Here is a 50,623-nt window from a genome sequence, read left to right on the forward strand (position 1 = left end):
CGCCGCCCCCGCGCCCCTCAGCAGCGCGCCACGTGCCGGTTCAGCAGTTCCCTGAAGCGGTCCACGTCCGCGTCGTCGGACAGGCCGTGTTTGGGGAGCATCGTGAAGCCCGTGGCGTTCTTGTCGTCGCTGGCCAGGACGAAGACGCGTTCCGTCTCGCGGTAGCGGGGCTGGGCCTGCCAGGTGACCGAGGTCGTGGTGGTGTCGGTCGTCAGCGCGATCCCCTCCTCCGTCACCGTGACCCGCCATACACCCTGCCGTCCGGCCAGGCGCTGGATCTGGCGGGCCATCAGCCAGGGGGACGACAGGATCATCAGCGGGACGGCCACGCTCCCCACCAGCAGCACGAGCGGCACGCCCGGCTTCCCTGTGGCCAGGAGGACGGCCTCCAGCACGAGGAAGAACCCGGCGACGACGAAGAGGGCGCGCAGCCGCCGCCCCGTCCGGCTCATCCGCATCCGGGCTCGCAGCGCCGAGGTGAAGTCCTCCGCCACCGGCCGGTAGGTCAGTTCCAGCACGTCCCCGGTCGTTTCCTTCTCCATGTCCACTCCTTGGTTCAGCAGCGCGTGAGGTGTCGGTCCAGCAGCGCGCGCAGCCGGTCCACGTCCGCACGGTCGGGCAGGCCGTGCTTGGGGAGCGGGGTGAATCCCGTGGCGTTCCCGTCACCGCTGATCAGGACGAAGAGGCGGGGCGTCTCGCGGTAGCGGGGCTGGGCCTGCCAGGTGATCGTCAGGTTGGTGGTGTCGCTCGCCAGCGTGACCCCGGTCTCCGTCACGGTGGCCCGCAGGACGCCCTGCCGCGCGCTGTACTGGGCGATGCGGCGCCCCGCCAGCCGGGGAGAGAGGGGGAGCACCACGGAGAGGAACAGCATCATGATGCTCGCGCTCAGCGAGACATGTTCCTTGACTCCGGCGATGTACAACGCGATCTGCGCCACGGCGACGCAGCCCACCACGAGAGGCACCCAGCGGAACAGCAACCCCAGGCGGCTCACCCGCAGCCGGGCCTCCAGCGCCGAGGTGTGGTCGGCGGCCTCCAGCCGGTACGTCAGCTCGACGACGTCCCCGACCGTCTCCCCGATGCCCCCGGCCGTCTCCCCGACGGCATCCGGTTCCTTCTCCACAGCCCCACCCCTCTTCATGTCCATGACGGTGCGAGGGGATCGTAAGGCCGGACGATCTTCGGAAACGATCTCTTTGCGGCGCTCGAACGAGACCTTTGCGACGCTCAGCCGAGCCCCGCGTGCCGTTCCAGAAGGGCGCGCAGGCGCGCGGTGTCCGAGGACGTGGCCAGAGCCCGCTTCGGGAGGATCGTGAGACGGGGAGACGGCGGCTTGCCGCCGGTCAGGAGGAAGACGCGACGGGTCTCGCGGCAGCGCGGCCGGGTCGCCCAGCTGAACGTCCGCACCCGCTCACCGGCCGCCACCGTGACCCCCGTTTCCGCCACCGTCACCCGGACCGTGCCGTCACGGTCGGCGCGGCGCCAGTCGAACCAGGCCGTCACCAGCGGCGCGGCCAGCAGGAGCGTGCCGACGACGGCCCGCAGCACGATCCAGGGCACCGGATCGCCGCGGTGCCCCGTCCGCAGCGACCAGACCTCCTGCGCGACGTAGGCCCACTGGGCCGCGCCCAGGAACACGAGCCACCAGACCCGCTTCCTCCGCCAGGCCGCCGCCAGGAAGTCCCCCAGCAGCGGCCGGTACGCCAGTTCCATCACGCCCCCGTGTCCGCATCCGCCCCCGACACCGGTCAGGCGTCGGCCGAGTCGTCGCCCCTCATCGCCGCCTCCATGGCGAGCAGTTCCTCGTTCGGGACGGCGCCGCCGAAGCGGCGGTCGCGGGAGGCGAACTCGACGCAGGCGCGCCAGAGATCACGCCGGTCGAAGTCGGGCCACAGCACGTCCTGGAAGACCATCTCGGCGTAGGCGCTCTGCCAGAGAAGGTAGTTGGAGGTGCGCTGCTCGCCGCTGGGGCGCAGGAAGAGGTCGACGTCCGGCATGTCCGGGTAGTACATGTACTTCTGGAGCGTCTTCTCGCTGACCTTGGACGGGTCGAGGCGGCCCGCCTTCACGTCCTCCGCCATGGCCTGCGCCGCGTCCGCGATCTCGGCGCGGCCGCCGTAGTTCATGCAGAAGTACAGGGTCAGCCGGTCGTTGTCCTTGGTCTGCTCCTGCGCGATCTGGAGCTCCTTGGCGACCGACTTCCACAGCTTGGGCATACGGCCCACCCACCGCACCCGGATGCCCAGTTCGTCGAGCTGGTCGCGGGTCTTGCGGATGAAGTCGCGGTTGAAGTTCATGAGGAAGCGCACCTCGTCGGGCGACCGCTTCCAGTTCTCGGTGGAGAAGGCGTAGAGGGAGATGTTGCGCACGCCGGCCTCGATGGAGCCCTGGAGCACGTCGAGCACGCGCTCGGCGCCCACCTTGTGCCCCTCGGTGCGCGGCAGCCCGCGCTCCTTGGCCCAGCGTCCGTTGCCGTCCATGACGATCGCGACGTGCTCGGGGATCAGCTCACCGGGAAGCTTCGGCGCACGCGCGCCCGAGGGGTGCGGCTCGGGCGCCTTGTACTCGCGCTGCCGCCGCCCCAGAAATCCGCGTACGACCATGTGCTTCTCGTCTCCTCAGCCGTGCTAGCCGCTTACTTCTCTACGTATCGAAGGGAGCGCAGCCCACGCTCCAGATGCCAGTGCAGATAGGCGGACACCAGGCCGCTCCCCTCGCGGACGTGCCGCGCCTCGGCCGCGTCCGCCGTCTCCCAGTCTCCCGTAAGCAGCGCGGCGAGCAGCACCAGGGTCTGCGGGGACGGTACGACACTGCCCGCGACCCGGCAGTCCACGCAGACCGAGCCGCCCGCGGCGACCGAGAAGAACCGGTTCGGTCCGGGCATTCCGCAGCGTGCGCAGTCCCCGAAGCTGGGCGCGTAGCCGTTGACCGCGAGCGAGCGGAGCAGGAACGCGTCGAGGACGAGATGCGGGGCGTGCTCACCGCGCGCGAGGGTGCGCAGGGCGCCGACGAGGAGCAGATACTGCTGCACCGCCGGTTCGCCCTCGTGGTCGGTGAACCGCTCGGCCGTCTCCAGCATGGCCGTGCCGGCGGTGTAGCGGGCGTAGTCGGTGACGATCCCGCCGCCGTACGGCGCGATGGTCTCGCTCTGGGTGCACAGCGGCAGGCCGCGCCCGATCAGCTCGCTGCCGCGCGCGAAGAACTGCACGTCCACGTGCGAGAACGGCTCCAGGCGCGCCCCGAACTTCGACTTCGTGCGCCGTACCCCACGCGCCACGGCCCGCACCCGCCCGTGTCCGCGCGTGAGCAGGGTGATGATCCGGTCCGCCTCACCGAGTTTCTGGGTGCGCAGCACGATGCCGTCGTCGCGGAACAGACTCATGGGGCCATTCTCGCGCACGCGTCCGGTGCGCAGGCCCGGTCCCCATGCTTCAGTCCCCGTGCTTCAGTCCCCGTGCTTCAGGACACGGCGGGCTCCGGGCCACCGTCCGGGGAACCGCCCTCCCCCGCGTTCCACAGTTCGTTGAACCGCCTGATCCGCTGCTGTACGTCGTCCTCGCGGGCGTTCACGGTCGTCCAGGAGTTCACGCTGAGCTGGTCGGCGCCGATCTCGTAGGACAGGGCCCCGTCGAAGATGATGAAGTCGATCATCTTGCCGCGCCGGGCGTGCAGCGGGAGCGAGGAGAGGGCCACCACGCGGACCTCGATGTGCACGTCCCGCTGTTCCTTGAAGACGTCGGCCAGGCGCGGGATGTCCTCGGGAGCCCGGACGACGAACAGCCGCCTGACCTTGATCCCGCGCGCGTCGATCGCCTCGCGCTGGGACTCCAGATAGCGTCCGGCGGGCTCGGTGCTCCAGAAGTTCTGGTCGACGGAGGTGCTGATCGCGTCGATGCTCCGCTGGGCGCACTTGGTGAGGCTGAGCAGCCAGTCGTGGTTCTCGCCGGGGCACTCGGCGGTGAGGTTGGTGAGGTCGTCCATCTGGAGGGCGAGCCGGTTGATCTCCTCGTGCGCGAAGTCGTGCAGGATCTCGGGGCCGGTGGAGACGACCAGGGTGGCGCTCTCGGCGAGCCGGGGCACCGCGTCGCCGCGCAGCTTCTCGACCTCGTTGAAGAGCTTGGTGGCCCGGCCGATGTCCACGAAGCGTTTGTCGACGGAGCTCTTCAGGTCGTTCAGCTGGTGCGCGAAGGTCACCATGAACTGCACGATCAGTACCGCGCCCCCGCACAGCACCGAGAGGACCAGTTGCCACACGTCCTCGGCGGTGGGGGCGAGCACCGTGGTCAGTACGTACACCACGCCGCCCGCCACGACCGTGACCAGCAGTTTCTGCAATAACCGGCGGCCCGCGTCCTCCCGGCCCCCGGTGTCGGAGACCTGGTGGCCGTGGTGGCCGCGCGTGGTGATCGTTCCTGTCATCCCGCTTCTCCCCCCGTCGGGATCATGTGGGCTTCCGTATGAATTCAGGAGACCGGTTCAGGAGGCGGCCAGGGCGGCGGCCTCCCGGTGCAGCAGGGCCCGCAGGGCCAGCTGGTCGCGGACGCGCTGTACGAGGTTGTGCCACTGACGGCTGAAGCCGGGGTGCTGCTCCAGGGTGTGCCAGAGCGGGCCGAGCGCCGGGTCGACGCGGGCCATGGGCATCCAGAGGTGGAGCAGGTGGTCGACGAGCGGGCGCAGCACCTTGAGGGCGGCGGCGCCGTCGGCCCGGGCGAGCGGCAGTCCGTCGAGTTTCTGGCTGACGGTGGTCAGCAGCCAGTCGTGCAGGGCCAGGTCCTCGCAGAACCCGGCGACGGCGGCGGGCGCCAGGTCCTCAGGGACGCTCAGTTCCGCGGTGCGCAGTCCGTCGGTGTCGTCGACGGTGAGGCTCACGAGCCGGGCCGGTGTCCCGGCGGGGGCGGGCAGGGCGACCCACCTGAGCCGGGTGGTGGGGGTGCGCAGGGGGGTGTCGTGGTCGAGGAGGCGGTGGTTGCGGGAGATCCGGGCCAGCATGCCCTCGGCGACCGAGCCGGTGTCGAGCAGGTCGGGGGCGTGCGTCTCGCGCAGGAAGCCGTCGGCGACCGCCCGGACCGGGAGCTTTCCGAGCGGGACGAGGACGCCGGGGTGGACGAGGTACTCGCCCCAGGGGCGGCGCCGGTCGGGCCCGCTCGCGGAGGCGGCGAAGTGGGCCGTGGCCTGGAGCACCCGGCCCTCGGTGAGGGCGGCGCGGGCGGCGAGGGTGCCGATGGCGCGGGCCTTGGCGCCGTTGACGGCGGGGAGGCGGCAGTCGACGCCGGTGAGTACGACCGGGGAGAGGGCGTGCGGGTTGGGGCGCCGGGAGAGGCGGACGCGTTCGTCGGGGCGCAGCCGCAGCAGCCGTTCGGCGGTGCGCTCGCCGACCGCGTCGCGGGTGGGCAGCAGACAGGTGCGGACCTCGCCGCACATCAGGGCCGGGGCGGCGGCCATGTCAGAGCCCCGGCGGGAAGAGGTAGGAGGTGCGTTCCGCGACGCCCTCGGGGAGGGTGACCTTCTCCTGGCGGGCCCGCTCCACGGCCTGCCCGACCGCGTCGGCGTCGACGTGGACCTGGCCGAGGATGACGCGTACGGCGTGTTCGACGGGCAGGAAGCGGACCGGGAGCACGCTGCACGTGTAGTAGGCGGTGAAGGGCGGCGCGGCCGGGTTGAGCCGGAGCAGGGGCGGCAGCGCGTCCCAGTCGTCGGGGAAGGGCAGGTCCCGCTCCCAGGGGGTCGGGGTGAGGACGGCGCGGCCGTCGTCGCGCAGCAGCCCGAGCCGGGCCAGTTGCCAGACGGCGGCGAGGAAGGCGCAGGACCAGGTGCGGTGGGGGCCGTTGTCGTCCCAGAGTTCGACGTCGACGAAGACGGAGTGGCCGCGCGCCTCGGTCTCGGCGGGCGGCTGCCAGGCGCTGTCGGCGTCGAGGGCGGCGGAGGTGCGCCGGGTGGGCGCGCGGCGGCCGTTGGTGAGCCAGCCGGTACGGCTGACGGGCGGCCGGAAGCCGTTGCTGCCGGGCGGGGGCGACTCGACGAGCCGCTGCATCACGGACTCGGCGAGTCCGGCCCGGTCGGGGCGGGCGGGGTCGGCGAGCGCGCAGCCGGACTCGCGGGCGAGGTAGTCGATGGTGAGCCCGGCCCGCTCGGCGGACTCCAGCAGGGTGGGCACGAGCTTGGCCGGGGTGGACAGCCGGCTGAAGTAGTCGTCGATGAGGAAACAGGTGCTGATCCGGGGCCGTTTGCCGTCGGGCAGGGTGGCGGCCCAGGCGCGGGCGGTGTCGGCCCAGGGGCGTACGGCGGTGAAGTGGCGGGTCAGCCGGTCGGCACCCTCGGCGAAGTCCTCCATGTACAAGTGGCCGAGTTCCAGGGAGAGATGGGAGTACGGCACGGACGCGGTGACCGGGTCGGCGCTGGTCTCCCGGAAGACGGCGGCGGCCTCCGTCACAGTTGCCCCCAGTGCTTGTCGTCGGTGAGCCGCTCGGCCAGCTCCACCAGGGCCTGCCGGGTGGCGAAGTTGGCGATCTTGCTGTCGAGCACGTCCTCGTCGGTGATGAGCTGCTCGCGCATCTGGAGCACGGGTTCCAGCGGGATCGAGGCGAGGGCGCGGGTCTTGCCGATGCCGAGGGACGCGGCGAGTTCCTCAAGTCGCTTGTCGCACTGGCGCATCCAGGCGTACTGCGCGGCGGGCATCTGGGCCCACTGCGGGGACTCCAGGTCGGGTACGGCGGCCCGGACGAAGCGGACCGAGCCGAGCAGCGAGGTGCGGTCGTGGCCCATGGCGATGCCGGAGCCGAGGATGCCCTGGCGGCCGGAGAGGAGTTCGGCGGCGGCCATGACGTGCTGCCGGGTCCAGCGGTGGTAGAGCAGCCAGCGGGATCGGATGTGCCGCAGTTCCTCGCGGGCGGTGGCGGTCAGGGCGAGGTCCATGGCGTAGCTGCGCCCGGCGCTGAGGTCGATCACCACGAGGTCGAACTCGCGGTGCAGGCGCAGGAAGAGGTCGACGCAGCGGTGCAGGTTGTCCTCGTCGGTGACGAACTCGCCGCCGCCCCGGTCGCCGGGGAAGAGGACGAGGCGTCCGGAGCCGCTGGGGCGGTCGCTGAGGACGGGGTGCTCGGTGCGGTTCCACACGTCGATGCGCAGGGGTTCGCCGGTCTTGCCCTTGAGGTAGGCGTGCAGACCGCGGCCCTCGGCCTCCTCCATGACGTCGGGGGTGTCGAAGACGGCGGTGGCGGTGGGCGAGCCGAAGTCGAAGTCGAGGTAGCAGACGTCGTCGCCGTCGAGGGCGCGTCGGTAGGCGAGGTTGGCACTGGTGACGGAGCGCCCGGTGCCTCCCTTGTCGGAGGCGGCGAAGACGAGCACGACTCATACCCCCTGGGACCCGGCCGCGCGGGCGCGGGCGAGGTCGTCGAGCCGGCTGAGCACGTTCAGGGCGAGCGCGCAGGACGTGCCGGGCTGGGTGTCGAGCAGGGAGCGGGCGCGGCGCAGGTCGGCTTCGATGCCCTTGAGTTCCGCCCCTTCCTGGCTCTTGGCGATGGGTGCGGGCTGCTCCAGCTGCTCGGTGCCGAGGAGGTGGGTGGCCTCGCTGAGGAGGGCGTGGGCGAGCGCGGTGGGTTCGGCGCTGCGGATGGGTGACTGGTTGTAGAGCTGCTGGGCGGCGACCATGCACTCGGTGACGCGTTCGGTGATGGTCCAGGACGGCTGGTTCTGGCGGTCGGCCGAGTCGGGGAAGATCGCGTGCACGTTGTCCCACAGGCCGACGCCGTCGCCGTCGGTGATGCGCCGCGTCCACAGATGGTCCATGGTGCGCTCGGCGAGCTGGAGCAGCCGGGTGTGGGCGGCGACGTTGCGCGAGAGGGCGCACAACTGGATGGTGCGCTTGAGGAGTTGGGCCGAGAAGTCGGTCATGGTCCACCGCATGGGCGGCCCGAGCGGGTGGTCGGAGGCGAGCGGCAGGGCGAGTCCGGGGTTGTGCAGAAGGACGGCGGAGTCCTTGCGGGTGATGCTCGCGGTGACGCGGCCGCGCTCGGCGAGGCGCTCCATGATGCCGACCGTGCGGTTGAGGTCGTCCTCGGTGGCACGGCGGCGGACCAGGTCGTGGACGAGGATGGAGGCGACGCAGAGGGAGAAGTACTCGGACTCCATGCGCTGCCCCGTGGTGCGCCAGGGGATGTCCTCCAGGGGCCAGCGGTCGTCGTCGAAGCGGGCGATGCCGGACCAGTACTGCTGGGTGATGGTCCAGCGCAGGCGGAGCGCTTCGGCGAGTTTCTGCTGTTCCTGGTTGAGCAGGCCGAGGACGAGGGTGCGGTCGGAGAACAGGTCCTGGATGCCGTCGAGGGCGACGACGGTGAAGTAGAGGTACGGCACGGCGCGGGCGATGCCGGTGGGCTGTTCGCCGATGGACTCGGAGGTCTCCACCAGGGGTGCGCCCCGGACGACGCTCCAGGCCCAGCCGCATTCGAAGAGGCGGTTCTCGTTGCCGAGCTGTTCCTCGACGTCGACGCCGAGGACGACGCTCTCGCGGATGACGGCACGCAGGGCGCGGAAGCGCTCCTGGAACTGCTGGAGGACCATGCGGTCGGGGGTGCGGCCCTGCCCGAGGAGTCGGCACAGCGCCTGGCCCTGCGGGGAGTCGACCGTGTACACGTCGACGGTGAAGGCGCGCAGCAGGTTGACCATGGCGGCGGTGAGCCGGTCGTTGGTGGCCTCGCGCAGGGACTCGATCAGCTGGAGCGTGCCCGGCCGTTCGGTCTTGGTCTGGTAGACCTTCAGGAAGCCGAGGGTGGCCAGACACAGGGTGACGGAGAGGCTGTAGGCGTCGACGACGCCGAGGGCCCGCTGCTCCTTGGACAGTTCGTCCTCTTCGCCGAGGGCGGAGAAGTAGTTCCCGCCGGAGAAGGTGGGGGTGTCACCGGCGCGGTGGCGCTCCATGAATTCGGTGAGCACCCGGACCAGTGTCTCCGGGATCTCCGTGGCGTCCCCGACCGAGCGCAGGGATTTCTCCACGTCGGGCTGGGTGGTGTCGGGCGCGTCGAGACGGAATGCGGGAGCCTCGGTCGCGGGATAGAGCAGGCAGAGCAGTCGCTCGGCGTCGGCGACGCTGCTCTGTCCGCCCCCTTCTCCCCATTCCCAGGCTCCACCGGGGAAACAGTGACGTGCTACGGCCTGCCAGATCGACAGCAGATTCTGTCTGGGTTGGATCTGCATCCCCATGCCCCTCACACAGGTATGTCATCCCGAAGGTGAAGACGGTGAATGGATCTCCGCATTTACCGGTCGCTCCGATGACCCGTGGCGACGATCATTCCTGTGTATCCCTCACGCAGCAAGCCCCCCGGCTTTCCCAGCCGGTGCGTCTGGACATTCGACGCGTGAATGTCGAGTGTCGCGCGGACCACCTGCTCGTCGATGTCGAGCGCGGGGAAATCACTCTCCCCCACCCGGTATCCCCGGGAATGTTCCATGAACGCGGCGGCGAACGGGGCGCCCGGTTCGAGAGCGGTCATGAAACAGCCGACGGCACGCCGGAACTCCTCCGGCGAGGTGGTCATCGACTCGGCGACGAAGAACATGGTGCCCATCGCCCAGCGTTCGTCGCCCTTGGCGAGGTCGAACAGGTTGCCTTGACGGGGCTGGACGGTCTGCGCGAACCGCGCGCGCGGGTCCTCGACCCGCCGGGGGTACGCGTCGTCCCGGCACAGCACGTCCCAGAACTGGTCCCACTGGGGGCCGTACGACTCGATCTGGGAGTTCAGATACTGGACGTTCGCGGGGGAGCGCTCCAGGAGCGTGATCTTGTCGCACCAGGGGAGCATGCTGAGCGCCGGATAGATGTTGGGGCCCGCCCCCGCGTCGATTCCCGAGGCCACGGAGCCGGAGCCGCCGAAATGGCCGCTGAAATGATCTCGGACGACGGTGATGATCGCCTCGTCGTCCGGATGCAGGACGCGGTAATTGTGCTCGATGTACGCCTGGGGGTCGAAATCCTCCCACGCGACATCACCATTCAGCTTCTTCACGCCAGCAGGCGATCCCGAGGTCATTAACTCAGCGTAGCAGCATGAGCGCACAACGAAACCCACGCCGCGCAAGATTCAGCAACGGGCGAGGTAAGATCAATATCGGAACTGCGCGCGATTTCGCTTGCGCGACACAGTCAACCATATTTGGTCCGGATCTCTACTTGGATGACCGAAAAACAGCGGGTAACCATGGGAGAAGCCGCACCGATCACGCCTCGGGTGCGGCTGCATACTGTCGCATCAGTGCGGATATCGCACGAATTCCGGGGGACCGGAAAGGGGACGGAATGATTCCTCTTCACGGAGACCGCTTCCTGCGAAAAATCACGGAAGCGGATCTCCCTGACGTGCTGCGGCTCGACCGTGAGACCTTCCCGGACGACCCCTATCCCTACTTCGCGCTCCGCCAGTTCCACGACGCCCTGGGCGACCACCTTCTCGTGGTGGACGACGGCACCACCCTCCACGGATACATCCTCGCCACCCCGCCGGTCCACGCCTCCAGCTGGATCCTCAGCCTCGTCGTCAGCCCGGCCCTGCGGGGCAACGGCCTCGGCCGCGAACTCATGACCGCGATGCTGCGGCGGCTGCATGAGGAGGGGGCGGACGAGGTCCTGCTCACGGTCGACCCCGCGAACGGCTCCGCCGTGGCCCTGTACCGCCACCTCGGCTTCACGCCGTCCGGCGAACCGCACCCCGAGTACTTCGGCCCGGGTGAGCCGAGGCAGCGGATGCGGCTCGCGTTCTGACGGGGCCGCACCCGCGCGGGGTCACAGAACCTCGCCCCGACTGCGGGCGTTGGCCCGCGCCGTCGCCGCGCGGAGGCGCTCCGCGGCGGTGGCCGTACGGAGGCGGTCGGGCGGGCAGTCCCACTCGCGGCCGCCACCGAGGGGGCGCAGCTGTACATACGGCCCCTCGTGGCCCATCACCACGCCGACCCTCCCCGTCCCCGTGTCCATCGCGTACGAGCCGAGCGGTGGCCGGCTCGCGCTCACCGCAGCGCCGCGACGAGCCGGGCCGCCGTCTCCACCGAGCAACGGCCCAGCTCCACCAGCGGGCACGGGGCCTCGCGCGCCACCGAGACGGGGTCGATGCCGAGGGAGGGCAACTTGATCCCGGCCTTCGCGAGTGCGTCGCGCAATTCGACGAGGGTTCGCTCCGCTTCCTCGACACAGGCCGACGCGTGCTGTGATCCCACTGTTCGCATCCCTTCGTTCTGTTTACGTCTTCACGCTTCGTGTCCTCACGGTGACGCGATCGCCCTATCCTCGGAAGGGGCTTGGGCCCTACAAGCGCGTGGCAGCACAAGGGGGTTGGCGATGGCCAACGGTTCACGTCAGGCGGTTTGGGATTTCTTCGGCACGGAGCTGAAGAGGCGGAGGGAGAACGCAGGGCTGACTCAAACGGAGCTGGGCTTGCGCGTGTTCGTCTCCGGCGGCTACATCGGCCAGTTCGAGCAGGCGATCCGGAAGCCTCAGCTGGACGTGGCGAAGCGGATCGACGAAGTCCTGGAGACGGACGGCATCTTCGAGCGACTGTGCAAGCAGCTGATCGATGATCCGAGGTACGCGGACTACTTCACCGAAGTGGTGGGCCTGGAGCGTCTGGCCACGCGGATCTGCGAGTTCGCCCCGACGGTGGTGCCGGGGCTGCTCCAGACGGAGCGGTACGCCCGCGCGGTGACCATCGCGGCCAACCCGTTCAAGACCGATGAGTACGTCGACGACATCGTCGCCGCCCGACTGGAGCGGTCGCGAATCCTGAACGACGCTACAAGGCCTGAGTATTGGGTGGCTCTGCACGAGGGGGTACTGCGCGTCGCCGTGGGCGGCCCCGAGGTCATGGCGACCCAACTGGAGTACATCGCCTGCCTGATGCGGGACCGCACGGCCATAGTGACGGTGCTTCCTTTCTCAGCGGGAGCACTCGCTGCGATGGGCGGAATGCTCCAGCTCATGGAGTTCGATGACGCACCCCCGCTCGCCTATACAGAGACCTCGTTCTCCGGGACGCTGGTGGACGTGCCGACCGTGGTGAAGCGAGCCCAGCGCGCATACGATCTGCTCAGGGTCGTCGCGCTGTCGCCGGAGGCGTCCCTGACCCTGATCGAGTCGGCGGCGGAGGACTTCAGACGATGCGCGAGTACGACCTGACCCACGCCCGCTGGTACAAGAGCACCTACAGCAACGGTGAGGGCGGCAGCTGCGTCGAGGTGGCCGACGGAGTCCCCGGTGTCATCCCCGTCCGCGACAGCAAGGTCCAGAACGGCGCCGTAGTCGTCGTCGGCACCCCCGCCTGGACCCACTTCATCAACGCGGTCGGAGCAGCCAACCTCTGAGGCGCAAGGGTTCACGTGACGGCTCACTGATCCGGCCGGGACCCGGCTACGCTCCGCCGCCCGAGGCGGACCGCGCCCCTGGGGTGTCCACCCCGAACGGCTCAAGCTCAACCGCATCCCTTTCAGCGACGCCCCCGGATACGCCCAGGCGCTCCGCCGGGCTCAGAAAGACCAACACCGCCGGGGCTGAGCGGCGTTCGCGCGGGTCTGAACCGGATCAAGCCGCGTAGTCGAGAAAGTCGGCCACGGCGGGGATGTGCCGGTGACCGTCGAGCTGTGCGCGGAGTTCTTCGAGGGTGTGGGTGGTGCGGGCGGAGTCGACTCCGCCCATGGTGTCGATGACCTGGTGGCCGAGGTCGAGGGCGGCGTCGACGTCGCCGAGGGCGAGGTGGGCCTCGGCCTGGCGGACCTGGTAGATGACGGCGCCACGTACCTCGCGGTCGGTGTCGTAGGGGTCTTCGTGGGTGAGGGCGGCACGGAAGTTCTCCAGGGCCCGCTTGGGGTCGCCCAGGCTGAGGGCGGAGCTGGCGGCGACCTGGTGGAGTTCGCCGTGGTTGATCCAGTACATCGACGCCAGGTCCGCCTCGGGGATGTCGGCCTTGCCGTAGGCGTCGAAGGCGTCGTCGACCTGCCGCCAGGCCGCGAGCGGCTCGCCGGTCTTGGAGTGGGCGCGGGCGGCGCGGGCGTGCAGCATCGCCCTCACCCGGGGCGAGGAGATTCTGCGGTGGTCGGCGAGGGCGCCGTCGAGGAGGTTCAGGGCGCCGCGGGCGTCGCCAGCGTTGTAGCGGAGGTTGGCCCAAAAGGCGAGGGTGACCGCGCCCAGGGTGGGGTTGTGGGCGGATCCGGAGGCCCGCAGGGAGACGAGGAAGTGCCGTTCGGCGGCGGCGTGGCGGCCTTCGTCATAGGAGCACCAGCCGGCCAGGCGGGATGCCTCGGCGGCGCTGGCGAACAGCCGCTGCCCGGTGGCCTCGTTGTAGGAGGCGTTCTTCAGCAGGTCAGTGACGAGGCGCAGTTCGAGGACGGCGGCGTCGTAGACCTGCCCGGCCCCCACGGAGTCGTCCAGGTGCCGCAGGGCGTCGAGGCGGACGTCGAACAGGGCGGCGGCCTCGGCGCCGACCCGACGGCCGCGGTCGCCGATGGCGAGGGCGGGTTCGGCGGTGACCCACTGCGCGAGGGCGGCGGCCAGCGTGCTGGTGGATGCGATCAGAAAGCCGCGACGATCCTTCACGGGCCCTCCCACTTCCGTCAGTGTGTTGACCGTACCCGCCGCCGTCCACGGCGACTCCAGAACGGTCCGGTCGTCATCGAGGGCCAGAAGCAGGAAGCCCGGCCAGCCGTACCGGTCGACGTCGGCGACATCGATGCCGTGCAGGCTGGCGATCGCCAGCAGCGCCGTCCTCTCCGGGGTGACGCCCTCCCGGGTCCAACGGGTGGCCTTCTCCTTGCGGTGGGCCATCGCGCCGAACCCGAGGGCCAGGTGACGGTCGGCCACCCGCTTGAGGTACGCGGCGGCGGTCAGGCCGTGCCGGGCCATCAGCGTGGTGAGCGGGTGGGGCTGGACAGCGGTGGCTGTGATCACGGGCGCTCGGCCTCCCCCAGAAACAGATCCCGTAAGTGTCCCGCCCACCGGTGGCGGCCCGGAAGACGGCAATCGCCGTGAGGCAACGGGGAGCAACCGGCGGGCAACCCGCAGCAACCTCCGGCGTCTTCCGCCCGGCCCGGGCCGGGCCCGAACGTGGGCGGTGCCCGCCGGCACCCCTGGCGGGCACGCCCCCATCGGCACTTCAGGAGGGGAACCGTCATGCGCGTCCTCGTGGACGGCTTGGACCTGTCCGGCAAGACCACCCTCGTCACCGCGCTCGCCGACGAGCTCGAAGCCCGCGGCCACAGCGTGCTCACCCACAAGGGGCTGCTCGCCCCCCGCCACCCCGCCCGCCGGTTACTCAGGAAGCTGCCGCTCGTACGGCAGCCCGACAGCACGCTGGTCACCACCGCCTACCTGACCGCCGGATACGTGTTGGACTCCCTGCTGGTGCGGACCTCTGCGCCCGATCAGGCGGGCACCGTCCTCATCCAGGACGGCTACGTGGACCGCACCGTCGCTTTCGGCATGGCCGGCGGCCCCTACCTGGCGGCCGTCCTCGCACTGCGCTGGCCGCGCGTGTTCGCCCCCTTCGACGTCGCCGTCCACCTCCACGCCCCCGCCGACGCCCGCCGTACGCGGCTCGGTACGCGGGAGAAACCGGACGCCGTCGACATCCGCGGGGTCGAGGACGCCGAGTTCGCTGCCACGTTCACCGCGATGCTCACCCGTGGCATGGGCCGCCGCCACAAGAAGCTGCTCGTCTTCGACACCTCCGCCCACAGTCCGAAGGAGATGGCCACCGCCGTCGCCGACGCCCTGCTCGGTACCTCGGCCACGGTTCCGGCCCTGGTGCCCGGTGAGCTGGAGCGTGCGGCGTGACCGGCTGGATGACACCGCCCGAGCAGGGACTGCTCGACGCGGCGGACACGGCCCTTCAAAAGGCCCTGGCGGGCCGCCTCCTGGTCACGGCCGAACGATTCGGCTCCTCGATGCGCACCCTGTACGCCGGGCCCGGACCGCTCCACGGCGCCCGGCCGGCGCTCGCGGTCGGCTGCTACCCCGGCTGGGACGTGGCCCGGCCGGGCACGGTGCTGGCCGCCGAGGACAACACCCTCGTACGGGGTCCGGTGCAGCGGCACACGTGGATGGGGGAGGTCGACGGCAAGGCCGCCTCTCTATTGTCCGGGCTGTCCGCGCCGCCGGTTGTCGCCGCCTGGTATGCCACCGGCCGTCTGCGCCGCTGGGCCGGCCCGCGCGGTGTCATCGCCGCGATCGACGGTCGCCTGCGGGCGGTCATCGAGGACAAGGCCGCCTTCGACAGCCTTCTGGAGAACGCGGGGATACCGGAGCGGATGCGGATCCCGGCGGTGCGCGTCGACGGTGCGCTGCCCGCGCTGAGCGAGCTTCGGCGCTGGGTCGGCAGCGAGCGGCTGGTGGTGCAGGCCGGGGCGGACTCCGGCGGACGGGGCACGGTGTTCGTCGACACCGCCGCCGACCTTGTACAGGCGGCGGCGATGCCCGGCCCGTACAAGGTCGCCGCGTTCGTCGCGGGCTGGTCCTCCAATACCACCGTGCTGTCCGTCCCCGATGGCAACGGCTCGGTGGCCGTGTACGTGGACCGGCCCTCCCACAAGGCCATCGGCATCGCCCAGGCCGGGATCGGGCCCGGCAAGAGCGCTGGCAATGACTGGTCCCGCCCCTGGCCGGAGAAGGCCGCCGCCGACCTGGTCGACGCCGCCGTCCGCATCGGCCACCACCTGTGGACGGAGCACCGGATGGCCGGGCTGTTCGGGCTGGACGCCGTCCTCACCCCCGACGGGTGGGCGGTGTTCAACGAGATCAACTGCCGCAACCAGGGCACCACCGAGGTCTCAGGCGTCAACCAGCAGCTGCGCGGGCTGCCGCCGTTCCTCACCGCCCATCTCACGGTGCTGCTCGGCGGCCGGGTGGACTGGCTGGACGACCCGGAGGACTTCAACGCGGGCTCGGTCAGTGCGGCAAGAACGGCCGGGGTGGGCCCGTTCTATCTCAAACTCCGCCACCGCGGCACCGCACCGGTCCGCGTGAGCGGGCTGCGCGGCCCCGGCGTCTACCGCCTCGACGGCGACCGGCTGGCGTGGGTGCGGCCGGGCGCCCACCCGGCGGGCGCGAACGCCGACCTCGGCGAGCTGCTGCTGGCGAGCCTGCCCGCCGAGCACGTGGTGTGCCTGCCCGGCGCCGAACTCGGCACCGCCGAAGCCGTCACCACTGGCCCCGGCTCTCCGTTCGCCGCCCCGCACCAGCTGTCCGCTCTCGGCGCGGCCGTCCTGGACGCGCTCGCCGCCCACCTCACCCCCGCCCTCGACCCGACGTCCCGCGAGGTGACACCGTCATGACCACCGCCACCGTGATGCCCGGGCTGCTGGAGCAGCTGCGTGCGTTGCCCGACGACGCGTTCACCCGCGTCCAGTACATCGCGCCGCAGGTCGGCTGCTTCAACGGCTGCGCAATGTGCTCCCAGTTCGCCGGCCGCGACACCTGGGGCCTCACCAAGGACGGGCTGACCGGCCTGTTCACCGCGCTTGCGCAGGCCGCCGCCGAGCGGAACCTCGTGATCGCCTCCGGCCGGATCCACCGCCCCCGGGTCGTCTTCCCCTACCTGGACAACGACATCGGCTCCTACCGCCACCTCGACCACTATGCGCATCTGGCCCGCGACGTGCTCGGGGTGAAGCTGCGGATCTCCACGGTCGGCTACTCCGCCCACTCCAAAGACCTGGCCGTCATGCACCGCCGCTTGGTGGAGAGGCACTCCGGCTCTTTCGACGGGGTCCGCTTCTCGATCACTCCCTACACTCTCGGCTTCACCGGCCGCTCCGGCACCGACCGACAGGCGTACATCGACGACCTCGCCGCCGCCCTGCGGACCTACCGGCCGCTGCTCGACGCGCTCGGGCACGGCGCCGCCACCGCCGCCTGCGAGCTCCGCTTCGCCCCGCTCGTCGGCATCCACCCGCTCACCGACATCCATGTCAGCGGCCACCACGTCCTGGTCTGCGGCCCGCACCTGCTCATCTCCTGCGAGAGGACCACCGGCGAGCTGCCCGAGACCGTGATCGAGCGGCTCGACGAGCGCACCCAGCCCGTTTACTCCCGCCCCGGTGCTGAGTACCTGCACGTCACCTCCGACCAGGCCGAGCCCACGCCGGAGACGGTGCGGGCCGCGCTCACCGGCAGCCTGACGGTGCCGCACCAGGTCCGCCGGGTTCGGCTGCACTGCTTCACCAACGCCGACGGCCCGTACTGGGCGGCCGATCCCGACTTCCACGCCGACGGCTCCTTCACCGCCCTGCACCTCTACCCGGCCACCGGCGTGCGGAAGACGTCCGGGTACACCGACGCCTCCAGGCACCTGCTCAACACCCTCCTCGCCCACAAGCAAGCCCGCGGCCTCGCGCGTCGGGAGGAGTTCACCGCCGCGACCGGCGTGGATGTCGACGCCGTCCTCGCCGCGCTCAGCGCCCGCGCCGACGAACTGGAGCCGGTCGACACGGCTGCGGCGGCGCACCTGCGTGAGCAGATCCACCCCCAGGTCGCCGCGTACGCGGCCGCGCTGGAACGGGCCGACTACCCGCCGAGCCTGTTCTTCTCCCGCGCCTTCACCATCGACACCGGCCAGATCGTCAACCAGGGCCGCGCCGAGAACCTGTTCCGCGGCCTTACCGCCACCAACGGAGAGCCGATGACCCCGCGCGAGGAACGCGGCTTCGGCCAGGCCAGCCTGTCCACCGTCCGCGGCCCGATCTGGCGGATCACCCCGCTGCCCCTCACCGCCGCCGGCCGCTTGCCGATCGCGGTCACCGGGAAGAAGAACCAGGCCACCATCGCGCCGAGCCTGCTCGTCGAGGAACTCGACCCCTGCCACCTCTCCCCGGTCATGCGCACCACCGGCTGCCGCCTGCGCCGCCACGTCCTGCGTCTGCCTGACGGCTGGATCGAGCACACCAGCATGAAGGAGGGCCGCGCCGCGTTCGCGCTGCCCGGCCTGCCCGCCGCTTGAACGACCGGCTCCGGGCGGGCGGGTGAAAGAGGGGCAAAGCCCGCCCGGACCCCAGGGGCGGCCGCGATACTGGCCGCCATGACAAGCACCCCCGACACCCCGTCGGCCCCGTTCTCCAGGATCAAGATCCGGACCGGGGCCCTGGTGTTCTGCGGCGACGACGTCGCCCTCATCCGCCGCGACCGCGCCGAGTCCACCCACTACACCCCGCCCGGCGGCAACGTCGAACATGGGGAGGACCTCGACGCCGCCCTCGCCCGCGAACTCGCCGAGGAACTCGACCTGGACATCACACAGGCCGAAGGCGGGGATCTGCTGTGGGTCGTCGACCAGCGCGTCACCCGCCCCGGCCCCACCCCACCCCCGCGCAAGCTCCACCTGATCCACCGCTTCCACATCAGCCCCGACGTCCGCGCGACGCTCGCCGAGCAGGAGTTGGACGAGCTGCCCGACGGAAGCCACGAAGTCGGCGTGATCGAGTGGATCGACTACCGCAAGACCGCAGAGCTTCCGATCTTCCCGCCCATCGGCCCCGCCCTCGCGGCCCTCGCCGACCCCCGGGCGGCCGTCGCCAACGCGGCTCTGGACGCCGTCACCGACGAGAACTACACCTGGGTCTGACCCTGAAGCGGGTGACCGACGAACAGGTCACAGAACGCGGCCCGCCATCTGGTCGGCCGGAAGGCCCGCTCGACCGAGCAATGCGGATGCTGGAGCGGGAAGTCACTGGGAGTCATCTGCACGGGTACCGGGCCGGTCCGCGCCATGGCCACCATCGTCGAAAAACCCGATCCTCTCCACGCCCGGCAACTGGCCGACGACCACGGCCCGGACAATCTCCGCCTGCTCCTGGGCCGCGTCCGCCTGACGCCGGGACTGCTGCACCACATGTCGGCGGCCGCGCGCCGGACCGCCACGGAACCGAGGCTGTCCCTCGCCCTGGCCGCCTACGCCCGGCATCACCGCGTCGATGTCGTCACCAGCCACATGCCCATGGTCGACCTCGGCGCCCCTGAGCCCGCGCGGCCACACGTCACGCCCTACGGGCCTCGTTAGGTCCAGCGGGGGCGACCACCCGCCATGCGTCCGGCCGATGCTGCCGCCGCCGGGCTTTCCAGCTGGGTAGCTGCTGCCGGACTCAGCCGCTGACAAGTCGTCCCCCACAGCTCAGCGAGACGCGAACCTCCGTACATACCGCCGCTGCCAAGGCGTCTCCACCGCGTGCCGGTCGTAGTGCCGCCGGACGAACGCCACAGCCTCCCCCGCCGGTACGCCGTCCAGCACCGCCACGCAGGCCAGCGCCGTACCCGTGCGACCCCGGCCGCCCCCGCAGGCGAACTCCACGCGGTCACCGGCGGCCCGCTCCCACGCGTCGGTGAGGACCGCTCGGGCGGCGATGTGGTCGGCCGGGAGGCGGAAGTCTGGCCAGCGCAGCCACTGGAACTCCCAGGAGACCGGGGGCGGTTGCTTGCCGAGGAGGTAGACGCCGTAGGTGGGCGGGGGTGCGGCGGGGTCGAGGGGGCGGCGCAGGCCCCGGCCGCGTACCAGGCGTCCGGAGGGGAGCCGGAGCACGCCGGGCGCGTCCTCGGTCCAGGGAGGCGTCGACGGGTCGTCACTCATGCCCGTGATTATTTCGGCGGAAGTGCCGAGCGGGCGGCGCCGACACCGCCCCCTTCCCTGGACTTGCCTAGCCGGGTATCTTGCATCGCATGGAACCAGGTGATTCGACCAAGCAGGCCCGGGCGGCCGCCCAACTGCGCAAGGGGGTGCTGGAGTACTGCGTGCTGGCGCTGATGCGGGACCGTCCCCGCTACGGCGTGGAACTCCTGCAGTCCCTGGAGGACTCCGGCGCGCTGGCGACCAGTCAGGGCACGGTCTACCCGCTGCTCTCCCGGCTCCGCCGCGACGACCTGGTCACCACCACCTGGCAGGAGTCCCCCTCGGGACCGCCCCGCCGCTACTACGCGCTCACCGACAGCGGCCGGGCCGCGCTGGACGAGTTCACCCGCGTCTGGCCCGGCTTCCGCGACGCCGTCGACACCTTCCTGGCCACGCCGCCCTCTTCCACCGGAGACCTCGCATGAAGACTTCTGCCGACGCCGTCCGCGACTACCTCTCCGCCGTCGAGCGCGAGACGTCCGCGCTCCCCGCCGAGCGCCGTCAGGAACTCCTCGCCGACCTGGCCGAGCACATAGAGGTGACGCGCGCCGAGCGACCCGGCACCGCGCTCGGCGAGATCCTGGCGGGACTGGGCGACCCCCGCACGATCGCGGCGACCGCGCTGGCCGAGGCAGGGGTCGGGCCAACGGTCTTTTTGGGCAACGGTGTTGAGGACGCACCCGTCCGGCGCGGCAAGGTGCACCCCCTGGTCCCGCTCCTGATGCTGACCCTCTCGCTGCCCTTCATGATGGTCTTCCCCGACCTTCCCGGGCCCGCCTTCGGTGTCCTCTTCCGCATCGTCGGCGCGGTGCTCCTGTGCACTTCGGGCCACTGGACCACCGTCCAGAAGACCACCGGCGTCCTCCTCACCACCATCCTCCCCAGCGCCGTCTTCGCCACCGCCAACCTCTCCGGCACCGGCCCGGCCACCGGCACCCCGGCCCTCCTGGCCAACCTGGCGGTGTTCGTGCTGCTGGCCGGTACGACGGCGTGGCTGTGGCGGGCACGGCGCGTCTGAGCCTGTCGTCCGGGGCGCAAATCCGCTTTACGGCGCGCCCCCTCCCCGCCAAGCTGGTGCCATGCCTCGCAAACTCATGTTCGTGCAGCTCAAGACGGGTTACGACACGGACCGGGGACCGTCCTGGATCGGCTGGGTGGACTTCTCGAAGACCTGGAAGACGGCCTACTTCCAAGGGCGGACCCTGCGGCGCGGTACCGGTCTCGGCCTGTCCGACGCGAACTTCTACGACGTAGACACGGACGACACCTTCTGGCTCTCCGGCCCGAAGCGCGACCGCACCGACACGCGGTACGGACCGGACGTGCCGACCGTGGAGCCCGACGCCGCGGATGCCTACCGGGCGTTCCTCCGGGGGGACCAGTGAACGGCACCGAGCCCCTGCCTCCCGAGACCGCGCTCATCTTCGACCGCGACGACTGGCTGTCCGTCTACGCGTCCTTCGCGCACGCCACGAACGACCTGGAGGCGATCGACGTCGCGGACGGCGAGTACACGGCCTACGCCCCCGACGGCCGTGTCCTGGCCCTCACCGCGCCCGACGGCTGGGAGGGCCCGGTCGTCCTGGCCCGGACCGAGGAGTTCGACGCCGCCGGGCTGGAGCGGAGAGTGACCCGCTCCTGGCAGCGCCACCAGCCGGGCCATCCCCCGCTCGGCCCGTCGGAGACGGCACGCCGGGCGCTGGACGAGGAGAACCGCCCCCGCGAAGGGTGGATCGCCCGGCTGCTGAAGCGGAGTTGACCTCGACACGGGCCGGCCGGGGCGGGACGCCGGGTCAGCCCGTCAGTCCTTGACCGGCTCGTCCCACTCGATGTGGTGGCGGTGCACCGGGGCGAACATCCGCTCCGGGGTCGGGAAGGCCGGCTTGCCGCCCGCGTGGCCCGCCTTGGCCTTGTTCTTGGCGGCGGCGTCGTCGCCGATCATCTCGACGCGGGGGCGGCGCAGCGCCTCGTACGCGGCGAACGCGGCCTCGGGCGTGGGCAGGTCACGCAGGCAGCGGGCCAGCTCCACGGCGCTCTCGGCGGCCAGCGAGGCGCCCTGGCCCGAGCTGGAGGACGGGGCGTGGGCCGCGTCGCCGACCAGGACCATGCGGCCGCGGTGCCAGTGCGGCACGGACGGCATCCGTTCCATCGGGCCGACCGCGATCAGGTCGTCGGGTGCGGTGTGGGCGAGCAGGGACCGGCCCGGGGTGTGACCGGCGTACAACTCGCGCAGCGTGTCCAGCCATTGGGCGGCGGGAACGCGGGCCACCTCCGCCGAGGTGCGCGGCTCGGCGCTCGGGAGACCGGCGAACCAGGCGATGCGGCCGTCGGGCAGGGCCCAGTGGCCGATGAAGGTGCGGCCGAAGGCGAAGTACATGCTGCCCGGCTCCGCCTCGACCCCGCTGCCGGTCGCGTAGCCGCCGAAGCTGAGCACGCCGCCGTACTCGGGGCCCGGAGCGTGCGGGTCGATCAGTGTGCGGACGGTGGAGCGGATGCCGTCGGCGCCGATGAGGATGTCGGCGGTGGCGGTGCCGCCGTCCGCGAACGTCGCGGTGACCGCGTCCGGAGTCTGATGTGCCGTCACAAAGCGTTTGCCGTAGATGAATTGAATGCCTGCCGCGCTCGCGTGGTCGGAGAGTGCGCGGAACAGATCAGCACGCGCCATGGCCCGGGTGGCGGGCAGACCGGGGAAGCCGTGGAACTCGGCGAGGCGGTTTCCGCCGCCGTCCGCCATCACCACCCCCGGCACCGGCTGCCCGACGGCCTCGACCGCCGCGTCGGCGCCGACGGCGCGCAGGGCGTCGATCCCGTTGGGCGCGAGGCTCAGCATGGCGCCGACGCCGTCGGCCGCGGCGGCCGGGTGCGACTCGAAGACGGTCGCCTCGATCCCCGCCCCGCGCAGCGCGAGCGCGGTGACGGGACCGGCGATCCCGCCGCCGATCACCAACGCGGTCCTGACCTTGTCCATGACCCCTCCCGTGGTTCGACGTGAAGAATGCGCGATGGCTTCATAGTTGCAGTGCAACTAGTCTCTGGTCAACTAGTTTTCCCGTGGCTACCATGACGCCATGAGCAGCCCCGTACGCAGTTCGCCCCTCGCCCTGACCGTGCTGGCCCTGCTGCACCACAAGCCGCTGCACCCGTACGGCATCCAGCGGCTGATCAAGCAGTGGGGCAAGGACCAGGTCGTCAACGTGGGCCAGCGCGCCGGGCTCTACCGCACGATCGAGCGGCTGCGGGAGGCCGGTCTGATCGCCGTCCGGCAGACCGAACGCGATCAGCAGTACCCCGAGCGGACGGTGTACGAGATCACCGATGCCGGACGGGCGGTCACCCGTCAGTGGCTGGAGCGGATGCTCACCGTGCCGCGGCAGGAGTACCCCGAGTTCCCGGCCGCGCTCTCCTACGTCCTCATGCTCACGCCGCCCGAGGCACGGGACGTCCTGCGGCAGCGCCTCGACCACGTCGAGAGGAACAGGGCCGCCCTCGAAGCAGCCCTGGCCGCCGAGGCCGGGCGCGGTCTCCCCCGGGTCTCCACCCTCGAACTCGACTACCTGCGCACGATCGCCGCGGCCGAGGAACAGTGGCTGCGCTCCGTCGTCCGCGACCTGGCCGACGGCCGCCTCACCTGGTCCGACCAGACCCCAGCGGCGTTCGACGAACCGGAACACGGGCAGCCGTGAGCGGTCCGGCCGGGTGCGGCCCGGCCCTGGGCAGTCCGATCGGCTGCGAGGGGCGTTCCCGGCCGCCCCGTCAGAACCTCCGCCGCGCCACCTCCAGCAGCCGCCCCGTCTCCCCCGCCCCCAGCAGCAGCGCCGCGCCGATCGCGGCCAGTGCGCCTTGCTCCGCCGGGGTGTACGGGCCGTCCGCCAGGGCGATGCGGGCCGCGTCGAGGAAGAGGGCCTCGCGGCCGGGGGCCGCGAGGTGGGGGGCCAGGGGGTCGAGGGTGGTGTGGAGTTCGAGGGCGAGGCCCGCGCCGTAGGGGCCCGCCGCGTCGGCCAGAGCGGCCAGTTCCTCTTCCGCGCAGTCCTCGACGCCGCCCGCGCGGACGGTGGCGGCGGCCTTGGCGACAGGGGCGCGGGAGGCGGTGCCGCCGGCCACCAGGACCGCGAGGGCGACCGTGTGGACCGCGTCCCGCAGCATCGCGGAGAGGCGGCGCGAGGTGGGGTGGTCGAGGGCGTCGAGGCCGTAGTGCCGCTGACAGGCCGCGCACTCCACCACCGGGCCGGTCTCGCCGCGTGACAGGACCGGTACGCCGAGGAGGGTCAGGCGGACGTGGCCCGTCATCCGCTGGTAGTTGCGGTCGCCGCCGCAGCCGGGGCAGAAGAACTCGCCGTCCCCGGCCGGAGTCCAGGTGGTGCGGGTGCCCAGAATGCGCGCAGCCCTGGCGGCACGGCCGTCTCGTCCCCGTACTGGCAGCACGTCGCACCTCCGCGCGTAACGACGCGGCAACATCGCCGCGCTGGCGTGATGTTAGCCACACTGCGGAGCCCGAGTCAGCACCTCGCACGAGACCGGCCCATTACCCCGTGTGAGGGATGGCCGGTATACGCCACCTGAACAGCGGCGCCCGGGCCGTCGTACACAGGTCGTATACGACGGCCCGGGCGCCGAAAGGCCCGGTCAGCGGTGGGTCAGCGGGTCGCGCGGTTCACCGCGGAGACGACGGCCTTCAGCGACGCACGTGTCGTGTTCGCGTCGATGCCGATACCCCACAGAACCTTGTCGCCGATCGCGCACTCGATGTAGGAGGCCGCCTGCGCGGAGGCGCCCTCGCTCATCGTGTGCTCCTGGTAGTCCAGCAGGCGTACGTCCACGCCGATGGACTGCAGGGCGTCGAAGAAGGCCGAGATCGGACCGTTGCCCGAACCGGTCAGGACCGTGTCCGCGCCGTCCACCGTGGCCTCGACGGTCAGCGTGTCCACGCCGTCGGTGTCCGTGGTCGACTGGCCCGTGCGCACCTGGATACGGCCCCACGGGTTCTCCGGGTTCGGCAGGTACTCGTCCTGGAAGACCGCCCAGATGTCGCGCGGCGTGATCTCCCCGCCCTCGGCGTCCGTCTTCGCCTGGATGATCTTCGAGAACTCGATCTGCATCCGGCGCGGCAGCTCCAGCTTGTGGTCGTTCTTCAGGACGTACGACACACCGCCCTTGCCGGACTGCGAGTTGACCCGGATCACGGCCTCGTAGGAGCGGCCCACGTCCTTGGGGTCGATGGGCAGGTACGGCACCGCCCACTCCAGGTCGTCGACCGTGACGCCCTTCGCCTTCGCGTCGGCCTCCATGGCGTCGAAACCCTTCTTGATGGCGTCCTGGTGGGAGCCGGAGAAGGACGTGTAGACCAGGTCGCCCACGTACGGGTGGCGCGGGTGGACCTCCATCTGGTTGCAGTACTCCCACGTACGACGGATCTCGTCGATGTCGGAGAAGTCGATCTGCGGATCGACGCCCTGCGAGAACAGGTTCATGCCCAGGGTCACCAGGTCGACGTTGCCGGTGCGCTCGCCCTGCCCGAACAGACAGCCCTCGACGCGGTCGGCGCCGGCCATCAGCGCCAGCTCGGCCGCCGCCACCGCCGTACCCCGGTCGTTGTGCGGGTGCACGGACAGGACGACGTGCTCGCGGCGGGAGAGGTTGCGGCCCATCCACTCGAAGCGGTCCGCGTGCGTGGACGGGGTCGAACGCTCCACCGTGGCGGGCAGGTTGAGGATGATCTCGCGGCCCGGACCCGGCTGGTAGACGTCCATCACCGCCTCGCAGACCTCCAGCGCGAAGTCCAGCTCGGTGTCGGTGAAGATCTCCGGGCTGTACTGGTAGCCGAACTCGGTCTCGGGGCCCAGCAGCTTCTCCGCGTACTCCATCACCAGGCGGGTGCCGTCGACGGCGATCTGCTTGATGTCGTCCTTGGAACCGCGGAAGACGACCCGGCGGAAGACCGGCGCGGTCGCGTTGTACAGGTGGACGGTCGCGCGGCGGGCGCCCTTCAGGGACTCCACGGTCCGCTCGATCAGGTCCTCGCGGGCCTGGGTCAGGACGGAGATCGTCACGTCCTCGGGGATCGCGCCCTCCTCCTCGATGATGGAGCGCACGAAGTCGAAGTCGGTCTGGCCGGAGGCCGGGAAGCCGACCTCGATCTCCTTGTAGCCCATCCTGACCAGTTGGTCGAACATCCGGCGCTTGCGCTCGGGGGACATCGGGTCGATCAGCGCCTGGTTGCCGTCGCGCAGGTCGGTGGAGAGCCAGCGGGGGGCGGTGGTGATCCGCCGCTGCGGCCAGGTGCGGTCGGAGAGGTCGACCTGGTCGTACCGGCCGTACTTGTGGGTCGGCATGGGGCTGGGCTGCTGGCGGTTGGCCATGATCGCGTGGGCTCCTCGGAAAGGTCCGGATGGACGGCCGACGACGCAACGCCAGAGCACCGCGGGGAGGGGGTCGGCCTTGTCTACAGGCCCTCGCCGCGGCAGCTAAGGAGAAGCAGCCCGAATCGCATGATGCTGGGCAGCCTAGCCGAGCCGTTCCGGACGCGCCGGGGCGTATCAGCATGCGGAACCGGCCCATAGCATCTAGTGACGCGGAGTGATGACCGATATCCCCGCATTTCATCAATCGCGGTGGCAACTAGTGACTTTGATGTCACGCAGTGCAAGCATTTCCAGGTATGAGTACCCACGGGGGCTTCGAGCCCGTCTTCTGCACGATCGTCCCGCCGCACGTCCTCGACAAGCTCGCCCAGGACGCCGACCCGAGCGTGTCGGGCCCGGCCCGCCGCTCCCTGGAGCGCGACGCGTTCGAGCGCACCCGGCGGCGGCTGACCACCGTGGTCGGCGCGGCCGCCGTCGAGCCGCACGGCGCCGCCGCCGACAAGCCGCACCGCACGATCTACGACGCCCGGCACACCCAGAACCTGCCCGGACACCGGGTCCGCGCGGAGGGCTCCGAGCCCGGCTCCGACGCCACCGTCAACCGCGCGTACGCGGGACTCGGCGCCACCTTCGAGCTGTATCTGAAGGCGTTCGGCCGCCACTCCATCGACGACAGCGGCCTGCCCCTGAAGGCGACCGTGCACTTCGACAAGGACTACGACAACGCCTTCTGGAACGGCGACCAGATGGTGTTCGGCGACGGGGACGGCGAGATCTTCCTCGACTTCACCATCCCGGTCGACGTCATCGGCCACGAACTCACCCACGGCGTCACGCAGTACACCGCCAACCTCGCCTACTTCGGCCAGTCCGGCGCGCTCAACGAGTCGCTCTCCGATGTCTTCGGCTCACTGATCAAGCAGTACACCCTCGGCCAGACCGCCGCCGACGCCGACTGGCTGATCGGCGCGGGCCTGCTCGCCCCGCGCGTCACCGGCAAGGCCCTGCGCTCCATGAAGGAACCGGGCACCGCCTACGACGACGACGTCCTCGGCAAGGACCCCCAGCCCGCCGACATGGAGCACTACGTCCACACCGGCCGGGACAACGGCGGCGTCCACATCAACTCCGGCATCCCCAACCGCGCCTTCTACCTCGTCGCCTCCGCCATCGGCGGCTACGCCTGGGAGAAGGCCGGCCACATCTGGTACGACGTGCTGACCGGCGGCGCCCTCGAACAGGACGCCCAGTTCAGCGACTTCGCCACCCTCACCGTGAAGGCGGCCCGCGAGCGGTTCGGCGCGGGCGCGGAACTCCAGGCCGTGGAGAAGGCGTGGGAGGAAGTCGGGGTGCGGACGCTCTAGTTACGTACTAGACAGGTCCCCATGCGTATCCAAGTACGGCGCACGGGCGGCTTCGCGGGCATCGAGCGGCGGGCCGAGATCGACACCTCGGCCCGCCCCGACGCGGCGGAACTCCGCTCCCTGGCCGAACGCGCCCTGGCCTCCGCGCCCACCACGCCACCCCCTGGCGTCCCCGACGGCTTCCACTACGAGATCACGGTCGACGGCCGCACGATCCACGCCGCCGATCCCCGACTGACCGACGCACAGCGGGAGTTGGTGTCGCGGGTACTGAAGGAAGGCGCGTAGGCGCTGTTGACTCAGCGCCTCGGGCGTACGGATGATCCCCGCATGGCGACTGACGCGCGCGGTCCTGTGCCCCGGTTTCCCGACGGGTTTCTGTGGGGGGTGTCCACCTCGGCGCATCAGATCGAGGGGGCCGTCGGGCTGCGGGAGCCGTCGGTGTGGGACGTGTTCACCGCCGAGCCGGGGCGGGTGAGGGACGGGTCGACGGCGGCGGTCGCGTGCGACCACTATCACCGCTGGCCGGAGGATGTGGCGCTGCTGGCGGAGCTGGGGGTGGACGCGTACCGGTTCTCCGTCTCCTGGCCGCGGGTGGAGTCGCCGGGCGGCCTGGACTTCTACGACCGGCTGGTGGACGCGCTGTGTGCGGCGGGCGTGCGGCCCGTGCCGACGCTGTTCCACTGGGATCTGCCCGCCTCGCTGGACTGGCTGGAGCGGGACACGGCACACCGGTTCGCGGATCACGCGGCGCGGGTCGCGGAGCGGCTCGGGGACCGGGTGGGGCAGTGGATCACCCTCAACGAGCCTGCCGAACACACCCTGTTGGGCCACGCGCTCGGCATCCACGCGCCGGGCAAGCGGCTGCTGTTCGACGCGCTTCCGGCCGCCCACCACCAACTCCTGGGCCACGGACTCGCGGTACGCGCCCTGCGCGCGGCCGGGGCGACGAGCGTCGGCATCGCCAACTCCCACGGCCCCACCTGGCCCGCCTCCACCGACCCGGCCGACCAGGAGGCCGCCGCCTTCTACGACCTCCTGCTGAACCGGATGTTCGCGGAGCCGGTCATCCTGGGCCAGTACCCGGAGGGCATCGGGGAGTTGATGCCGGGCGACCCCGACGCGGACGCCCGGATCATCGGGGAGCCGGTGGACTGGTACGGGATCAACTACTACGCGCCGACCCGGGTGGGCGCCCCGCAGGGCACCGACACCGAGTTCGGCGGAGTCACCGTCCCGGCCGAACTCCCCTTCTCCCTCAAGGAGATCGAGGGCTACCCGGTCACCGACTTCGGCTGGCCGGTGGTCCCCGAGGGCCTCACCGAGCTGCTCACCGGCTTCCGCGACCGCTACGGTGACCGGCTCCCGCCGATCGTCATCACCGAGAACGGCTGCTCGTACGAGGGCCTCGACGACCAGGAGCGCATCGTCTACCTGGACACCCATGTCCGCGCCCTGCACGGCGCGTTGACCGCCGGGGTGGACGTGCGCGGGTACTTCGTGTGGTCCCTGCTGGACAACTTCGAGTGGGCCGAGGGGTACGCCCGCCGCTTCGGTCTGGTCCACGTGGACTTCGCGACGCGGGAGCGCACCCCGAAGGCGTCGTACCGCTGGTACCAGGAGCTGTTGCGGAGCCTGCGCGGCTAGGGTCGTACGCGCCTAGAGGTCGTAGCCGCCCGACACCTCGATGTTCTGCGCGGTGACCCAGCGGCTCTCGTCGGAGACCAGGGTGGCGATCAGCGCGCCGACGTCCTCGGGCTCGCCGACCCGGCCGAACGCGGTGCGCGCGGCGAGGGCCGGGATCACCTCCGGGAAGCGGGTGAAGCCGTCGTCGCCGAGGCGGGTGCGGGTCGGGCCGGGCGAGACGGCGTTGACGCGGATGCCGCGCGGGGCGAACTCCTTGGCCATGTACCGGGTCAGCACGTTGAGGCCGCCCTTCAGGGCCGCGTAGGCGGAGTAGCCGGGCTCCGGGGAGGCGGCCGTCGCCGAGCTGCTGCTTGTGTGGACGATCGCACCCCCGTCGGCCATCAGCGGCACCAGCTTCTGGGTCAGGAAGTACGGCCCCTTCAGCAACACCCGTGTCAGCACGTCGAAGGCGTCCTCGGTCATGTCCTCGATCAGCGCGGACTGGGCGAGCCCGGCGTTATTGACCAGGTGGTCGAAGGTGTCCCGCTGCCAGGTGTCGCGCAGCACGCCGGCCACGGTGTCGCGGAAGGCGTCGAACGTGCCGGACGCGCCGAGGTCCAGCGGCAGCGCGACGGCCGTGCCGCCCTCCTTCTCGACGGCGGCGACGGTGTCGAGCCCGCCCTGCCGGTTGCGGCCGTAGGTGAGGACGACACCGATACCGCGCTTGGCGATCTCGACGGCGGCGGCGCGTCCGATGCCGGAGCTGGCTCCGGTGACGATGGCGACCTGCATGGGATTCCTCCAGGAGTGAGGGCCGATGGACTTCCTCCCTCCATTAGGCGCCTCTGACCTGCGAAAACGTAGAACGATCCTCCTCCGTACCTGCACGATCCTCGCGTGCGCGGGAGCCAGGGCGGCCGGAGGTGCTGCAATGGCGGTATGCCGGACGAGAGACGCGCTGACGCACACGCGGGCACACGAGCGGAAGTACTGCTGGAGGAGCTGCGCGCCCTGCTGGAGCGGCATGTGCGGCCCGACTGGACCACGGCGATCGAGGGCGTCCTCATCTCACGGGTGGACCGTCCCGATCCCCCGCAGCCCTCGATGTCGGGGACGGTTCTGGCGGTGATCGCGCAGGGCGCGAAGCAACTGGCCCTCGGCGACCGGGTGTTCACGTACGGCGCCGGGCAGTATCTGGTGGCGTCGGTCGACCTGCCGGTGACGGGACACTTCACCCGCGTGGAACCCGGCCACCCGGCCCTCGGCTTCGGCCTCACCCTGGACCCCTCGGCCGTCGCCGAACTGCTGCTCCGGGCGGCCCCCGGGGACCTCCCCCGCGCGGTGCAGGGCACACCCTCGGGCATCGCCGTCAGCGACGCGCCCGCCACGCTGCTGGACGCGGTCGTACGGCTGCTGCGCCTGCTGGACGAGCCCCGCGACCGGGCCGTACTGGCACCGCTGGTCAAGCGGGAGATCCTGTGGCGGCTGATCACCGGGGAGCAGGGCGCGACGGTCCGCCAGCTCGGCCTGCCCGACAGCGAGCTCAGCCATGTCTCACGGGCCGTCGGCTGGATCCGCGAGCACTACGCGGAGCCCTTCCGGGTGGCGGACGTGGCACGGCTGTCCGGGATGAGCGTCTCGGCGTTCTACCGCAACTTCCAGGCGGTGACGGCGATGAGCCCCATCCAGTTCCAGAAGCAGATCCGGCTCCAGGAGGCCCGGCTGCTCCTCGCGACCCGTCCCGGTGACATCACCGGGGTCGGGCGGCGCGTGGGCTACGACAATCCGTCGCAGTTCAGCCGGGAGTACCGGCGCCAGTTCGGGGCCCCGCCGAGCCAGGACGCGGCACGGCTGCGGAAGGCGGCGCGGAGTCCGGCGGGGGTGCTGACGTAGACGGTGAAACGCCCGTCAGAAGCCGAGCTTGCGGAGCTGCTTGGGGTCGCGCTGCCAGTCCTTGGCGACCTTCACATGGAGGTCGAGGAAGACCGGCGTGCCGAGCAGCGCCTCGATCTGCTTGCGGGACTTGATGCCGACGTCCTTCAGGCGCTTGCCCTTGGGGCCGATGATGATGCCCTTCTGGCTGGGGCGCTCGATGTAGACGTTCGCGTGGATGTCGAGCAGCGGCTTGTCGGCCGGGCGGTCCTCGCGGGGCAGCATCTCCTCGACGACCACGGCGATGGAGTGCGGCAGCTCGTCGCGCACGCCTTCCAGCGCGGCCTCGCGGATCAGTTCCGCGATCATGACCTGCTCGGGCTCGTCGGTGAGGTCGCCCTCGGGGTAGAGCGCCGGGCCCTCGGGCAGCAGCGGGACGATCAGGTCGGCCAGCAGACCCACCTGCTTGTCGCCGACCGCCGAGACCGGCACGATCTCGGCCCACTCGAAGCCCAGCTCCTTGCCGAGCTGGTCGATGGCGATGAGCTGCTCGGCGAGGGCCTTGGAGTCGACCAGGTCCGTCTTGGTGACGATCGCGACCTTGGGGGTCTTCTTGATCCCGGCCAGCTCCTTGGCGATGAACCGGTCGCCGGGGCCGAGCTTCTCGTTCGCCGGGAGGCAGAAGCCGATCACGTCGACCTCGGCCCAGGTGGTGCGCACCACGTCGTTCAGCCGCTCGCCGAGCAGCGTGCGCGGCTTGTGCAGGCCGGGGGTGTCCACCAGGATCAGCTGGGCGTCGTCGCGGTGGACGATGCCGCGCACCGTGTGCCGCGTCGTCTGCGGCTGGTTCGCGGTGATCGCGACCTTCTGCCCGACGAGAGCGTTCGTGAGGGTGGACTTGCCCGCGTTGGGGCGGCCCACGAAGCACGCGAAGCCTGCGCGGTGGACGCTGTCGCCCGACCGCTCGGATGACTGGGTACGAACGCTCATGCCGACCATTCTCCCTGATCCACGGAGCGGCGCCGCACGGGCGGGTGTGGGGGTGCGGTGGAGGGGGCTTCCGGGAGCGTCACCGGTCGGATTCCCGCGCTCCTGGACGGTGGGCGTCACTCTCCGAAACATCACGGTAACGCCCTCGTAGGCGCCCGGAAACGCGGACCGGTGACCCTCTGACGAGCCCCCGCCCCCTCTCCCGACCGCCGGAGACGCCCGTGACCCTCGCCGCCGCGCACGCCGACTCCGGCGACACCGCCTGGCTGCTCGCCGCCACCGCCCTGGTCCTGCTGATGACCCCGGGCCTGGCCCTCTTCTACGGCGGCATGGTGCGCGCGAAGAGCGTGCTCAACATGCTGATGATGAGCTTCGTGTCCATCGCCCTGGTCACGGTGGTGTGGCTGGCGGGAGGCTACTCGCTGGCCTTCGGCGCGGACCTGGGCGCGGGCCTGCTGGGCGACCTGCGCGAGGCGGGCATGGCCCACATCGGCCCCTCCTCCCTCCACGGCACGGTCCCCACCCTCCTCTTCGCGACCTTCCAGCTCACCTTCGCGATCATCACGGCGGCGCTGATCAGCGGGGCGGTGGCGGACCGGACGCGGTTCCCGGCGTGGCTGGTGTTCGTGCCGCTGTGGACCCTGCTCGTATACGTTCCGGTCGCGCACTGGGTGTGGGGTCCGGGCGGCTGGATAGGCGGCGACGGCCTGGGCGCGCTGGACTTCGCGGGCGGGCTGCCGGTGGAGATCACCTCGGGCGCCTCGGGGCTCGCGCTGTGCCTGGTCCTCGGACCGCGGCTGGGCTTCAAGAAGGACGCGATGCGCCCGCACAACATTCCTTTTGTGGTCCTTGGTGCCGGTCTGCTCTGGTTCGGCTGGTTCGGCTTCAACGCGGGCTCCGCGCTCGGCGCGAACGGGCTCGCCGCGGCGGCCTTCCTCAACACCCTCGCCGCCGGCTGCACCGGGCTCCTCGGCTGGCTCCTGGTCGAGCAGAAGCGGGACGGCCACCCGACGACACTCGGCGCGGCCTCGGGCGCGGTGGCGGGTCTTGTCGCGATCACCCCCGCCTGCGGGGTCGTCTCCCTGCTGGGCGCGCTGGTGGTCGGGCTCGCGGCGGGCGTCGTCTGCTCGTACGCCGTGAGCTGGAAGTTCCGGCTGAACTACGACGACTCCCTGGACGTGGTCGGTGTCCATCTGGTCGGCGGGATCATCGGCACGCTGCTGATCGGGCTGTTCGCGGACCGCGCGCTGACCGGCGGGGTGGAGGGGCTGCTACACGGGGGCGGCTTCGCGCTGCTGGGCCGCCAGTCGGTGGCCGTCCTCGCCGTCGGCGCGTACGCCTTCACGATGACGTACGCCCTCGGGAAGCTCCTCGACCGCCTGATGGGCCTGCGCGCGAGCGAGGACCACGAACGGACCGGCCTGGACCTTACGGTGCACGCCGAGACCGCCTACGATCACGGGGTCCTGGGCCATGGCGCCCCCGTCCGGAAGGCCGGCACCCCCGCATGAAGCTCATCACCGCCGTCGTGAAGCCCCACCGCCTCGACGAGGTCAAAGAGGCACTCCGCGCCCTCGGCATCCACGGCCTCACCGTCACCGAGGCCAGCGGCTATGGCCGCCAGCGCGGCCACACCGAGGTCTATCGGGGCGCGGAATACCAGGTCGACCTCGTCCCCAAGGTCCGCCTCGAAGTCCTGGTCGAGGACGCGGTGGCCGACGACGCGATCTCGGCGGTGGTGGAAGCGGCGCGGACCGGGCGCATCGGGGACGGCAAGGTGTGGGCGGTACCGGTGGAGACGGTGGTGCGGGTGCGGACGGGGGAGCGGGGGCCTGCGGCGCTCTGACCAAGTTTGGCCACCCGCCCGCCCTTACCCGTACTCGGCTCACGTCGGCGGCTGACGGCGCTCACACAGCGAGGGGCGGCAACTCGGATCGGCAGGCCGTGCCGGAGGCATTCCCGGCGCCGGGCGCCTTCTCACCCACCCGAGCAGCCACCCCGTGACGGTGCCCTCTTCAGTCTCCCGAGACGCGTGGGTGTGGTGGGCGAGACGGGGGTCCAGGGGGCGGAGCCCCCTGGGGGCCTCAGGCGGAGGGGACGGTCAGGTAGACGACTCCGTCCGGGGCAGCGAGGAGGACCGGCGTGCCCGCGCCTCCCAAGTCGGCAACCGCAGCGAGGTCCGCCGGGGCGACCGCCACCGCCTCCGACACCACCGCCGCCGCCTCAAGAGACCTCGCCCCCGAAGCCACCGCCATCGCAACAGCCGTACGCAGCGCGCTCAGGGACAGGGACGGCAGCTCCACAGACCCCGCCGCGTACGTCCGCCCCGTCTCGTCCCGTACCGCCGCCCCCTCGGCGACGCCGTTCCGCGCCCGTACCGACCGCGCCAGCGTCACGATCTTCCGGTCCTCAGGATCAAGCTCGTTCTCGCTCATGCCCCGAGCATACGAACAGCGGACCCCTCCCCCGCCAGCCACTCCAGCTTGGCGGCAGTGTCGGCCTCGTCCAGGGGGGTGTGCAGCACCACCAGCAGATCGGGCCGTGCGGGCACCTGCATCGCCGTGGACTCGACGACCAGCCGCCCGGCCACGGGGTGTTCCAGTTCCTTGCGGATCTGCCCCTGGTCCTCGATGTCCCGCTCGGCCCAGATCCGGCGGAACTCGGGGCTGGCCGCGCCGACTTCGGCGAGGACGGCCTGGAAGCCCTCGTCGTCGGGGGAGGCGGCGTACATCGCCCGGAACTGCGCGACGACGGTGCGCGCGTTGCGCTCCCAGCTCCGGCTGCGGAGCCGGTAGAGCGGGTCGGTGAAGAAGTCGACCAGGCAGTTCCCGGGGGCGCCCGCGCGCCCCATCCCGAGCACCACGACGGCCGCGTGGTTGAACATGACGCAGTTGTAGTAACGGTCCATGATGTGCGCCGGATACGGCATCCAGGTGTCGATCAGCCGCCGCAGCCCGTCGCACATGTCCCGGCGGTCCGGGGCGACTTGGGGCGCGGGCGGGTTCAGCCCGGCGAGCAGATAGAGGTGCCGCCGCTCGGCGTCGCTGAGCCGCAGCACCCGCGCGACCGCGTCGAGGACCTGCGGGGAGACGGAGATGTCCCGCCCCTGCTCCAGCCACTGGTACCAGGAGGCGCCCACGCCCGCGAGCACGGCCACCTCCTCGCGCCGCAGCCCCGGCGTACGGCGCCGTACCCCGCCCGCCGGGAGCCCCACCTCCTGGGGACTCACCCGGGCGCGCCTGGTCATCAGGAACTCCCGCAGCTCCGTGCGCCGTTCACTTCTCGCCGTGCCCGTACCCGTGCCCGCAGGCGCCACGTGCCGCTCCCCCGTCGTCGCCGTGTCTGGTGGTGCCACCACCACCATAAGTTCCGACTCCCCGCGTTTCTTCCCGTGCCCGCAGGCTCGTGCCATGGCGATCGACACGACCGACCCGACCACCGAAGCGACCACCGAACCGAATCTCCCCGCAAGCGAACTGCCCGCCCCCGTAAGCCCCGTACGGCTGTCCACCCGCGACAGGCTCGTCCTCTTCGTCCTGTGCGCCGCCCAGTTCATGGTCGCCCTGGACTTCTCCGTCCTGAACGTGGCCCTGCCCCGGCTCGGGGACGACCTCGGCATGAGCCGTACCGCGCTCCAGTGGGCGGTCACCGCGTTCGCGCTGCCGTCCGGCGGCTTCCTGCTGCTGTTCGGCCGGGTCGGCGACCTCTACGGCCGCCGCAGGATGTTCCTCGGCGGGCTCGGCCTGTTCGGCGCGGCCTCGCTGCTGGCGACGCTGGCCTGGAACCCCGAGATCTTCCTCGCCGCCCGCGCGCTGCAGGGGCTCGGCGCGGCGGCCATCGTGCCGACCGGCATGTCCCTGCTGACGACCACCTTCGCGGAGGGCCCCGCCCGCGACCGCGCGCTCGGCGTCTCCGGCGCCCTGCTCTCCCTCGGCTTCACCACCGGCATGATCGCGGGCGGCGTCCTCACCGACACGCTCGGCTGGCGCTCCACGATGGCCCTGCTCACGCTCGTCACGCTGCTCGTACTGCCGCTGGCCCCCGCCCTGCTGCCGGAGTCCCGCACCGCCACGCACCGGCGCCTGGACGTACCCGGCGCGGTCACCGTCACCGGCGGCCTGCTGTCCCTGATCTACGCCCTCTCCAGCGCCGCCGACCGGGGCTTCGGCCACGCCGACGTGCTGGCCTGCCTGGTCGCGGGGCTCGCCCTGCTGGCCGGGTTCACGATGATCGAGTCCCGTACGCCCGCCCCGCTGGTCTCGCTGCCGATGCTGCGCCGCCGCACGGTGGCGTGGGGCAACCTGGGCGGTCTGGTGACCTTCTCGATGATGTCGGCGGTCGTCTTCGTACTGACCCTGTATCTCCAGGAGATCCTGGGCCTGTCCGCGTTCGAGACCGGGCTCGTCTTCGGCGTGCAGGGCGTCCTGTCGGTCGTCGCGGGCACCCTCGCCCCGAAGGTCATCGGCCGCCTCGGCGCCCCCCGCACCCTGGTCGTCTCGCTGACCGGTCAGGGCGCGCTGGTGGCGACCCTGCTTCTGCTGGACACCGGTTCCTGGTCGGCGTGGCTCGCCACCGCAGCCGTCTCGCTGGCGAGCGTGTGCCACCTGGGCGCGATCGTGTCGTACGGCCTGACCGTCACCTCGGGTGTCCCGGACACCGAACAGGGCCTGGCCACGGGCCTGGTGACCTCCACCCAGCAGGTCGGCATCACCGTCGGCATCCCACTGCTCGGCAGTCTCGCCGCCGCCTCCCCCGACCTCCTCTCCGGCGTCCACACGGTGCTGGGCCTGGACGCGGCGATCGTGCTGGCCGCCGCCGTGCTGGTCGGGGTGGGGCTGCGCCGGGGCCGGACGGGGGCCTGAACACCCCTGCGGACCCGGCTGGTCGGGGGCCTGAACACCCCCGTACGCCGAGCCGGTCGGGGGCCTCGACCCCCGTTCCGTCACGGGCGGTCGAGCCGCAGCCGTTCCGCCCGTGGCAGCCCAGCCACGACCAAGTCGTAGGAATCCTCGATCAGTTCGCGCAGGAGGGTGTCCGGGAGGGCACCGTCCGCCGTGACGGTGTTCCAGTGGCGTTTGTTCATGTGCCAGCCGGGGATGATCAGATCCTCGTGCTCGGTGCGGAGCCGGATCGCGTCCTCCGGGTCGCACTTGAGGTTGACCGTCAGGGGTCGCGCGCCCAGGTTGGTGAGGGCGAACATCTTGCCCAGCACCTTGAAGACCGAGGTCTCGGGGTTGAAGGGGAAGTCCTCCACGACCGCGTTGAAGGACAGGCACAGGGCGCGCAACTCCTGGGGCGTCACTCGGGTTTCTCCTCCCGCGCCGCGCTGTCGGCGGGCTCGACCAGTACCGTCACGATCTTGTTCCGGCGTCCCGCGGCCGCCTCCGCCGTGAGCTTCAGGCGCCGCTCGTCGGGGAGTCGGACCTCGGCCGAGGCACCCGCGATGGGGACGCGGCCGAGGGCCTTGGCGAGCAGGCCGCCGACGGTCTCCACGTCCTCGTCGTCGTACTCCTCCAGGCCGTACAGCTCGCCGAGGTCGGTGATGTCCAGGCGGGCGGTGACCCGGTGGCGGCCCTCGCCGAGGTCCTCCACGGGCGGGAGTTCCCGGTCGTACTCGTCGGTGATCTCACCGACGATCTCCTCAAGGATGTCCTCGATGGTGACGATGCCCGCCGTGCCGCCGTACTCGTCGATCACGACGGCGACGTGGTTGCGGTCCTTCTGCATCTCGCGCAGCAGGTCGCCCGCGTTCTTGGTGTCGGGCACGAAGACGGCGGGGCGCATCGCGGTGGAGACGAGGTCGTTCTCCGCGTCGCGGTTGATGTGCGTCTTGCGGACCAGGTCCTTGAGATACACGATCCCGACGATGTCGTCCTCGTTCTCGCCGGTGACCGGGATACGGGAGAACCCGGAGCGCAGGGCGAGCGTGAGGGCCTGGCGGATGGTCTTGTACCGCTCGATGACGATCAGGTCGGTGCGCGGCACCATCACCTCGCGCACCAGGGTGTCGCCCAGCTCGAAGACGGAGTGCACCATGCGGCGCTCGTCGTCCTCGATCAGCGACTCCTGCTCCGCGAGGTCGACCATCGCGCGCAGCTCCGCCTCGGAGGCGAACGGCCCGCGCCGGAAGCCCTTGCCGGGGGTGAGCGCGTTGCCGATGAGGATCAGCAGCGAGGGGATCGGGCCCATGATCCTGGCCAGCGGCAGCAGCACGTACGCCGCGACCGTGGCCGTGTTCAGCGGGTGCTGACGGCCGATGGTGCGCGGGGAGACGCCGACGGCGACGTACGACACCAGGACCATCACCGCGATGGCGATCAGCAGGGCTTCCCAGGTGTCCGGGAACTCCCGCAGGCAGGCGTACGTCACCAGCGCGGCCGCCGCCATCTCGCAGGCGACGCGGACCAGCAGGGCGACGTTCAGATAGCGGGTGGGGTCGGCGGCGACCTGGGCGAGCTTGGCGCTGCCCCGGCGGCCGGACTTGACGGCCTCCTCGGCGCGGAAGCTGGAGACACGGGCGAGGCCCGCCTCCGCGCAGGCGGCGAGCCAGGCCACGACGATCAGCGCGACCGCGCCGACCACGATCTGCGGACTCATGCGACCCCTCTTACGAGACGGTCGGCGCCGGGGACGGCCCGGTCAGCCCGCGCTCGGCCCGCCAGCCGTCCACGATGGCGGCCTGGAGCCCGAACATCTCGGCCTTCTCGTCGGGCTCCTCGTGGTCGTAGCCGAGGAGGTGCAGCACGCCGTGGACGGTGAGCAGCTGCAGCTCCTCGTCCATGGAGTGCTGGGTCGGCGCGTCCTTGCCCTGCTGGGTGGCGACCTCGGGGCAGAGCACGATGTCGCCGAGGAGGCCCTGCGGGGGCTCCTCGTCCTCCTTGCCCGGCGGACGCAGCTCGTCCATCGGGAAGGACATGACATCCGTCGGCCCCGGCAGGTCCATCCACTGGATGTGCAGCTGCTCCATGGCGTCGGCGTCCACGACGATCACCGAGAGCTCGGAGAGCGGGTGGATGCGCATCCGCGCGAGCGCGTAGCGGGCGATGTCGAGGATCGCCTGCTCGTCTACCTCGGTGCCGGACTCGTTGTTGACGTCGATCGACATGGTCGTGCTGGTCTACTTCCCCTTGGGTCCGGCCTTGCCGCGGCTGTGTCCCTTGCGGGCGCCGTTCTCGGTGCCGTGCGTGCTGTCGTACTGCTCGTACGCGTCGACGATACGGCCCACGAGCTTGTGCCGGACGACATCCTGCGACGACAGCCGCGAGAAGTGCACGTCCTCGACGCCCTCCAGGATCTCCTGCACCTGCCTGAGGCCGGACTTGGTGCCGTTCGGCAGGTCGACCTGGGTGACGTCACCGGTGATGACGATCTTCGAGTCGAAGCCGAGGCGGGTGAGGAACATCTTCATCTGCTCGGGGCTGGTGTTCTGGGCCTCGTCCAGGATGATGAAAGCATCATTGAGGGTCCGGCCACGCATATATGCCAGCGGAGCCACCTCGATCGTCCCCGCCGCCATCAGCCTCGGGATGGAGTCCGGGTCGAGCATGTCGTGCAGGGCGTCGTAGAGCGGGCGCAGGTAGGGGTCGATCTTCTCGTAGAGCGTGCCGGGCAGGAAGCCGAGCCGCTCTCCGGCCTCCACCGCGGGGCGGGTGAGGATGATCCGGTTGACCTGCTTGGACTGGAGCGCCTGGACCGCCTTGGCCATGGCGAGGTAGGTCTTGCCGGTGCCCGCGGGGCCGATGCCGAAGACGATCGTGTGCTTGTCGATCGCGTCCACGTAACGCTTCTGGTTGAGCGTCTTGGGGCGGATCGTGCGGCCCCGCGAGGACAGGATGTTCTGCGTCAGCACCTCGGCCGGGGTCTCCGGGCCGTCGCTCGTGCCGTTGTCGCTCGCCTTGAGCATGGCGATCGAGCGTTCCACTGCGTCCTCCGTCATCGGCTGCCCGGTGCGGAGCACGAGCATCATCTCGTCGAACACGCGCTGGATGAGGGCCACTTCCGCCGAGTCGCCCGTCGCGCTGATCTCATTGCCCCGGACATGGATGTCGGCCGCCGGGAAGGCCCTCTCGATCACGCGCAGCAGGGAGTCTCCGGACCCCAGCACGGTCACCATGGGGTGCTGGGCGGGAATGCTGATCTGTGCTCGCGCCCGCTGCGCGGAAGTCTGAGCTGTGGGTGTCTGAGTCATGGGCCGGCGCTCAGGGCCTGCGAATCCTCCTCATCACGGCCGCACCCCTGAGGGCGGCCTCGCACTGTCCAGAGTACGACGCGGCCCCGACAAGGCGGCAGCGGTTTTCCTCCGGTCGGGGGGGTGGGGGTCCGGTGCCCTGGGCTTCGACGGGGCTGCCCCTCGGGGGCGGTCCGCTGCGCGGGGCAGCGGGGTGGGTGGCCTACGGATACGGGGGGCTTCCTCCCGGAGGTGGTCCCGCTGCGCGGGGCTCCGGAATAGCCTGGCCGCGCAGCACGGCGGCCGTGCAGGGCTGGGCCGCGCACGGCAGGCTCGCGGGGCGGTCGTCGCCGTTCCGGTAGCCCAGCCCCGCGCCCCGCGCCCCCCTACGCCGACCGGCCGAACCCGATCGTCGGGACCGCTCGGCGCAGCGGCCAGGGGCGGTCGAGGCGGGGTGGGACCACCTGGTCGAGGAAGGCGTAGCGGTGGAGGGCGGTGGGGTTCTGGCCGGGGACGGACTGGACGCGGCGCCACCAGGCGCCGATCTCGGACCAGCCGGGGGCTGACAAGGAGCCGCCGAATTCCTGGACCGAGAGGGCGGCCGTGAGGCCGGCCAGGGCGAGGCGGTCGGCCAGGGGCCATCCCGCCAGGGTGGCCGTGACGAAGCCCGCGACGAAGACGTCGCCCGCGCCGGTGGGGTCGAGGGCCTCCACCTCGATCGCGGGGACCTCGGCCGTCTCCCCCGTGCGGCGGTCCACCGCGTAGGCGCCCTCCGCGCCGAGGGTGACCACCGCCAGCGGGACGTGTGCGGTGAGGGCGTGGGCGGCGGCCCGGGGGCAGGTCGCGCCGGTGTACCGCATCGCCTCCTCCGCGTTGGGGAGGAACGCCTCGCAGTGTTCGAGGTCGGCCAGACCGGCGAGGTCCCACGCTCCCGTGTCGTCCCAGCCCACGTCCGCGAAGATACGGGTGCCGCGCCGGGCGGCCTGGGCGATCCAGGGGGCGCGGGTGCCGGGGGCGAGGGAGGCGACGGCCGCGCGGGCGGGCGGCGGGCAGTCGGGGGCCGGTTCCTCCGGCGGGGGCTCGTGGCCGTGGGAGATCATCGTCCGCTCGCCCTCGTACGCCATGGAGACCGTCACCGGCGAGTGCCACCCCCGCACCGTGCGGGACGGCGTGAGGTCGATGCCCTCGCCCCGGGCGAGCGCGTCCCAGCAGTACTCCCCGTAGTGGTCGTCCCCGAAGGCCGCCGCGAGCGACGTGCGCAGGCCGAGCCGGGCCAGCGCGGCGGCCATGTTGGCGACACCGCCGGGGCTGGACCCCATCCCCCGCGCCCAGGACTCCGTACCCCGCACCGGCGCCGAGTCCAGGCCGGTGAAGACGATGTCCAGGAAGACCGTGCCGGTGAGATAGACGTCGAAGGGCGGATCGCCGGGCGCGCGCAGACCGGCCAGCGGGTCGACCTGCGCCTGGCGGCGCGCTGCCCGGGTGAGGTGTTCCGGTTCTCCTCCGGCTTCCTCTCCGGCGGTCGCGGGGGACGGGGTCACGGCGAGCTCCCTGTCGTGGTGCGGATCTGGCCAGTGTGCACCACGTCGGCCACGTACAGGGAAGGTCCCGCACGACGTCAGCCCCAGGTGGTACCCGGAGCCGAGCCGCGCGGGGACGCCCCCTCACCAGCGCGGCATCACCGGTGTCCGCCACCCCGGTTCGGCCACGCGCATCGCCGCCGCGTCGTCCCGTTCGCGCAGCCGCCCGTCGTCCTCGGCCCAGCGCCGATGCAATCGGGCCAGTTCCTCGCGGTCCAACTCGACGCCCAGGCCAGGCTGTTCGGAGACCGCGACCCGGCCGTCGCGGAACTCGATCCGTTCGGTCAGCACGTCCTCCGACTGCCACGGATAGTGCGAGTCGCAGGCGTGGTGGAGGTTCGGCACGGTCGCCGCGACCTGTGTCATCGCGGCCAGACTTATGCCGAGATGGGTGTTGGAGTGCATGGACACCCCGACCCCGAAGGCGGCGCATATCGCCGCGAGGTGACGGGTGTTGCGCAGCCCGCCCCAGTAGTGGTGGTCGGAGAGGACGACCTGCACGGCGTCGCGCAGGAACGCCTCCCTGATCTCCCCGAAGGTGGTCACGCACATGTTGGTCGCCAGCGGCACCCCGCTCCCGGCGGCCACCTCGGCCATCGCGGGAGTGCCCAGCGTCGGGTCCTCCAAGTACTCCAGTACGTCCGCGAGTTCGGCCGCGACCTTCAGCGAGGTCGGCACGGACCAGGCGCCGTTGGGGTCGAGCCGGAGCGGCTGCCCGGGAAACGCCTCGGCGAGGGCGTGCACGGCGGCGACCTCCTGCTCCGGCGGGAAGACCCCGCCCTTGAGCTTGAAGGAGGTGAAGCCGTACCGCTCCGCGAGGAGGCGGGCCTGCGCGACGATCCCCGCCGGGTCGAGCGCGGCACCCCAGTCGTCCGGCTCGCCCCGCACGCCGTCCGGGTGGGCGCCCCACTTGTAGAAGAGGTACGCGCTGTACTCCACCGAGTCCCGCACCCGCCCCCCGAGCAGCGCGTGCACGGGAAGCCCGAGCGCCCGCCCCTGCGCGTCCAGGCAGGCGACCTCGAAGGCGGAGAGCACGGACAGGCGGAGTTTGTCGGCGCTGCGCACCCCGCGCAGTCCGCCCGCGTCCAGCGCGCCACGCACCCGGTCCTCGTCCACATCGAGTCCGAGACCGAAGAGCGCGTTCACATCCGTGACCGAGCGGCCGACGAGATGCTCGGCCAGCGGACGCGCCAGCTCCAGGTAGTCGGTGTCCCCGTAGGTCTCCCCGAGCCCGGTCGCCCCGCCCGCCGTGACCACCTCCACGATCAGCCGCGGGGTGTACGGCTGATGCACGCCCTGGGCGTTGAGCAGCGGCGGGTCGGCCACCAGGACGGGGGTCAACCGGACGTCCACCACGGTCAGTTCACGGTTCACAGCGCGGCCCCCACCAGGTCGAGTCCGGTGGCCAGCAGCTCCCGCAGCGTGGCGAGGTCGGCGTCCGAGGGGTCGACGAGTGGGGCGCGCACGGGTCCGACCCGCTGTCCGCGCAGCCTCGCCGCCGCCTTGACCAGGGAGACCGCGTACCCGGGCACCCGGTCGCGGAGGTCGGCGAAGGGGCCGTAGAACTCCCGGAGCAGCTTCTCGGTGGTGCCGTGGTCGCCGCCGCGCAGGGCGGTGAAGAAGGCCCCGGCGATCTCGGGGGCGAAGGCGTGCACGGCGGAGGAGTAGGCGGGGACGCCGACGGCGGCGTAGGCGCGGGCCTGGAGTTCGGCGGTGGCGGCGCCGTTGAAGAAGAGGAAGTCCTCGGGGGCGGCGAGGGTGAGGCGCCGGAGGCGGTCGAGGTCGCCGTGTCCGTCCTTGAGGCCGATGACGCCGGGGATGCGCGCCAGGAGTCGCAACGACTCGGTGTCGTAGGCGACTTGGCCGCGCTGGTAGGTGATCAGCGGCAGGCGGGTGCGGGCGGCGAGCTGCTCCAGCTGGGCGACGAGACCGGCCTGCGGGGCGGCGGTGAGGTAGTGCGGGAGGACGAGCAGGGCGTCGGCCCCGGCGTCCTCGGCGATCCGGGCGAAGCGGGCGGCCTGCGCCCAGCCGTACCCGGTCCCGGCGACCACGGGCACCCGCCCGGCCGCCTCCTCGACGGCGATGACGACGACCTGGCGGTACTCGTCCTCGTCCAGGGAGAAGAACTCACCGGTGCCGCAGGCCGGGAAGAGGGCGCCGGGTCCGGCCGCGAGCCGGGAGGCCACATGGGCGCGGAAGCCGTCGGGGTCGAGGGAGCCGTCGTCGTGGAACGCGGTGAGCGGGAAGGACAGCACGCCGCGCGCCATCCCCTCCCTCAGCCGTCGTGCCACATCGCGCGGGTCCGGGTCGTCGCTCATCGGCCATCATCTCCCCTTGTGAATGCCGATCACGTATGAGAACAGAGGCTAGGTACACGTACACGACACCGTCAATGGCGCATCGGGAGGGGCATGTTGGGAGGCGTGCGGCGGGAGAGATGCGGCGGGAAGGGGCGGGCGCACAGCAAAGAGCCCCATCCCGCCGAACGACGGGATGGGGCTCGATCGAGCGCCGGGCAGGCCTTGCACCTGCATTTCCCCGCAGGAAGCGGGGCGTCTTTCCTTGGACCACCAACGCACTGTCCGCCACCGGGAGTTCCGGCGACCGCGACGTGATCAACCATAGCGCATCCTCGGCCGTTTGTGATCACCCGAGATCACAAACCGACCGCCCACCCGGTCACCCACCCGGTCACCCACTCGGGGGAGCGCAGGGCAATACCCGCGATCATGCACCCCAAACCATATGTGACTCAGATCACAGTCACTCAACTTCTGCTCGAAACCACGTGCTTGATACAACTTGCTCGCGCCCTCCCGTCCCCCGGACCACCGGCGTCTCTCTCCCCTCTCCCGCATCCTTTCGAGCTGTCGCTCTCGCCTGCCCTGGGAACGCCCGTGTCCGCCCCCCGCACCACCCCCTGGCCCCTCGTCGCCCTTTTCACGGCCGGGTATCTCGCGCCGTATCTGCTGCCCACCACCGTCGGCAGACTCGACGCCGGGCTTCCGCTCACCGCCACCGAGGCCGGGGCCGCCGGCAGCGTCCTGCTGCTGAGTTCCGCCACGGCCGGCTTCCTGCTGGCCGCGCGCGGCGGACGGGCCGGGGCGCGCACCCTCGCCCGCGTCGGCCTCACCCTCGCTGTCCTGGGCTACGGCGCCGCCGCCCTCACCGGCTCCGTCCCTGCGGTCGTCGCGGGCGTGATCGTCGGCGGCCTCGGCTCGGGCACCGCCACGGCCGTCGCCGCGAGCGGGATAGCGGGCCGCCCCGACCCGCACCGGGTCACCACGCTCGGACTGCTCACCGTCTCCGCCCTCGCGGGCGCCCTCTATCTGACGATCCCGCACCTCGGCCCGGGCCACGGCCTGCCGCTCGCCGCGATCGCCCTGACCGCGCTCGCGGTCCTCCCCCTCACCGGCCGCCTGCCCGCCCGTACGACCACCACCACGGCCACCGCCGCACCCGCCCCGCTCCCCCACCGGAGCACGGGACTTCTGCTGGCCGCCGCCATGCCCTGCTGGTCCCTCGCGCAGAACTCCCTGTGGGGAGTGAGCGGCCGGATCGGTCTGACCCAGGCGCACCTCACCGAGGTCACCGTCGGCGCGGTGTTCGCGGCCGCGCTCGGTGCCGGACTGCTCGGCGTCCTCGGCGCGGGCGCGCTCGGACCGCGCCTGGGCCGCGCGGTGCCGATCGGCGTCGGTACGGCGCTCATCGCGGCCTGCGTCGTGGTCAGCGCGTCGGCCTCGGGGCCGGTGTCGTTCGCGGGCGGGGAGATCGCCTGGAACGCCTGCTACCCGCTCGTGCTCTCGTACGTCATCGGGCTCGCCGCCTCCCTCGACCCACGCGGGCGCTGGGCGGTACTGGTCGGCTCGGCGGGCTCGCTCGGCACGGCGGCCGGACCGCTGGCGGGCAGTCTGCTGTCGGCGTGGGCGGGCTACCCGGCGATGGGCCGCACCCTGGCCCTCGTCCTGCTGGCCTCAGCGGTGCCGATGACGGCGGCGGCCCTGCGCGCGACCGCCCCGGCGCGGCGGACGACACGGGTCGCGGACCTGCCGGTGGTGGAGATCCCGCTGGTGGAGCTCCCGCACGCGGAGACCTCGCTCACGGAGGCCGCTCTCGCAGAGGTCGCTCTCGTGGAGATCCCCCTTGCGGAGATCCCGGACTCGGTGCTCACGGACTCGGTGCGCGCGGACCGGGTGCCCCACCCGGAGACGGTCCCGTTCCTGGAACCCCTCCTGGCGGAGACCGCCCCCGGTCTCCCGGTCCGCGCGCTCCCCGGTCACTCGAACTCGTACGCCTCCACCTCGGCGAGGTAGCGGGCGCGCAGCTCCTCGTCGTCCTCCAGGAAGGAGGCGAGGAAGGAGTTGCGGGCCAGCTCGCGCAGGCGGTCCTGGGAGAGGTCGAGGGTCTCGTGGACCGCGGCGAAGTTGTCGCCCGCGTAGCCGCCGAAGTAGGCGGGGTCGTCGGAGTTGACCGTGCACATCAGGCCCGCTTCCAGCATCGCCGGGAGCGGGTGGTCGGCCAGGGTGTCCACGGTGCGCAGGCGCACGTTGGACAGCGGGCACAGGGTGAGCGGCACCCGGTCGCGGACCAGCCGCTCGACCAGCTGCGGGTCCTCCATGCAGCGCAGCCCGTGGTCCACGCGCTCGACCCCGAGCACGTCCAGGGCCTCGGTGATGTACTCCGGCGGCCCCTCCTCACCGGCGTGCGCCACGCGCCGCAGACCGAGCGCGGCGGCGGCCTCGTACACCTCGCGGAACTTCACCGGCGGGTGGCCGACCTCGGCGGAGTCCAGGCCGACGCCGGTGATCCGGTCCAGGTACGGCTTGGCGGCGTCCAGGGTGGCGAGCGCGGACTCGGCGGACTCGTCGCGCAGGAAGCACATGATCAGCCGGGTGGAGACGCCGTGGTTCTCCACGCTGGAGCCGAGCGCGCGCCACAGCCCCTCGACCACGGTGCCCATGTCCACGCCCCGGGCCAGATGCGCCTGCGGGTCGAAGAAGATCTCGGCGTGCCGGACACCCTGCGCGGCGGCGCGGGCGAGGTAGGCGTTGGCGAGGTCCTCGAAGTCCTGCTCGGTGCGCAGGACGGCCATCAGCTCGTAGTACAGGTTCAGGAAGGACTGGAGGTCCTCGAACCGGTACGCCTCGCGCAGCGCCTCGGTGTCCGCGTAGGGCAGCGTCACGCCGTTGCGCCCGGCCAGCCGGAAGGCCAGCGCGGGCTCCAGGGTGCCTTCGATGTGCAGGTGCAGTTCAGCTTTGGGGAGGGGCATCAGAGCATCGTACGGCCCTTTACCCACCCATTCATCCGGACGCGGAAGTGGCGCTCAGCGCCGTTTGGGTACGGGTACGCGCTGGAGGTCGCGGGCCACGGTCAGCTCGCCGGTGAAGCCCGCCGCGCGGGCCTGCCGCTCGAAGACCTCGGGGTCGGAGTAGCGCTGGCTGAAGTGGGTGAGCACCAGGTGCCGCACGCCCGCGTCCCGGGCCACGGTCGCGGCCTGCCCGGCGGTCAAGTGGCCGTGTTCCTTGGCGAGTTGTACGTCCTCGTCCAGGAAGGTGGACTCGATGACGAGCAGGTCGCAGCCCTCGGCCAGCGCGTGGACGCCCTCGCACAGCCGGGTGTCCATGACGAACGCGAACCGCTGCCCGCGCCGGACCTCGCTGACCTCCTCCAGCGTCACCCCGCCGAGGGAGCCGTCGCGGCGGAGACGGCCCACGTCCGGGCCCGTGATGCCGTGCGCGGCGAGCCTGTCGGGCAGCATCCGCACGGCGTCGGGCTCGACGAGCCGGTAGCCGTAGGACTCCACGGGGTGGGAGAGGCGGCGGGCCTCCAGCGTGTAGGCGGGGGTCTGCGCCAGAACGCCGTCGGAGTCGGCGGGGGCCTCGGTGAGGGCGACGGTCTCGCGGTAGGCGGTGGCGTACCGCAGCCGGTCGAAGAAGCGCTGCCCGGAGCGCGGGTAGTGCGCGGTGATCTCGTGCGGCACCCGGTCGAGGTTGATCCGCTGGATCACCCCGGCGAGGCCCAGGCTGTGGTCGCCGTGGAAGTGGGTGACGCAGATCCGGTTCAGGTCGTGCGCGGCGACCCCGGCGCGCAGCATCTGCCGCTGGGTCCCCTCGCCGGGGTCGAACAGGATGCCCTCGCCGTCCCAGCGGAGCAGATAGCCGTTGTGGTTGCGGTGCCGGGTCGGGACCTGGCTGGCGGTGCCGAGGACGACGAGTTCGCGTACGGACATCTTCCTCTACGGGATCTTCCGCGGGTTCTTCTACGGGTCCTGCGGCTTAGCCGGGGGGCCATTCGAGGCCGCGGCCGCCGAGGACGTGCGCGTGGGCGTGCCAGACGGTCTGGCCGGCGCCTGCGCCGGTGTTGAAGACCGTACGGTAGCTCTCCAGCTTTTCCTCGTCGGCGATGACCTGCGTCTCGGCGAGCACGTCGGCGGCGAGCTGCGGGGCTTCTGCCGCGAGGGTGGCGGCGTTCTTGTAGTGCGCCTTGGGGATCACCAGGATGTGCGTCGGGGCCTGGGGGTTGATGTCCCGGAACGCGACGGTGGTGTCCGTCTCGCGGACCACGGTCGCCGGGATCTGGCCTGCGACGATCTTGCAGAAGAGGCAGTCTTCCTGCGGTTCCCCAGCCATTTCGCTGCGCTCGCTTTCGCCGGTGATCGTGTGCGGGGTCATCGTAGTCGGTTCAGTGCGGCTCGCGTTGTGGCTGGTCGCGCCCACGCGGCAGAGCCGCATATCGATACGGCCCCGCGCCCCTTAGGTTGGCAGGGTCCAGGGTGTTTCGCGGCACCCCGCATGCCCCTTAGCTGGGCAGAGTCGGCGGAGTCTTGGAAGGCACCCTTTCCAGTTCCTCCAGCGCCAGCCTTATCGCCTCGTCCAGCTGGGTGTCCCTGGACGCTGCGTGGTCCTGGGGCTTTTGGACGACTTCTACGTCCGGGTCCACTCCGTGGTTCTCCACGCCCCAGCCGTAGCCCTCCAGCCAGAAGGCGTACTTCGGCTGGGTGATCAGGGTGCCGTCGACCAGGTGGTAGCGGCTGTCGATGCCGATGACGCCGCCCCAGGTGCGGGTGCCGACGACGGGGCCGATGTTCAGGGCGCGGATGGCGGCGTTGACGATGTCGCCGTCGGAGCCGGAGAACTCGTTGGCGACGGCGACGACCGGGCCGCGCGGGGCGTCCTGGGGGTAGCTCTCGGGGCGCATGCCGCGCGGGAGGTCCCAGCCGATGACACGGCGGGCCAGCTTCTCGACGACGAGCTGGGAGGTGTGGCCGCCGCGGTTCTCGCGGACGTCCACGACGAGGCCCTCGCGGGCCACCTCGACGCGCAGGTCTCGGTGGATCTGGGCCCAGCCGGGGGCCTGCATGTCGGGGACGTGGAGATAGCCGAGGCGGCCGCCGGACTTCTCGTGGACGTAGGCGCGCCGGTCGGCGACCCAGGCGTGGTAGCGCAGCGGCTCCTCGTCGGACAGCGGGATGACCACGGCGTGCCGGGGTTCACCGCCGCCCGCAGGGGAGATCGTCAGCTCGACGGGTTTTCCGGCGGTGCCGGTGAGCAGCGGGCCGGGGCCGGTGACGGGGTCGACGGGGCGGCCGCCGATGGCCACGAGCGCGTCGCCGGGGCGTACGGCGACACCGGGCGCGGCGAGCGGGGAGCGGGCCTCGGGGTCGGAGGTCTCGGAGGGCAGGATGCGGTCCACGCGCCAGCTGCCGTCCTCGTGACGGGAGATGTCGGCGCCGAGCAGGCCCTGCCGGGGTCCGCCGCCGAAGCCGCCGCCGGGGGTGACGTAGGCGTGCGAGGTGCCGAGTTCGCCGTGCACCTCCCAGAGGAGGTCGACCAGGTCGTCGTGGGTGGCGAGGCGGCCGAGGATCGGGCGGTAGCGGTCGAGTACGCCGTCCCAGTCGACGCCGCTCATGTCGGGCCGCCAGAAGTTGTCCCGCATGACGCGGCCGGTCTCTTCGTACATCTGGCGCCACTCGGCGACCGGGTCGACGGTGTGCCGGATGCGGCCGAGGTCCACGACGATGTTGGAGTCGCTCTCCTCGTCGTCGGAGGCGCGCCGGTCGGCGGGTACGACGCGCAGCCGCCCCTCGCTCCAGAGCAGCACGCGCTTGCCGTCGCCGCTGACCCGGAAGTGGTCGGCGTCGGCGGCCAGGTGCTCCAGGCGCTGCTGGGCGAGGTCGTACCGCTCCAGCTCGGTCTTGGGGTCGGGGGCGTCGGGCGTGGCGCGGGCGGCGCCGAGGACACCGCGCATCGGGTGGCGCAGCCAGAGGACGCCGTCGCGGGCGGCGCGCAGACTGGTGTAGCTGGCGGCCTCGACCGGGAAGGGCACGATGCGGTCGGCCAGCCCGTCGAGGTCGATCCGGGTGACCGGGGCGCCCTCGCTCTCCGGGGTCTCGTCCTTGTCCGGTGTGCCGAAGGGGCGGCCGTGGCGCTGCGGTCCGAAGGGGGACGGCGTGGTCGCGGCCAGCGTGATCAGGTGCGGGCGGACGCTGTCGACGAAGGCCAGGTCGAAGACGTGCCGGTCGTAGATGGGGTCGAAGGAGCGGCTGGAGAGGAAGGCGAGGTGTTTGCCGTCCAGGGTGAAGGCGGGCGCGTAGTCCTGGAAGCGCAGCGGGGTCGCCTCGGTGACCGTGAGGTCGGTGGTGCTGGCGATGCGGATCTGGGAGAGCGGGCGCGGGCCGGGGTGGGCCCAGGCGAGCCAGCCGGAGTCGGGCGAGAAGACGAGGCCGTGGACGTCGCCGTGTTCGCTGCGGTCGACCTCGCGGACCTCGCCGGTCTCCCGCTCGACCAGCAGCAGCCGTCCGTCGTGGGAGGCGACGGCGGCCCGGGTGCCGTCGGGGGACATGGCGAGCGCGAGGACGCGGCCGAGCTGTCCGGCGGCGATCCGGCGGGGTACGGCGCCGGGGGCGAGGCCGGTGGCGGGGGCGAACTCCAGGGCGTCCTCGCCCTCCGCGTCGGTCACCCAGACCACCCACTCCTCGCCGTCGGCGCGGAAGGTGCGCGGCAGCCGGGCGCGCACGCCGGGCTCCGCGGCCAGGGCGCGG

Annotated in this window: 54 protein-coding genes; 21 read left to right on the forward strand and 33 right to left on the reverse strand. The window is 71.6% G+C overall.

The annotated features are described in order from the left end of the window. Positions 1–17: 17 nt before the first annotated feature. The 11 genes from GTW40_RS15900 to GTW40_RS15950 form a co-directional block, all read right to left on the reverse strand. Complete coding sequence (locus tag GTW40_RS15900; protein ID WP_161180841.1) at positions 18–542, reverse strand: YcxB family protein; 525 nt, start codon at positions 540–542, stop codon at positions 18–20. A gap of 14 nt (positions 543–556) precedes the next feature. Beyond that, positions 557–1,123 carry a YcxB family protein gene (locus GTW40_RS33725; RefSeq protein WP_161180842.1) on the reverse strand — a complete coding sequence of 189 codons (567 nt, stop codon included), beginning with the start codon at positions 1,121–1,123 and terminating at the stop codon, positions 557–559. Between the two features lie 104 nt (positions 1,124–1,227). Beyond that, positions 1,228–1,713, reverse strand: coding sequence for a hypothetical protein (locus tag GTW40_RS15910; RefSeq protein WP_237525543.1), 486 nt, complete (start codon positions 1,711–1,713; stop codon positions 1,228–1,230). Between the two features lie 35 nt (positions 1,714–1,748). Then, entirely contained in the window at positions 1,749–2,603 is an 855-nt protein-coding gene (locus tag GTW40_RS15915; RefSeq protein ID WP_161180844.1) for an isoprenyl transferase, read from the reverse strand. A gap of 32 nt (positions 2,604–2,635) precedes the next feature. After that, on the reverse strand, positions 2,636–3,382 hold the full coding sequence (recO, locus tag GTW40_RS15920) for a DNA repair protein RecO (RefSeq protein WP_161180845.1): 747 nt from the start codon (positions 3,380–3,382) through the stop codon (positions 2,636–2,638). Between the two features lie 77 nt (positions 3,383–3,459). Next, positions 3,460–4,419 carry a hypothetical protein gene (locus GTW40_RS15925; RefSeq protein WP_237525540.1) on the reverse strand — a complete coding sequence of 320 codons (960 nt, stop codon included), beginning with the start codon at positions 4,417–4,419 and terminating at the stop codon, positions 3,460–3,462. Between the two features lie 57 nt (positions 4,420–4,476). Beyond that, positions 4,477–5,442, reverse strand: coding sequence for an SCO2521 family protein (locus GTW40_RS15930; RefSeq protein WP_161180846.1), 966 nt, complete (start codon positions 5,440–5,442; stop codon positions 4,477–4,479). Position 5,443: 1 nt separating this feature from the next. Beyond that, positions 5,444–6,430 carry an SCO2522 family protein gene (locus GTW40_RS15935; RefSeq protein ID WP_161180847.1) on the reverse strand — a complete coding sequence of 329 codons (987 nt, stop codon included), beginning with the start codon at positions 6,428–6,430 and terminating at the stop codon, positions 5,444–5,446. Beyond that, positions 6,427–7,344 carry an SCO2523 family variant P-loop protein gene (locus GTW40_RS15940; protein ID WP_161180848.1) on the reverse strand — a complete coding sequence of 306 codons (918 nt, stop codon included), beginning with the start codon at positions 7,342–7,344 and terminating at the stop codon, positions 6,427–6,429. Before GTW40_RS15940 ends, GTW40_RS15935 begins: the two co-directional genes overlap by 4 nt. 3 nt (positions 7,345–7,347) lie before the next feature. After that, entirely contained in the window at positions 7,348–9,189 is a 1,842-nt protein-coding gene (locus tag GTW40_RS15945) for an SCO2524 family protein (protein WP_161180849.1), read from the reverse strand. A gap of 62 nt (positions 9,190–9,251) precedes the next feature. Continuing rightward, positions 9,252–10,001 (reverse strand): SCO2525 family SAM-dependent methyltransferase, encoded by a 750-nt coding sequence (locus GTW40_RS15950; protein WP_161180850.1) that lies wholly within the window; start codon positions 9,999–10,001, stop codon positions 9,252–9,254. 290 nt (positions 10,002–10,291) lie between these two features. Between GTW40_RS15950 and GTW40_RS15955 the strand changes: the two genes are divergently transcribed. Further along, positions 10,292–10,753, forward strand: a complete 462-nt coding sequence (locus GTW40_RS15955; RefSeq protein WP_161180851.1) for a GNAT family N-acetyltransferase — start codon at positions 10,292–10,294, stop codon at positions 10,751–10,753. A 21-nt stretch (positions 10,754–10,774) separates the two neighbouring features. Here the strand turns inward: GTW40_RS15955 and GTW40_RS15960 are convergent, their stop codons facing one another. Then, positions 10,775–10,963, reverse strand: coding sequence for a hypothetical protein (locus tag GTW40_RS15960; RefSeq protein ID WP_161180891.1), 189 nt, complete (start codon positions 10,961–10,963; stop codon positions 10,775–10,777). Between the two features lie 32 nt (positions 10,964–10,995). Beyond that, positions 10,996–11,202 (reverse strand): hypothetical protein, encoded by a 207-nt coding sequence (locus GTW40_RS15965; protein WP_343245715.1) that lies wholly within the window; start codon positions 11,200–11,202, stop codon positions 10,996–10,998. Between the two features lie 121 nt (positions 11,203–11,323). Between GTW40_RS15965 and GTW40_RS15970 the strand changes: the two genes are divergently transcribed. Together GTW40_RS15970 and GTW40_RS15975 are read left to right on the forward strand one after the other, a co-directional pair. Continuing rightward, positions 11,324–12,157 (forward strand): helix-turn-helix transcriptional regulator, encoded by an 834-nt coding sequence (locus tag GTW40_RS15970; RefSeq protein WP_161180853.1) that lies wholly within the window; start codon positions 11,324–11,326, stop codon positions 12,155–12,157. Next, positions 12,139–12,342: a DUF397 domain-containing protein gene (locus GTW40_RS15975; RefSeq protein ID WP_161180854.1), complete on the forward strand. Its 204-nt coding sequence runs from the start codon at positions 12,139–12,141 to the stop codon at positions 12,340–12,342. Before GTW40_RS15970 ends, GTW40_RS15975 begins: the two co-directional genes overlap by 19 nt. Positions 12,343–12,559: 217 nt before the next feature. On the opposite strand, the gene GTW40_RS15980 is transcribed toward GTW40_RS15975, so the two are convergent. Then, entirely contained in the window at positions 12,560–13,921 is a 1,362-nt protein-coding gene (locus GTW40_RS15980; protein WP_343245716.1) for a transcriptional regulator, read from the reverse strand. A 222-nt stretch (positions 13,922–14,143) separates the two neighbouring features. On the opposite strand from GTW40_RS15980, the gene GTW40_RS15985 reads away from it, so the two are divergent. The 5 genes from GTW40_RS15985 (at position 14,144) to GTW40_RS16005 (ending at position 19,022) form a co-directional block, all read left to right on the forward strand. After that, positions 14,144–14,806 carry a hypothetical protein gene (locus GTW40_RS15985; protein WP_161180855.1) on the forward strand — a complete coding sequence of 221 codons (663 nt, stop codon included), beginning with the start codon at positions 14,144–14,146 and terminating at the stop codon, positions 14,804–14,806. Then, positions 14,803–16,302 carry a hypothetical protein gene (locus tag GTW40_RS15990; protein WP_161180856.1) on the forward strand — a complete coding sequence of 500 codons (1,500 nt, stop codon included), beginning with the start codon at positions 14,803–14,805 and terminating at the stop codon, positions 16,300–16,302. The genes GTW40_RS15985 and GTW40_RS15990 overlap by 4 nt, the downstream gene beginning before the upstream one ends. Continuing rightward, positions 16,299–17,966 carry a hypothetical protein gene (locus tag GTW40_RS32675; RefSeq protein ID WP_202485957.1) on the forward strand — a complete coding sequence of 556 codons (1,668 nt, stop codon included), beginning with the start codon at positions 16,299–16,301 and terminating at the stop codon, positions 17,964–17,966. The genes GTW40_RS15990 and GTW40_RS32675 overlap by 4 nt, the downstream gene beginning before the upstream one ends. A 78-nt stretch (positions 17,967–18,044) precedes the next feature. After that, entirely contained in the window at positions 18,045–18,587 is a 543-nt protein-coding gene (locus GTW40_RS16000) for an NUDIX domain-containing protein (protein WP_161180857.1), read from the forward strand. Between the two features lie 144 nt (positions 18,588–18,731). Beyond that, positions 18,732–19,022 carry a hypothetical protein gene (locus GTW40_RS16005; protein ID WP_161180858.1) on the forward strand — a complete coding sequence of 97 codons (291 nt, stop codon included), beginning with the start codon at positions 18,732–18,734 and terminating at the stop codon, positions 19,020–19,022. 111 nt (positions 19,023–19,133) lie between these two features. Here the strand turns inward: GTW40_RS16005 and GTW40_RS16010 are convergent, their stop codons facing one another. Further along, positions 19,134–19,586, reverse strand: a complete 453-nt coding sequence (locus GTW40_RS16010) for a protein phosphatase (RefSeq protein ID WP_161180859.1) — start codon at positions 19,584–19,586, stop codon at positions 19,134–19,136. 89 nt (positions 19,587–19,675) lie between these two features. On the opposite strand from GTW40_RS16010, the gene GTW40_RS16015 reads away from it, so the two are divergent. From GTW40_RS16015 to GTW40_RS16030, 4 genes are all read left to right on the forward strand, one after another. Continuing rightward, a complete protein-coding gene (locus GTW40_RS16015) occupies positions 19,676–20,050 on the forward strand; it encodes a PadR family transcriptional regulator (protein WP_161180860.1) in 375 nt (124 codons plus the stop codon). Further along, positions 20,047–20,643, forward strand: a complete 597-nt coding sequence (locus tag GTW40_RS16020) for a DUF1700 domain-containing protein (RefSeq protein WP_161180861.1) — start codon at positions 20,047–20,049, stop codon at positions 20,641–20,643. Before GTW40_RS16015 ends, GTW40_RS16020 begins: the two co-directional genes overlap by 4 nt. 61 nt (positions 20,644–20,704) lie before the next feature. After that, positions 20,705–21,010, forward strand: coding sequence for a hypothetical protein (locus tag GTW40_RS16025; protein ID WP_161180862.1), 306 nt, complete (start codon positions 20,705–20,707; stop codon positions 21,008–21,010). Beyond that, positions 21,007–21,384 carry a hypothetical protein gene (locus GTW40_RS16030; protein ID WP_161180863.1) on the forward strand — a complete coding sequence of 126 codons (378 nt, stop codon included), beginning with the start codon at positions 21,007–21,009 and terminating at the stop codon, positions 21,382–21,384. The genes GTW40_RS16025 and GTW40_RS16030 overlap by 4 nt, the downstream gene beginning before the upstream one ends. Before the next feature lie 42 nt (positions 21,385–21,426). On the opposite strand, the gene GTW40_RS16035 is transcribed toward GTW40_RS16030, so the two are convergent. After that, complete coding sequence (locus GTW40_RS16035; RefSeq protein ID WP_161180864.1) at positions 21,427–22,593, reverse strand: FAD-dependent monooxygenase; 1,167 nt, start codon at positions 22,591–22,593, stop codon at positions 21,427–21,429. 100 nt (positions 22,594–22,693) lie between these two features. Between GTW40_RS16035 and GTW40_RS16040 the strand changes: the two genes are divergently transcribed. Further along, a complete protein-coding gene (locus GTW40_RS16040) occupies positions 22,694–23,308 on the forward strand; it encodes a PadR family transcriptional regulator (RefSeq protein ID WP_161180865.1) in 615 nt (204 codons plus the stop codon). Positions 23,309–23,378: 70 nt separating this feature from the next. On the opposite strand, the gene GTW40_RS16045 is transcribed toward GTW40_RS16040, so the two are convergent. Together GTW40_RS16045 and leuA are read right to left on the reverse strand one after the other, a co-directional pair. After that, a complete protein-coding gene (locus GTW40_RS16045) occupies positions 23,379–24,047 on the reverse strand; it encodes a TerB family tellurite resistance protein (RefSeq protein ID WP_161180866.1) in 669 nt (222 codons plus the stop codon). Positions 24,048–24,259: 212 nt separating this feature from the next. Next, entirely contained in the window at positions 24,260–25,981 is a 1,722-nt protein-coding gene (gene leuA, locus GTW40_RS16050; RefSeq protein WP_161180867.1) for a 2-isopropylmalate synthase, read from the reverse strand. Between the two features lie 299 nt (positions 25,982–26,280). Between leuA and GTW40_RS16055 the strand changes: the two genes are divergently transcribed. The 3 genes from GTW40_RS16055 to GTW40_RS16065 are packed head-to-tail and all read left to right on the forward strand — an operon-like array spanning position 26,281 to position 28,995. Then, on the forward strand, positions 26,281–27,348 hold the full coding sequence (locus GTW40_RS16055) for a M4 family metallopeptidase (RefSeq protein WP_161180868.1): 1,068 nt from the start codon (positions 26,281–26,283) through the stop codon (positions 27,346–27,348). 21 nt (positions 27,349–27,369) lie between these two features. Next, on the forward strand, positions 27,370–27,636 hold the full coding sequence (locus GTW40_RS16060; protein ID WP_161180869.1) for a protealysin inhibitor emfourin: 267 nt from the start codon (positions 27,370–27,372) through the stop codon (positions 27,634–27,636). Between the two features lie 42 nt (positions 27,637–27,678). Beyond that, positions 27,679–28,995 carry a GH1 family beta-glucosidase gene (locus GTW40_RS16065; protein ID WP_161180870.1) on the forward strand — a complete coding sequence of 439 codons (1,317 nt, stop codon included), beginning with the start codon at positions 27,679–27,681 and terminating at the stop codon, positions 28,993–28,995. A gap of 12 nt (positions 28,996–29,007) precedes the next feature. Here the strand turns inward: GTW40_RS16065 and GTW40_RS16070 are convergent, their stop codons facing one another. After that, on the reverse strand, positions 29,008–29,766 hold the full coding sequence (locus GTW40_RS16070) for an SDR family oxidoreductase (RefSeq protein WP_161180871.1): 759 nt from the start codon (positions 29,764–29,766) through the stop codon (positions 29,008–29,010). A 147-nt stretch (positions 29,767–29,913) separates the two neighbouring features. Between GTW40_RS16070 and GTW40_RS16075 the strand changes: the two genes are divergently transcribed. Continuing rightward, positions 29,914–30,867, forward strand: a complete 954-nt coding sequence (locus GTW40_RS16075) for an AraC family transcriptional regulator (RefSeq protein ID WP_161180872.1) — start codon at positions 29,914–29,916, stop codon at positions 30,865–30,867. 15 nt (positions 30,868–30,882) lie between these two features. On the opposite strand, the gene era is transcribed toward GTW40_RS16075, so the two are convergent. Further along, the gene (gene era / locus GTW40_RS16080; RefSeq protein ID WP_018545209.1) at positions 30,883–31,836 is read right to left on the reverse strand and encodes a GTPase Era; all 954 of its coding nucleotides are present in this window, start codon (positions 31,834–31,836) and stop codon (positions 30,883–30,885) included. A gap of 221 nt (positions 31,837–32,057) precedes the next feature. Here era and GTW40_RS16085 point away from each other — a divergent pair, with 221 nt between their 5' ends. Further along, positions 32,058–33,347, forward strand: a complete 1,290-nt coding sequence (locus tag GTW40_RS16085; RefSeq protein WP_161180873.1) for an ammonium transporter — start codon at positions 32,058–32,060, stop codon at positions 33,345–33,347. Next, complete coding sequence (locus GTW40_RS16090; RefSeq protein WP_161180874.1) at positions 33,344–33,682, forward strand: P-II family nitrogen regulator; 339 nt, start codon at positions 33,344–33,346, stop codon at positions 33,680–33,682. Before GTW40_RS16085 ends, GTW40_RS16090 begins: the two co-directional genes overlap by 4 nt. Positions 33,683–33,920: 238 nt before the next feature. Here GTW40_RS16090 and GTW40_RS16095 read toward each other — a convergent pair whose 3' ends face one another. Next, complete coding sequence (locus tag GTW40_RS16095; protein WP_161180875.1) at positions 33,921–34,271, reverse strand: cytidine deaminase; 351 nt, start codon at positions 34,269–34,271, stop codon at positions 33,921–33,923. Continuing rightward, positions 34,268–35,083: a helix-turn-helix transcriptional regulator gene (locus tag GTW40_RS16100; protein WP_237525541.1), complete on the reverse strand. Its 816-nt coding sequence runs from the start codon at positions 35,081–35,083 to the stop codon at positions 34,268–34,270. The genes GTW40_RS16095 and GTW40_RS16100 overlap by 4 nt, the downstream gene beginning before the upstream one ends. A 163-nt stretch (positions 35,084–35,246) precedes the next feature. Between GTW40_RS16100 and GTW40_RS16105 the strand changes: the two genes are divergently transcribed. Next, on the forward strand, positions 35,247–36,698 hold the full coding sequence (locus tag GTW40_RS16105; RefSeq protein WP_161180877.1) for an MFS transporter: 1,452 nt from the start codon (positions 35,247–35,249) through the stop codon (positions 36,696–36,698). 80 nt (positions 36,699–36,778) lie between these two features. Here GTW40_RS16105 and GTW40_RS16110 read toward each other — a convergent pair whose 3' ends face one another. The 7 genes from GTW40_RS16110 to GTW40_RS16140 form a co-directional block, all read right to left on the reverse strand. Further along, entirely contained in the window at positions 36,779–37,138 is a 360-nt protein-coding gene (locus GTW40_RS16110; RefSeq protein ID WP_161180878.1) for an MmcQ/YjbR family DNA-binding protein, read from the reverse strand. After that, positions 37,135–38,433, reverse strand: coding sequence for a hemolysin family protein (locus GTW40_RS16115; RefSeq protein WP_161180879.1), 1,299 nt, complete (start codon positions 38,431–38,433; stop codon positions 37,135–37,137). The genes GTW40_RS16110 and GTW40_RS16115 overlap by 4 nt, the downstream gene beginning before the upstream one ends. A 10-nt stretch (positions 38,434–38,443) precedes the next feature. Further along, positions 38,444–38,941: an rRNA maturation RNase YbeY gene (gene ybeY, locus GTW40_RS16120; protein ID WP_161180880.1), complete on the reverse strand. Its 498-nt coding sequence runs from the start codon at positions 38,939–38,941 to the stop codon at positions 38,444–38,446. 12 nt (positions 38,942–38,953) lie between these two features. Then, the gene (locus GTW40_RS16125; RefSeq protein ID WP_161180881.1) at positions 38,954–40,024 is read right to left on the reverse strand and encodes a PhoH family protein; all 1,071 of its coding nucleotides are present in this window, start codon (positions 40,022–40,024) and stop codon (positions 38,954–38,956) included. 365 nt (positions 40,025–40,389) lie between these two features. Continuing rightward, complete coding sequence (locus GTW40_RS16130; protein WP_202485963.1) at positions 40,390–41,451, reverse strand: PfkB family carbohydrate kinase; 1,062 nt, start codon at positions 41,449–41,451, stop codon at positions 40,390–40,392. 216 nt (positions 41,452–41,667) lie between these two features. Further along, positions 41,668–42,957 (reverse strand): glucarate dehydratase family protein, encoded by a 1,290-nt coding sequence (locus GTW40_RS16135; RefSeq protein ID WP_161180883.1) that lies wholly within the window; start codon positions 42,955–42,957, stop codon positions 41,668–41,670. Further along, a complete protein-coding gene (locus GTW40_RS16140) occupies positions 42,954–43,901 on the reverse strand; it encodes a 5-dehydro-4-deoxyglucarate dehydratase (RefSeq protein WP_161180884.1) in 948 nt (315 codons plus the stop codon). The genes GTW40_RS16135 and GTW40_RS16140 overlap by 4 nt, the downstream gene beginning before the upstream one ends. 579 nt (positions 43,902–44,480) lie before the next feature. On the opposite strand from GTW40_RS16140, the gene GTW40_RS16145 reads away from it, so the two are divergent. Continuing rightward, positions 44,481–45,896 carry an MFS transporter gene (locus GTW40_RS16145; RefSeq protein WP_161180885.1) on the forward strand — a complete coding sequence of 472 codons (1,416 nt, stop codon included), beginning with the start codon at positions 44,481–44,483 and terminating at the stop codon, positions 45,894–45,896. On the opposite strand, the gene GTW40_RS16150 is transcribed toward GTW40_RS16145, so the two are convergent. From GTW40_RS16150 to GTW40_RS16165, 4 genes are all read right to left on the reverse strand, one after another. Then, positions 45,860–46,852, reverse strand: coding sequence for an adenosine deaminase (locus GTW40_RS16150; RefSeq protein ID WP_161180886.1), 993 nt, complete (start codon positions 46,850–46,852; stop codon positions 45,860–45,862). The genes GTW40_RS16145 and GTW40_RS16150 overlap by 37 nt on opposite strands. 54 nt (positions 46,853–46,906) lie before the next feature. Beyond that, entirely contained in the window at positions 46,907–47,812 is a 906-nt protein-coding gene (locus tag GTW40_RS16155) for a ribonuclease Z (protein WP_161180887.1), read from the reverse strand. A gap of 46 nt (positions 47,813–47,858) precedes the next feature. Continuing rightward, positions 47,859–48,212 (reverse strand): histidine triad nucleotide-binding protein, encoded by a 354-nt coding sequence (locus GTW40_RS16160; protein WP_161180888.1) that lies wholly within the window; start codon positions 48,210–48,212, stop codon positions 47,859–47,861. A 169-nt stretch (positions 48,213–48,381) separates the two neighbouring features. Further along, on the reverse strand, positions 48,382–50,623 hold a 2,242-nt coding region (locus GTW40_RS16165; protein WP_161180889.1), incomplete at its 5' end, for a S41 family peptidase.

The sequence above is a fragment of the Streptomyces sp. SID4985 genome, from assembly GCF_009863025.1.
Classification (GTDB): domain Bacteria; phylum Actinomycetota; class Actinomycetes; order Streptomycetales; family Streptomycetaceae; genus Streptomyces.

Excerpts from the sequence above, each read along its gene's own strand:
- era (WP_018545209.1), bottom strand. The coding sequence starts at position 31,836 with ATGAGCGTTCGTACCCAGTCATCCGAGCGGTCGGGCGACAGCGTCCAC.
- GTW40_RS16020 (WP_161180861.1), top strand. The coding sequence starts at position 20,047 with ATGAAGACTTCTGCCGACGCCGTCCGCGACTACCTCTCCGCCGTCGAG.
- GTW40_RS15970 (WP_161180853.1), top strand. The coding sequence starts at position 11,324 with ATGGCCAACGGTTCACGTCAGGCGGTTTGGGATTTCTTCGGCACGGAG.
- GTW40_RS15945 (WP_161180849.1), bottom strand. The coding sequence starts at position 9,189 with ATGCAGATCCAACCCAGACAGAATCTGCTGTCGATCTGGCAGGCCGTA.
- GTW40_RS15925 (WP_237525540.1), bottom strand. The coding sequence starts at position 4,419 with ATGACAGGAACGATCACCACGCGCGGCCACCACGGCCACCAGGTCTCC.
- GTW40_RS16150 (WP_161180886.1), bottom strand. The coding sequence starts at position 46,852 with ATGCCCCTCCCCAAAGCTGAACTGCACCTGCACATCGAAGGCACCCTG.
- GTW40_RS16115 (WP_161180879.1), bottom strand. The coding sequence starts at position 38,433 with ATGAGTCCGCAGATCGTGGTCGGCGCGGTCGCGCTGATCGTCGTGGCC.
- GTW40_RS15915 (WP_161180844.1), bottom strand. The coding sequence starts at position 2,603 with ATGGTCGTACGCGGATTTCTGGGGCGGCGGCAGCGCGAGTACAAGGCG.
- GTW40_RS16070 (WP_161180871.1), bottom strand. The coding sequence starts at position 29,766 with ATGCAGGTCGCCATCGTCACCGGAGCCAGCTCCGGCATCGGACGCGCC.
- GTW40_RS16090 (WP_161180874.1), top strand. The coding sequence starts at position 33,344 with ATGAAGCTCATCACCGCCGTCGTGAAGCCCCACCGCCTCGACGAGGTC.
- GTW40_RS16010 (WP_161180859.1), bottom strand. The coding sequence starts at position 19,586 with ATGAGTGACGACCCGTCGACGCCTCCCTGGACCGAGGACGCGCCCGGC.
- GTW40_RS16060 (WP_161180869.1), top strand. The coding sequence starts at position 27,370 with ATGCGTATCCAAGTACGGCGCACGGGCGGCTTCGCGGGCATCGAGCGG.
- GTW40_RS15930 (WP_161180846.1), bottom strand. The coding sequence starts at position 5,442 with ATGGCCGCCGCCCCGGCCCTGATGTGCGGCGAGGTCCGCACCTGTCTG.
- GTW40_RS16160 (WP_161180888.1), bottom strand. The coding sequence starts at position 48,212 with ATGGCTGGGGAACCGCAGGAAGACTGCCTCTTCTGCAAGATCGTCGCA.
- GTW40_RS16100 (WP_237525541.1), bottom strand. The coding sequence starts at position 35,083 with ATGACCAGGCGCGCCCGGGTGAGTCCCCAGGAGGTGGGGCTCCCGGCG.
- GTW40_RS15900 (WP_161180841.1), bottom strand. The coding sequence starts at position 542 with ATGGAGAAGGAAACGACCGGGGACGTGCTGGAACTGACCTACCGGCCG.
- GTW40_RS16005 (WP_161180858.1), top strand. The coding sequence starts at position 18,732 with ATGGCCACCATCGTCGAAAAACCCGATCCTCTCCACGCCCGGCAACTG.
- GTW40_RS16015 (WP_161180860.1), top strand. The coding sequence starts at position 19,676 with ATGGAACCAGGTGATTCGACCAAGCAGGCCCGGGCGGCCGCCCAACTG.
- GTW40_RS16125 (WP_161180881.1), bottom strand. The coding sequence starts at position 40,024 with ATGACTCAGACACCCACAGCTCAGACTTCCGCGCAGCGGGCGCGAGCA.
- GTW40_RS15960 (WP_161180891.1), bottom strand. The coding sequence starts at position 10,963 with ATGGACACGGGGACGGGGAGGGTCGGCGTGGTGATGGGCCACGAGGGG.
- GTW40_RS15955 (WP_161180851.1), top strand. The coding sequence starts at position 10,292 with ATGATTCCTCTTCACGGAGACCGCTTCCTGCGAAAAATCACGGAAGCG.
- GTW40_RS16140 (WP_161180884.1), bottom strand. The coding sequence starts at position 43,901 with ATGAGCGACGACCCGGACCCGCGCGATGTGGCACGACGGCTGAGGGAG.
- GTW40_RS15910 (WP_237525543.1), bottom strand. The coding sequence starts at position 1,713 with ATGGAACTGGCGTACCGGCCGCTGCTGGGGGACTTCCTGGCGGCGGCC.
- GTW40_RS16035 (WP_161180864.1), bottom strand. The coding sequence starts at position 22,593 with ATGGACAAGGTCAGGACCGCGTTGGTGATCGGCGGCGGGATCGCCGGT.
- GTW40_RS16105 (WP_161180877.1), top strand. The coding sequence starts at position 35,247 with ATGGCGATCGACACGACCGACCCGACCACCGAAGCGACCACCGAACCG.
- leuA (WP_161180867.1), bottom strand. The coding sequence starts at position 25,981 with ATGGCCAACCGCCAGCAGCCCAGCCCCATGCCGACCCACAAGTACGGC.
- GTW40_RS16040 (WP_161180865.1), top strand. The coding sequence starts at position 22,694 with ATGAGCAGCCCCGTACGCAGTTCGCCCCTCGCCCTGACCGTGCTGGCC.
- GTW40_RS16095 (WP_161180875.1), bottom strand. The coding sequence starts at position 34,271 with ATGAGCGAGAACGAGCTTGATCCTGAGGACCGGAAGATCGTGACGCTG.
- GTW40_RS16155 (WP_161180887.1), bottom strand. The coding sequence starts at position 47,812 with ATGTCCGTACGCGAACTCGTCGTCCTCGGCACCGCCAGCCAGGTCCCG.
- GTW40_RS16065 (WP_161180870.1), top strand. The coding sequence starts at position 27,679 with ATGGCGACTGACGCGCGCGGTCCTGTGCCCCGGTTTCCCGACGGGTTT.
- GTW40_RS16055 (WP_161180868.1), top strand. The coding sequence starts at position 26,281 with ATGAGTACCCACGGGGGCTTCGAGCCCGTCTTCTGCACGATCGTCCCG.
- GTW40_RS32675 (WP_202485957.1), top strand. The coding sequence starts at position 16,299 with ATGACCACCGCCACCGTGATGCCCGGGCTGCTGGAGCAGCTGCGTGCG.
- recO (WP_161180845.1), bottom strand. The coding sequence starts at position 3,382 with ATGAGTCTGTTCCGCGACGACGGCATCGTGCTGCGCACCCAGAAACTC.
- GTW40_RS16025 (WP_161180862.1), top strand. The coding sequence starts at position 20,705 with ATGCCTCGCAAACTCATGTTCGTGCAGCTCAAGACGGGTTACGACACG.
- GTW40_RS15985 (WP_161180855.1), top strand. The coding sequence starts at position 14,144 with ATGCGCGTCCTCGTGGACGGCTTGGACCTGTCCGGCAAGACCACCCTC.
- GTW40_RS16000 (WP_161180857.1), top strand. The coding sequence starts at position 18,045 with ATGACAAGCACCCCCGACACCCCGTCGGCCCCGTTCTCCAGGATCAAG.
- ybeY (WP_161180880.1), bottom strand. The coding sequence starts at position 38,941 with ATGTCGATCGACGTCAACAACGAGTCCGGCACCGAGGTAGACGAGCAG.
- GTW40_RS15975 (WP_161180854.1), top strand. The coding sequence starts at position 12,139 with ATGCGCGAGTACGACCTGACCCACGCCCGCTGGTACAAGAGCACCTAC.
- GTW40_RS16075 (WP_161180872.1), top strand. The coding sequence starts at position 29,914 with ATGCCGGACGAGAGACGCGCTGACGCACACGCGGGCACACGAGCGGAA.